The 54923-nt window shown below is 73.5% G+C and carries 51 protein-coding genes, 3 tRNA genes and 1 pseudogene; 18 read left to right on the top strand and 37 right to left on the bottom strand.

Going from position 1 to position 54923, the window contains the following annotated elements; all coding sequences use genetic code 11:
* Window positions 1-99 precede the first annotated feature (99 nt).
* Window positions 100-492: a winged helix-turn-helix transcriptional regulator gene (locus tag Sru01_RS07605; protein WP_203983167.1), complete on the bottom strand. Its 393-nt coding sequence runs from the start codon at window positions 490-492 to the stop codon at window positions 100-102.
* A gap of 40 nt (window positions 493-532) precedes the next feature.
* Here Sru01_RS07605 and Sru01_RS07600 point away from each other — a divergent pair, with 40 nt between their 5' ends.
* Window positions 533-904: a YybH family protein gene (locus tag Sru01_RS07600; RefSeq protein ID WP_203983166.1), complete on the top strand. Its 372-nt coding sequence runs from the start codon at window positions 533-535 to the stop codon at window positions 902-904.
* A gap of 119 nt (window positions 905-1023) precedes the next feature.
* Here the strand turns inward: Sru01_RS07600 and Sru01_RS07595 are convergent, their stop codons facing one another.
* Together Sru01_RS07595 and Sru01_RS07590 are read right to left on the bottom strand one after the other, a co-directional pair.
* Entirely contained in the window at window positions 1024-2559 is a 1536-nt protein-coding gene (locus tag Sru01_RS07595) for an alpha/beta fold hydrolase (protein ID WP_203983165.1), read from the bottom strand.
* A 662-nt stretch (window positions 2560-3221) separates the two neighbouring features.
* Entirely contained in the window at window positions 3222-3806 is a 585-nt protein-coding gene (locus Sru01_RS07590; protein WP_203983164.1) for a helix-turn-helix domain-containing protein, read from the bottom strand.
* 84 nt (window positions 3807-3890) lie between these two features.
* On the opposite strand from Sru01_RS07590, the gene Sru01_RS07585 reads away from it, so the two are divergent.
* A complete protein-coding gene (locus Sru01_RS07585) occupies window positions 3891-4727 on the top strand; it encodes an EamA family transporter (protein WP_203983163.1) in 837 nt (278 codons plus the stop codon).
* A gap of 24 nt (window positions 4728-4751) precedes the next feature.
* On the opposite strand, the gene Sru01_RS07580 is transcribed toward Sru01_RS07585, so the two are convergent.
* Window positions 4752-5348: a sigma-70 family RNA polymerase sigma factor gene (locus Sru01_RS07580; RefSeq protein WP_203983162.1), complete on the bottom strand. Its 597-nt coding sequence runs from the start codon at window positions 5346-5348 to the stop codon at window positions 4752-4754.
* Window positions 5349-5711: 363 nt separating this feature from the next.
* Between Sru01_RS07580 and Sru01_RS36145 the strand changes: the two genes are divergently transcribed.
* Genes Sru01_RS36145 through Sru01_RS07565 form a run of 3 tightly spaced genes read left to right on the top strand, consistent with a single transcriptional unit; the run spans window position 5712 to window position 8645 of the window.
* Window positions 5712-6308, top strand: a complete 597-nt coding sequence (locus Sru01_RS36145; RefSeq protein ID WP_203983161.1) for a TetR/AcrR family transcriptional regulator — start codon at window positions 5712-5714, stop codon at window positions 6306-6308.
* Window positions 6301-7566, top strand: a complete 1266-nt coding sequence (locus tag Sru01_RS07570) for a glycosyltransferase (protein ID WP_203983160.1) — start codon at window positions 6301-6303, stop codon at window positions 7564-7566. The genes Sru01_RS36145 and Sru01_RS07570 overlap by 8 nt, the downstream gene beginning before the upstream one ends.
* A 5-nt stretch (window positions 7567-7571) precedes the next feature.
* Complete coding sequence (locus Sru01_RS07565; protein WP_203983159.1) at window positions 7572-8645, top strand: PLP-dependent cysteine synthase family protein; 1074 nt, start codon at window positions 7572-7574, stop codon at window positions 8643-8645.
* Between the two features lie 157 nt (window positions 8646-8802).
* On the opposite strand, the gene ftsY is transcribed toward Sru01_RS07565, so the two are convergent.
* From ftsY to fakA, 12 genes are all read right to left on the bottom strand, one after another.
* Window positions 8803-9981 (bottom strand): signal recognition particle-docking protein FtsY, encoded by a 1179-nt coding sequence (gene ftsY, locus Sru01_RS07560; RefSeq protein ID WP_203983158.1) that lies wholly within the window; start codon window positions 9979-9981, stop codon window positions 8803-8805.
* A 104-nt stretch (window positions 9982-10085) separates the two neighbouring features.
* Window positions 10086-13766: a chromosome segregation protein SMC gene (gene smc / locus Sru01_RS07555; protein ID WP_203983157.1), complete on the bottom strand. Its 3681-nt coding sequence runs from the start codon at window positions 13764-13766 to the stop codon at window positions 10086-10088.
* A 197-nt stretch (window positions 13767-13963) separates the two neighbouring features.
* Window positions 13964-14158, bottom strand: a complete 195-nt coding sequence (locus tag Sru01_RS07550) for a hypothetical protein (protein ID WP_203983156.1) — start codon at window positions 14156-14158, stop codon at window positions 13964-13966.
* 190 nt (window positions 14159-14348) lie between these two features.
* On the bottom strand, window positions 14349-14648 hold the full coding sequence (locus Sru01_RS07545; protein WP_203983155.1) for an acylphosphatase: 300 nt from the start codon (window positions 14646-14648) through the stop codon (window positions 14349-14351).
* Window positions 14645-15520 (bottom strand): bifunctional DNA-formamidopyrimidine glycosylase/DNA-(apurinic or apyrimidinic site) lyase, encoded by an 876-nt coding sequence (mutM, locus tag Sru01_RS07540; RefSeq protein WP_203983154.1) that lies wholly within the window; start codon window positions 15518-15520, stop codon window positions 14645-14647. Before mutM ends, Sru01_RS07545 begins: the two co-directional genes overlap by 4 nt.
* A 3-nt stretch (window positions 15521-15523) precedes the next feature.
* Entirely contained in the window at window positions 15524-16231 is a 708-nt protein-coding gene (gene rnc, locus Sru01_RS07535) for a ribonuclease III (protein ID WP_239137077.1), read from the bottom strand.
* Window positions 16232-16490: 259 nt separating this feature from the next.
* The gene (gene rpmF, locus Sru01_RS07530; RefSeq protein WP_203983172.1) at window positions 16491-16670 is read right to left on the bottom strand and encodes a 50S ribosomal protein L32; all 180 of its coding nucleotides are present in this window, start codon (window positions 16668-16670) and stop codon (window positions 16491-16493) included.
* Window position 16671: 1 nt separating this feature from the next.
* Entirely contained in the window at window positions 16672-17247 is a 576-nt protein-coding gene (locus Sru01_RS07525) for a YceD family protein (RefSeq protein ID WP_203983153.1), read from the bottom strand.
* Window positions 17248-17294: 47 nt separating this feature from the next.
* The gene (coaD, locus tag Sru01_RS07520) at window positions 17295-17771 is read right to left on the bottom strand and encodes a pantetheine-phosphate adenylyltransferase (RefSeq protein WP_203983152.1); all 477 of its coding nucleotides are present in this window, start codon (window positions 17769-17771) and stop codon (window positions 17295-17297) included.
* 14 nt (window positions 17772-17785) lie between these two features.
* Window positions 17786-18355 carry a 16S rRNA (guanine(966)-N(2))-methyltransferase RsmD gene (gene rsmD / locus Sru01_RS07515; RefSeq protein WP_203983151.1) on the bottom strand — a complete coding sequence of 190 codons (570 nt, stop codon included), beginning with the start codon at window positions 18353-18355 and terminating at the stop codon, window positions 17786-17788.
* A 300-nt stretch (window positions 18356-18655) separates the two neighbouring features.
* Entirely contained in the window at window positions 18656-20851 is a 2196-nt protein-coding gene (gene recG / locus Sru01_RS07510) for an ATP-dependent DNA helicase RecG (protein ID WP_203983150.1), read from the bottom strand.
* 288 nt (window positions 20852-21139) lie between these two features.
* Window positions 21140-22750, bottom strand: coding sequence for a DAK2 domain-containing protein (fakA, locus tag Sru01_RS07505; protein WP_203983149.1), 1611 nt, complete (start codon window positions 22748-22750; stop codon window positions 21140-21142).
* 244 nt (window positions 22751-22994) lie between these two features.
* On the opposite strand from fakA, the gene rpmB reads away from it, so the two are divergent.
* The gene (gene rpmB / locus Sru01_RS07500; RefSeq protein WP_203983171.1) at window positions 22995-23180 is read left to right on the top strand and encodes a 50S ribosomal protein L28; all 186 of its coding nucleotides are present in this window, start codon (window positions 22995-22997) and stop codon (window positions 23178-23180) included.
* Between the two features lie 78 nt (window positions 23181-23258).
* On the opposite strand, the gene thiD is transcribed toward rpmB, so the two are convergent.
* From thiD to Sru01_RS07485, 3 genes are all read right to left on the bottom strand, one after another.
* The gene (gene thiD, locus Sru01_RS07495) at window positions 23259-24062 is read right to left on the bottom strand and encodes a bifunctional hydroxymethylpyrimidine kinase/phosphomethylpyrimidine kinase (protein WP_203983148.1); all 804 of its coding nucleotides are present in this window, start codon (window positions 24060-24062) and stop codon (window positions 23259-23261) included.
* Between the two features lie 50 nt (window positions 24063-24112).
* Window positions 24113-26281 carry a hypothetical protein gene (locus tag Sru01_RS07490; protein ID WP_203983147.1) on the bottom strand — a complete coding sequence of 723 codons (2169 nt, stop codon included), beginning with the start codon at window positions 26279-26281 and terminating at the stop codon, window positions 24113-24115.
* 74 nt (window positions 26282-26355) lie between these two features.
* The gene (locus tag Sru01_RS07485; RefSeq protein ID WP_203983146.1) at window positions 26356-27324 is read right to left on the bottom strand and encodes a thiamine-phosphate kinase; all 969 of its coding nucleotides are present in this window, start codon (window positions 27322-27324) and stop codon (window positions 26356-26358) included.
* 67 nt (window positions 27325-27391) lie between these two features.
* On the opposite strand from Sru01_RS07485, the gene Sru01_RS07480 reads away from it, so the two are divergent.
* Window positions 27392-27625, top strand: a complete 234-nt coding sequence (locus Sru01_RS07480) for an Lrp/AsnC ligand binding domain-containing protein (RefSeq protein ID WP_203983170.1) — start codon at window positions 27392-27394, stop codon at window positions 27623-27625.
* A 24-nt stretch (window positions 27626-27649) separates the two neighbouring features.
* On the top strand, window positions 27650-28105 hold the full coding sequence (locus Sru01_RS07475; RefSeq protein ID WP_203983145.1) for a DUF3515 family protein: 456 nt from the start codon (window positions 27650-27652) through the stop codon (window positions 28103-28105).
* 25 nt (window positions 28106-28130) lie between these two features.
* Here Sru01_RS07475 and Sru01_RS07470 read toward each other — a convergent pair whose 3' ends face one another.
* The 4 genes from Sru01_RS07470 to Sru01_RS07455 form a co-directional block, all read right to left on the bottom strand.
* A complete protein-coding gene (locus Sru01_RS07470; RefSeq protein WP_203983144.1) occupies window positions 28131-29246 on the bottom strand; it encodes a D-alanine--D-alanine ligase family protein in 1116 nt (371 codons plus the stop codon).
* 73 nt (window positions 29247-29319) lie between these two features.
* A complete protein-coding gene (locus Sru01_RS07465; protein WP_239137074.1) occupies window positions 29320-30573 on the bottom strand; it encodes a trans-sulfuration enzyme family protein in 1254 nt (417 codons plus the stop codon).
* Entirely contained in the window at window positions 30570-31577 is a 1008-nt protein-coding gene (locus tag Sru01_RS07460; RefSeq protein ID WP_203983143.1) for an NAD(P)H-dependent glycerol-3-phosphate dehydrogenase, read from the bottom strand. The genes Sru01_RS07465 and Sru01_RS07460 overlap by 4 nt, the downstream gene beginning before the upstream one ends.
* Window positions 31578-31637: 60 nt before the next feature.
* A complete protein-coding gene (locus Sru01_RS07455) occupies window positions 31638-32354 on the bottom strand; it encodes a lysophospholipid acyltransferase family protein (protein WP_203983142.1) in 717 nt (238 codons plus the stop codon).
* A gap of 77 nt (window positions 32355-32431) precedes the next feature.
* Here Sru01_RS07455 and cofC point away from each other — a divergent pair, with 77 nt between their 5' ends.
* Window positions 32432-33121, top strand: a complete 690-nt coding sequence (gene cofC / locus Sru01_RS07450) for a 2-phospho-L-lactate guanylyltransferase (protein WP_203983141.1) — start codon at window positions 32432-32434, stop codon at window positions 33119-33121.
* Window positions 33122-33147: 26 nt separating this feature from the next.
* Here cofC and Sru01_RS07445 read toward each other — a convergent pair whose 3' ends face one another.
* Entirely contained in the window at window positions 33148-34860 is a 1713-nt protein-coding gene (locus tag Sru01_RS07445; protein ID WP_203983140.1) for an MFS transporter, read from the bottom strand.
* A gap of 267 nt (window positions 34861-35127) precedes the next feature.
* Here Sru01_RS07445 and Sru01_RS07440 point away from each other — a divergent pair, with 267 nt between their 5' ends.
* The gene (locus tag Sru01_RS07440; RefSeq protein WP_203983139.1) at window positions 35128-35895 is read left to right on the top strand and encodes a TetR/AcrR family transcriptional regulator; all 768 of its coding nucleotides are present in this window, start codon (window positions 35128-35130) and stop codon (window positions 35893-35895) included.
* Between the two features lie 56 nt (window positions 35896-35951).
* Window positions 35952-36197: a hypothetical protein gene (locus Sru01_RS07435; RefSeq protein ID WP_203983138.1), complete on the top strand. Its 246-nt coding sequence runs from the start codon at window positions 35952-35954 to the stop codon at window positions 36195-36197.
* A gap of 25 nt (window positions 36198-36222) precedes the next feature.
* Here the strand turns inward: Sru01_RS07435 and Sru01_RS07430 are convergent, their stop codons facing one another.
* The 3 genes from Sru01_RS07430 to leuC all read right to left on the bottom strand — a co-directional run bounded on the left by Sru01_RS07430 (window position 36223) and on the right by leuC (window position 38880).
* Window positions 36223-36522 carry an HU family DNA-binding protein gene (locus tag Sru01_RS07430; protein WP_203983137.1) on the bottom strand — a complete coding sequence of 100 codons (300 nt, stop codon included), beginning with the start codon at window positions 36520-36522 and terminating at the stop codon, window positions 36223-36225.
* Between the two features lie 379 nt (window positions 36523-36901).
* Window positions 36902-37489 carry a 3-isopropylmalate dehydratase small subunit gene (gene leuD, locus Sru01_RS07425; protein ID WP_203983136.1) on the bottom strand — a complete coding sequence of 196 codons (588 nt, stop codon included), beginning with the start codon at window positions 37487-37489 and terminating at the stop codon, window positions 36902-36904.
* Between the two features lie 14 nt (window positions 37490-37503).
* Window positions 37504-38880: a 3-isopropylmalate dehydratase large subunit gene (gene leuC / locus Sru01_RS07420; RefSeq protein ID WP_203983135.1), complete on the bottom strand. Its 1377-nt coding sequence runs from the start codon at window positions 38878-38880 to the stop codon at window positions 37504-37506.
* A 134-nt stretch (window positions 38881-39014) separates the two neighbouring features.
* Here leuC and Sru01_RS07415 point away from each other — a divergent pair, with 134 nt between their 5' ends.
* Window positions 39015-39731: an IclR family transcriptional regulator gene (locus Sru01_RS07415; protein ID WP_203983134.1), complete on the top strand. Its 717-nt coding sequence runs from the start codon at window positions 39015-39017 to the stop codon at window positions 39729-39731.
* A gap of 71 nt (window positions 39732-39802) precedes the next feature.
* Window positions 39803-41548, top strand: a complete 1746-nt coding sequence (locus Sru01_RS07410) for a hypothetical protein (RefSeq protein ID WP_203983133.1) — start codon at window positions 39803-39805, stop codon at window positions 41546-41548.
* Between the two features lie 116 nt (window positions 41549-41664).
* Here Sru01_RS07410 and Sru01_RS07405 read toward each other — a convergent pair.
* The 3 genes from Sru01_RS07405 to Sru01_RS07395 all read right to left on the bottom strand — a co-directional run bounded on the left by Sru01_RS07405 (window position 41665) and on the right by Sru01_RS07395 (window position 42125).
* Window positions 41665-41740, bottom strand: a tRNA-Glu gene (locus Sru01_RS07405).
* 34 nt (window positions 41741-41774) lie between these two features.
* A tRNA-Glu gene (locus Sru01_RS07400) sits at window positions 41775-41850 on the bottom strand.
* A gap of 203 nt (window positions 41851-42053) precedes the next feature.
* Window positions 42054-42125 (bottom strand) — tRNA-Gln (locus Sru01_RS07395).
* 243 nt (window positions 42126-42368) lie between these two features.
* Here Sru01_RS07395 and Sru01_RS07390 point away from each other — a divergent pair.
* A complete protein-coding gene (locus tag Sru01_RS07390) occupies window positions 42369-44363 on the top strand; it encodes a M3 family metallopeptidase (RefSeq protein WP_203983132.1) in 1995 nt (664 codons plus the stop codon).
* A gap of 82 nt (window positions 44364-44445) precedes the next feature.
* Here Sru01_RS07390 and gltX read toward each other — a convergent pair whose 3' ends face one another.
* Together gltX and Sru01_RS07380 are read right to left on the bottom strand one after the other, a co-directional pair.
* Window positions 44446-45822: a glutamate--tRNA ligase gene (gltX, locus tag Sru01_RS07385; protein WP_203983168.1), complete on the bottom strand. Its 1377-nt coding sequence runs from the start codon at window positions 45820-45822 to the stop codon at window positions 44446-44448.
* Between the two features lie 31 nt (window positions 45823-45853).
* A complete protein-coding gene (locus Sru01_RS07380) occupies window positions 45854-46630 on the bottom strand; it encodes a fumarylacetoacetate hydrolase family protein (protein WP_203983131.1) in 777 nt (258 codons plus the stop codon).
* Between the two features lie 135 nt (window positions 46631-46765).
* Between Sru01_RS07380 and Sru01_RS07375 the strand changes: the two genes are divergently transcribed.
* Window positions 46766-47182, top strand: coding sequence for an antibiotic biosynthesis monooxygenase family protein (locus Sru01_RS07375; RefSeq protein ID WP_203983130.1), 417 nt, complete (start codon window positions 46766-46768; stop codon window positions 47180-47182).
* A 151-nt stretch (window positions 47183-47333) separates the two neighbouring features.
* A complete protein-coding gene (locus Sru01_RS07370; protein WP_203983129.1) occupies window positions 47334-49028 on the top strand; it encodes a heparinase II/III domain-containing protein in 1695 nt (564 codons plus the stop codon).
* A gap of 174 nt (window positions 49029-49202) precedes the next feature.
* Here the strand turns inward: Sru01_RS07370 and Sru01_RS07365 are convergent, their stop codons facing one another.
* From Sru01_RS07365 to Sru01_RS07355, 3 genes are all read right to left on the bottom strand, one after another.
* Window positions 49203-49964, bottom strand: a complete 762-nt coding sequence (locus tag Sru01_RS07365; protein WP_203983128.1) for a hypothetical protein — start codon at window positions 49962-49964, stop codon at window positions 49203-49205.
* Window positions 49961-50227, bottom strand: a complete 267-nt coding sequence (locus Sru01_RS07360; RefSeq protein WP_203983127.1) for a hypothetical protein — start codon at window positions 50225-50227, stop codon at window positions 49961-49963. The genes Sru01_RS07365 and Sru01_RS07360 overlap by 4 nt, the downstream gene beginning before the upstream one ends.
* A 144-nt stretch (window positions 50228-50371) precedes the next feature.
* On the bottom strand, window positions 50372-51070 hold the full coding sequence (locus tag Sru01_RS07355) for a winged helix-turn-helix transcriptional regulator (protein WP_203983126.1): 699 nt from the start codon (window positions 51068-51070) through the stop codon (window positions 50372-50374).
* A gap of 128 nt (window positions 51071-51198) precedes the next feature.
* On the opposite strand from Sru01_RS07355, the gene Sru01_RS07350 reads away from it, so the two are divergent.
* A complete protein-coding gene (locus Sru01_RS07350; protein WP_203983125.1) occupies window positions 51199-52023 on the top strand; it encodes a class I SAM-dependent methyltransferase in 825 nt (274 codons plus the stop codon).
* A 109-nt stretch (window positions 52024-52132) separates the two neighbouring features.
* Here the strand turns inward: Sru01_RS07350 and cimA are convergent, their stop codons facing one another.
* Window positions 52133-53731: a citramalate synthase gene (gene cimA / locus Sru01_RS07345; RefSeq protein ID WP_203983124.1), complete on the bottom strand. Its 1599-nt coding sequence runs from the start codon at window positions 53729-53731 to the stop codon at window positions 52133-52135.
* Between the two features lie 309 nt (window positions 53732-54040).
* On the opposite strand from cimA, the gene Sru01_RS07340 reads away from it, so the two are divergent.
* Complete coding sequence (locus tag Sru01_RS07340) at window positions 54041-54691, top strand: O-methyltransferase (RefSeq protein WP_239137072.1); 651 nt, start codon at window positions 54041-54043, stop codon at window positions 54689-54691.
* A 57-nt stretch (window positions 54692-54748) separates the two neighbouring features.
* Here the strand turns inward: Sru01_RS07340 and Sru01_RS35380 are convergent.
* A pseudogene (locus tag Sru01_RS35380) lies at window positions 54749-54923 on the bottom strand (branched chain amino acid aminotransferase); the annotation flags it as partial.

The following is a 54923-nucleotide window of genomic DNA, read 5'->3' as shown; positions in this document are numbered from 1 at the left end:
GAACGCTGGGGTGGGGAAGCGGCGGGGTCACCGCGAGCTCCATGGGACGGGGAGGCGTCGGGGGGACGGCGCCGGCACCACGGGAGCGGCAGGCCAGGGTCAGCGTCCGGTGCCCCAGTCCCAGAGGGCGTCCAGTACCGCCTCCAGGCGGCGCCCGTCCTCGGTCAGCGCGTAGACGACCGCCGGTGGAGCGCCGCGCAGCGCGGTGCGGGACACGATGCCGCGCTCCTCCAGCGTCCGGAGCCGGTCGGTCAGCACCTTCGCGCTCAGGGTCGGCAACCGGTCGCGCAGCTCGCCGAACCGGTGCGGGCCACGCAGCAGCTCACGGATGATCAACGTGGTCCAGCGGCCGTCGACCGCGCGCAGCGTGCGTTCCACCGGGCAGGCGACATGCGGGGCGGACACCCGGGCCAGCGGCTCACCGGCCAGCCGGTCCAGATGCGCCGGGCGAGCCCCCTGGTCACCATTTGGTGACCAATGACCGACATCCATAACGTCGTCCTCCTCACCCGTTGATGACTTGGAGATGACGATGCCACAAGCCGCAGCCGACGTCCCGGCCGCCTTCGCCGCCGCGTTCAACACCGGAGATCTGGACGCGGTCCAAGAACTGTACGAATCCCAGGGGGTCCTGGTCGCCGGCGACGCGCGCCGGCCCGTCGCGGGGCATGAGCTCCGCGAGGCGCTGGCCGAACACATGTCGCTGGGCCTTCCGATCAGCGTGACCCCCCGCCGGGTCGTGGAGAACGGCGACCTCGCGCTGCTCCTCGTGGACTGGCGCATCGCCGGGACCGGGCCGGACGGCCACCAGGTCGAGCTCGGCGGCACCGCGACCGACGTGGTGCGCCGAGGGGCCGACGGCGCCTGGCGCTATCTGATCGACAACCCGTTCGGCACCACCTGAGCGTCCGAGAGGGCCGGTGCGCTCCTGCCGGGCCGAACCGAGGAACGTGCCGGCCGTCGGCCGGGCCGGTGCCCATGACCGTGCAGGTCATGGGCACCGGCCCGGCACGGGGCAACGGATCAGTGGGTGGCCCAGGGGAGGTCGTCGGTGGGCCAGGTGATGGTGGGCGGCTTGCGCAGGGTGTCGCTCCCGCCCGCGACCTCGCAGCGGAAGCCGGGCGGCGGCACGATACCCGCGATCAGATAGTCGTCGATGGGGACCGTGGCGCACTCCTCCTTGCCGTAGATGCGGTGACCCCAGCCCTCGTAGATGAGCAGTGCCGCCTTCGGGCCGAGCTGGCGGGCCACGTTGGTGGTCCAGGAGTACGGCGTGGAGGGGTCGTGCATGGTGGTGCCGAGCAGCAGCGGAACGTCGCCGGTGTAGCGCAGCCGGTGCTGCGGATTGGTGGTGGGGTGCCCGAGGCAGACGGGCAGATCCTCGATCGGCATCGGATTCAGCCGCATGTCCGGAGCCTGCCGGGCGGAGCTGCGGAGCAGCGCCGCGTACTCCTGGTAGTTCCGCACCGGGAGCCGATAGTCCTGGCAGAGGACCGCGGTCGGCAGCTCGGCGAGCTCACCCGCCACGGGGCCGCGGCCGGGCAGCGGCGGAACCCAGTCCGGCAGCGGGCCGCCGTCCAGTGCGCGCAGCATCTCGGCCAGCAGCCGCCAGTCGGGGCCCTCGGTGCCCAGCACGCCCTGCCAGAGCACCTGCAACTCGGTCATCGGCCGGTCCGGCACGCCCGGGTAGTACAGCTCGCCGGCTCGCGCCTTGGCGAGCAGCCGCTCCCACACCTGCCGGACGTCCTGCCCGTGCAGCACGCACTCGGCCTCGTGGTCGCACCAGCCGACGAACTGGTCGAAGGCGTCCTCCACCCCGGCCGCCTCGGTGTCCAGGAACCGCTTGACGTCGAGGCTGTGGTCCATGTTGCTGTCCAGCGCCATCGCGCGGATCCGGTGCGGGAACAGCTCGGCGTACATCTGCCCGATCAGCGTGCCGTACGAGACGCCGTAGTAGGTGAGCTTCGCCTCGCCCAGCGCGGCCCGGATCGCGTCCATGTCCCGCGCCACGTTGACCGAGTCCACATGGTCGTACAGCGGGCCGGTCCGGGCCCGGCAGTCCTGGCGCAGCTTCCGGGCATAACCGGTCCAGCGGTCGAAGTCCGCCTGGCTGGTCATGATCGCAGGCGGCATCCGGTTGTACAGGGACGCCGAGCAGACGACCGGATGGCTGCGGCCCACACCCCGGGGGTCGAAGCCGACCAGGTCGAAACGCTGCCGGATCTCCTCGGTGAAGAAGTCCGGGGAACTGTAGGCGAAGTCGACGCCCGACCCGCCGGGACCACCGGGATTGATCAGCATCGAACCGATCCGGGCCGCCGGGTCGGTGGCCTTGCGGCGGGCGAGGGCGAGGTCGATGGTCGGCCCCTTCGGGCGGGACCAGTCGATGGGAACCGCCAGCGTCCCGCACTCGACGGCCGGCTCTTCCTCGCAGGGCGCCCAGGCGATGACATCCGTTCCGGTGCCCTCGCCGGTGCCGGCGCTCGCGGCCGGGGACAGGGGTAACAGCGCCACCAGCGCGGTGAACACGGCGGCGGCCAGCGTTGACTTACGTCGCACATCGCTCCGATCATCGTCGGCCGGCCCCCGGGCCACCTGCGGCGATGTCGATCGACCCCCGTCGATACCCCGAGACCGCGATCACGCGGGACCAAGGACGGCTCTGAGCCCCGTCAGCCGGCCACATTTCCCTTTCACTTAGTTATCACGAAATGTGCGATTTCCCAGGCAACACGCCCGTAGCACCCGTTCCCTTGTGACGCGACCCGCCCCGCCCGATGCCCCCGGGCCCACCGCTTCCCACCGCAAGGCGTGAGATCCATCCACCGTCCGCCCATCCCATGGAGCATGAGGTCACTCCGCCGCCCGTCCGCCCCACGGAGCATGAGGTCACCCCCCTGCTGCGCCGTCCCGGCGTTAGGGCGCGCCGGTGTTGTGAGGAGGAGGGAGCAAGCCTGAGGAACGAAGGCTTGCGAGCGACGAACGAACAACACCGGCTAAAGGCGCCCGAACGCAGCGCGAACGAAGAGAGCGCCAAAAAACACAACGCGCCCAAGCCGACACCCCACCGCTCACCACCCCCGCGGAGCCGAAGGTCATCCCGCCGCCTGGCCACCTGATGGAGCGTGAACTCACTCCGCCGCCCGTCCGCCCCGTGGAGCCCGAGGTCACGCCACCGCGCCCCCACCCGTAAGCCCGGCGCGAACCGAGGCTCTACCTCATCAGACGCTGTCGGGGGTTTCGCGGGGTTCGGTGACGACCATGACGAAGCGGGCGGGGCGGTCGGACTCGTTGGCGTAGCGGTGCGGCCGGTCGGCGCTGAACAGCACGGAGTCGTCCTTGGCCAGCAGGTGATGTTGCCCGTACACCGCGAGGGTCAGTTCGCCCTCGATGACGGTGAGCATCTCGCGGGTGCCCGCCGGGTGGGCGTCGCCGTCGTGGTGCTCGCCCGGGCCGAGGGTCCAGTCCCACAGTTCGAGGATGGCCGGGGCGTCCGAGCCGAGGAGCAGGCGGGCCGAGCCGCCGCGTTCGCCGTGCCACAGGGTGGGGGCGTCGGCGGCGTGCACGACGCGGACCACCGGCGTGTCGGAGACCTCGACCAGCCGGGCGACCGTCACGCCCAGGGCGTCGGCGATGCGGGTGAGGGTGGTGACGCTGGGATTGGTCCGGCACTGCTCGATCTGCACCAGCATGCCGCGGCTGACTCCGGATCGCGCGGCCAGCGCGTCGAGGGTCAGGCCACGGTGCGCGCGCTGGGCGCGGACGTTGTTCGCGATGGCCGCGGTGATCGTCGCCGGATCAGGCATGAGTACAGCCTATTGCAATTTGTGTACACCAAGTTAACCCCAATATATTGTACAAATCGAGCAATACACTGAGGGGGATCTGGCATGACGGCAGTGCTGCTGGCGACGGCCTGTGCCGTGGTGTACGGCACGGCGGACTTCTTCGGCGGCCTGGCCACCCGGCGCTCCCGCGTGCTCTCGGTCGTTATGATCAGCCAGTTCGCCGGGCTGCTGTTCGTGCTCCCGCTGTTCCCGCTGCTGCCCGGCGCGTTCGGCGCAGCGGCGCTGGGCTGGGGCATGGCCGCCGGAGTGTGCGGCGCGCTGGCGGTCGCGGTCTTCTACCGCGCCCTGGCCGGCGGGGTGATGTCGGTGGTGGCGCCGACCACCGCCACCGCCTCGGCCGCGCTGCCGGTGCTCGTCGGGCTGGCGATGGGCGAGCGGCCGACGGCCGTCGCGCTGTGCGGGGTCGCGCTCGCGCTGCTCGCGGTGGTGCTGGTGAGCCGGCAGTCCGGCGCCGGCGGCGGGCGGGTCGCCGTGGGGCCGGTCGTCCAGGCGTTGGTCTCCGGCCTCGGGTTCGGCGCGTTCTTCATCCTGCTCAAGCAGGTGCCGGAGGGGTCGGGCATGTGGTCGCTGTTCGGCGCCCGGCTGGCCTCGGTCGTGCTGGTCGCCGCCCTCGCCCTGGCCCTGCGCCGCACCCTGCGGCCCGGGCCGGGGTCGTTGCCGGTGATCGTGGCCGCCGGCCTCTTCGACATGGCGGCCAACGTGCTCTTCCTGCTGGCGGCACAGCGCGGGATGCTGGTGCTGGTCTCGGTGCTGGCGTCCCTCTATCCGGCCAGCACGCTGATGCTGGCCAGATATGTGCTGGGCGAGCGGCTGAACGGCGTCCAGACGGCCGGTGTCGGCCTGGCCCTCGGCGCCGTCGCGCTGATCGCCGGCGGCTGATCCGTCTCGGTCAGGCCGGCTCGGTCAGGCCGCCGCGAACTGCGGCGCCATCCGGATGGCGCCTTCCTCGTGGGCGTAGCCTTCGAGCAGCCGGCGCAGCTGCCGGCGGCCGCGGTGCAGCCGGGACATGACGGTGCCGATGGGCGTGCCCATCCGCTCGGCGATCTCCTTGTAGGCGAAGCCTTCGACGTCGGCGAGGTAGACGGCCACCCGGAAGTCCTCCGGCAGGGAGCGCAGCGCGTTCATGACCACGCTGTCGGGGAGCTGCTCCAGCGCCTCGGTCTCGGCGGAGCGCAGGCCGGTCGACATGTGCGACTCCGCGGCGGCGAGCTGCCAGTCCTCGATGTCCTCGGCGGCGGACAGCTTGGGCGAGCGCTGCTGCTTGCGGTAGTCGTTGATGAAGTTGTTGGTGAGGATCCGGTGCAGCCACGCCTTCAGGTTGGTGCCGGGGCGGAACTGGTGGTAGGAGGTGTACGCCTTGGTGACGGTCTCCTGCACCAGGTCCTCGGCGTCGGCGGTGTTGCGGGTGAGACGCATGGCCGAGGCGAAGAGCTGGTTCGTCACGGGCATGACATCGCGTTCGAACCACGTCTGCCGCTGCTGTTCGGTCATCGAGATCATCTCTTCCCCCTCATCCTGCTTGACCCCCGTTACCCATCCGGCGTGGACCCATGCAGGCTCGGTAACCGCTTTACTCCAAAGGACGGCCGATCACATACTCATGGTTCACCCGTAAGGGTGCCGTCAAAGGTTGCACCGGTGCGGAGTGGGGTCGCCCCGCCGCCCGGCTGGGGGGACCACGACACCCCTAAACCAGACAAGTCTCATAAGCGTAACACGTACTGGCCAAGACCGGCGAAAGTGTGCTAGACATCACATTTCCCCTGGATAACCCCACCTTTCGGACGGTCGGCCGGCGCCCAGGCGGGTCCCTCATCATATTTTCACTTGACACCTCTTTCAATTGAATATAGTTATGACTCCATGGAAAATAAGCGCCCGTACCGCATGGGTGCTCGCGCGGCGGCCGTGGCGGCCACCCGGGCGCGCATCGTCGAGGCCGCGGTGGCCCTGTGGACGCGGCGCTGGTACGACGACGTCACCCTGCAGCACATCGCCGACGAGGCCGGAGTCTCGGTGCAGACGATCGTCAACCACTTCGACGGCAAGGACGGGGTCACCGACGCCGCCGCCGAGTGGCTGGCCGGCCAGGTGGCGGACGCCCGCCAGGCGCCGGTCGGCCAGGTGGCCGAGATCGTCACCGTGCTGTTCGACGACTACGAACGCCGCGGCGACGCCAACGTGCTCTGGATCGCGCAGGCCGATCGCGTCCCGGCGATCGCCCGCGCGCTCGGGCAGGCGCGCGACCGGCACCGGGCGTGGCTGGCGGAGGTGTTCGCCGACCGCCTCCCGGCCCCCGGCCCGGCCCGCGCGCACGCGCTGACCCTGCACTACGCCGCCACGGACGTCTACCTGTGGAAACTGTGGCGGCGCGACCTCGGGCTGCCCCGCCCGGACGCCGAACGGGCCATGTGCGACCTGCTCACCGCGATCGACCCGCGAAGGAAGAACGATGAGTAAGAGCTTCCTGTTCGCCACCTGGTCCGGCGGCGGGGCCGTGCCGCCCACCCTGTCGGTCGCCCGCGCGCTGCGCGACCGCGGTCACGACGTCCGGGTGCTGGCCGACAGGTCGCTGCACGACGAGGTCACCGCCGCCGGCGTGCGGCCGGTCGCCTGGACGACGGCACCCCAGGGCGACATCACCGACCCGGCCAAGGACATCATCCGGGACTTCGAGGCCCGCACCCCGCTGGGGGCGTTCGCCCGGCTGCGCGACCGCATCGCCTGCGGGCCCGCCGCCGACTACGCCCGCGACACCATGGCCGAGCTGCGCGCCCGGCGGGCCGACGTGCTGGTCGCCGACTTCACGCTGCTCGGCGCGCTCACCGCCGGCGAGGCCGCCGGGGTCCGGGTGGCCTCGCTCGGCACGACCCTCTATCCCATCCCCAGCCCGGGAGCACCGCCGTTCGGTCCCGGGCTCGCGCCCGCCGGCGGGCCGCTCGGGCGGCTGCGCGACCGCGTCCTGATGAAGGTGATCGTCACCCCGTGGGCGAAAGGGCTGCCGCCCCTCAACGCCGCCCGCGCCGCCCACGGCCTGCCGCCCGTGAAGTCGGTCGTCGACGCGTTCGGCCGCGCCGACCGGTTCCTCGTCCTGTCCCCCCGCGCCCTCGACTACCCCGGCCGGCGCTTCCCCGCCCGCGTACGCCACGTCGGCCCGCGGCTCGACGACCCCGCCTGGGCCGGGGAACTGGAACTACCCGGCGGCCAGGCACCGCTCGCGCTGGTCGGCCTGAGTTCGACCTACATGAACCAGCGCGCGCCGCTGGAACGCATCGCCCGGGCCCTCGGCACCCTGCCGGTGCGCGGGCTGATGACCACCGGCCCGGCCGTGGACCCGGCGACGATTCCCGCGCCCGGCAACGTGCTGGTCACCGCGTCGGCGCCGCACCGCGCGGCGCTGCGCCACGCCGCGGTGACGATCACCCACGCCGGCCACGGGACGGTGGTGAAGTCGCTGGCCGCCGGGGTGCCGCTGGTCTGCGTGCCGCTGGGACGCGACCAGGCCGAGGTGGCGCGCCGGGTGGAGATCGCCGGCGCCGGCGTGGTCATGCGCAGATCCGCCTCGCCCAGGGCGATCGCCCGGACGGTCGGCCGGGTCCTCGACGACCCGTCCTACCGGCGGCAGGCCGGGCGGCTGGCCGCCGAGATCGCCGCCGAGACGAGCACCGACCGTGCGGTGATCGAACTCGAGGAGCTCGCCGGCCGCCCGATAGCGTAACCGGCATGAAATACGTGGACCGCCATAATGCGGCGACCCGGGACTGGGTCGCCGAGGCCATCCGCACGGTCGAGGCGGACGCGAACCGCAGCTGCGACACCCACCTGCACGTGTTCCCCCTGCCGTCGCACTGGGGGGTCGAGCTCTATCTGAAGGACGAGTCGGTGCACCCCACCGGCTCGCTCAAGCACCGGCTGGCCCGTTCGCTGTTCCTCTACGGCCTGGCCAACGGGTGGATCGGACCGGCCACCACCGTGATCGAGGCCTCCAGCGGGTCGACGGCGGTCAGCGAAGCGTACTTCGCTCGCCTGCTCGGCCTGCCGTTCGTCGCGGTGATGCCGGCGACCACCTCGCCGGAGAAGATCGCGCTGATCGAGTTCCACGGCGGTAAGTGCCGGCTGGTCGACGAGCCCACGGCGATCTACGAGGAGTCGCGCCGACTCGCCCAGGAGACCGGCGGCCACTTCATGGACCAGTTCACCTACGCCGAGCGGGCCACCGACTGGCGCGGCAACAACAACATCGCCGAGAGCATCTACCAGCAGATGGCGCTGGAACCCCACCCCGAGCCCAGCTGGATCGTCGTCGGCGCCGGCACCGGGGGCACCTCCGCCACGATCGGCCGCTACATCCGCTACCGCCGGCACCGGACCCGGCTGGCGGTGGTCGACCCGGAGGGTTCGGCGTTCTACCCCTCCTGGACCGGCGGCGACGGCACGCTGACCGCCGCCGGATCGCGGATCGAGGGCATCGGCCGGCCCCGGGTGGAACCGTCGTTCCTGCCCACGGTGATCGACCGGATGGTCCAGGTGCCGGACGCCCACTCGATCGCGGCCATGCGCTGGGTGCGGGAGGTCACCGGCCGGGACGTCGGCGGGTCCACCGGCACCAACATGGCCGCCGCGGTCCGGCTCATCCGGGAGATGCGGGCCGGCGGCGAGCGCGGCAGCGTGGTCACCCTGATCTGCGACGGCGGCGAGCGCTACCGCTGCACCTACGGCGACGACGGGTGGCTGGCCGGCCGCGGCATCGACATCGGCCCCGCGCTGACCGACCTGCGCGCCTTCCTCACCGGCTGACCCGGCGGCCCTGGTCCCGGCAGGCCGCTCGCGCCGGCGCGAGCGGCCGGGGCGCCTCAATGTCCGTCCCGGGAACGCCCGCCCACGACCGGGACGGAAAGCCACGGTCGCGGGCGGGGACGGAGCAGCGGCGGCGCCCCGGGCGCCACCGGAGTGATCAGTCGCCGAGCAGGGCGTCGACGAAGGCCTCCGGGTCGAACGGGGCCAGGTCGTCCGGGCCCTCGCCGAGACCCACCAGCTTGACCGGCACGCCCAGCTCGCGCTGCACCGAGATCACGATGCCGCCCTTGGCGGTGCCGTCCAGCTTGGTGAGCACGATGCCGGTCACGTTGACCGCCTCGGCGAACACCTGAGCCTGCCGCATGCCGTTCTGGCCGGTGGTGGCGTCCAGGACGAGCAGCACCTCGTCCACCGTGGCCTTCTTCTCGATGACCCGCTTGACCTTGCCGAGCTCGTCCATCAGCCCGGTCTTGGTGTGCAGCCGGCCGGCGGTGTCGATGATGACGGTGTCCACCTTTTCCGCCATGCCCTTGCTCACCGCGTCGAAGGCCACCGACGCCGGGTCGGCGCCCTCGTCCTTGCGCACCACCTCGGCACCGACCCGCTCGCCCCAGGTCTGCAGTTGGTCGGCCGCCGCGGCGCGGAAGGTGTCGGCCGCGCCCAGCAGCACCGTGCGGCCGTCGCCGATCAGCGCCCGGGCGAGCTTGCCGGTGGTCGTGGTCTTGCCGGTGCCGTTGACGCCGACCACCAGCAGCACCGCCGGGCGCTCGCCGTGCGGCGCGGTGTGCAGGGTGCGGTCCAGGTCGGTGCCGATCTGCGCCAGCAGCTGCTCGCGGAGCAGGCCGCGCACCTCGGCGTGGTCGCGCGAGCCGAGCACCTTGACCCGGGTGCGCAGCTCGTCGACCATCGCGCGGGTCGGCGCCACGCCCACGTCCGCGGTGATCAACGTGTCCTCGATCTCGTCCCAGGCGTCGTCGTCCAGCCGGTCGCGGGACAGCAGCTCCAGCAGGCCCTTGCCGAGCGAGGTCTGGGAACGGGCCAGCCGGGCCCGGAGCCGCACCAGCCGGCCGGCCGACGGCGGCGGCACCTCGATCTCGGGCTTCGGCGGCGCGACCGGCTCGGCGGGCCGGGCCGGCGGCGGGACGGTGGTGGTGACGGTGTCGTCTTCGGTCACCCCCGGCGGTACGACCCGCTCCCGTTCGGGAGCGATCGGCGCCTCCGGCGGCCGGACCGGCGGCGCGTGCCGCCTGCTCGGCCGGAAGAGCAGGAACATGCCCCCCACCGCCAGCACGGCGATGACGGCGACGATCACGATGATGCCGAGATACCCATCCACAACATGTCAGTTTTCCAGACGGCCGGCCATGGTCACGCCCGGCCTCGCCCTTCCCGCGCCCCGTATCCCGCTATGCGGCGATATCCAGCGCGAGCCGGCCGGGCTCAGGCCGACTCCCGGTCACGCAGCCGCTGGCTGACGACCTTGGTGACGCCGTCCCCGCGCATGCTGACCCCGTACAGCGCGTCGGCGATCTCCATGGTGCGCTTCTGGTGGGTGATGACGATGAGCTGGGAGCTCTGCCGCAGCTCCTCGAAGAGGGTGAGCAACCGCTGGGTGTTGGTGTCGTCCAGCGCCGCCTCCACCTCGTCCATCACGTAGAACGGCGAGGGGCGGGCCTTGAAGATCGAGATGAGGAACGCCACCGCGGTCAGCGAGCGCTCGCCGCCGGACAGCAGGGACAGGCGCTTGACCTTCTTGCCGGGCGGGCGGGCCTCCACCTCGACCCCGGTGGTCAGCATGTCGGACGGGTCGGTGAGCAGCAGCCGCCCCTCCCCGCCCGGGAACACCCGGGTGAAGATGCCCTCGAACTCGCGGGCCACGTCCTCGAAGGCGGCGGCGAAGACCTGCTCGACCCGCTCGTCCACCTCCTTGACCACGGTCAACAGGTCGCGCCGGGTCTTGCGCAGGTCCTCCAGCTGGGAGTTGAGGAAGGTGTGCCGCTCCTCCAGCGCGGCGAACTCCTCCAGCGCCAGCGGGTTCACCTTGCCGAGCTGCGCCATCTGCTTCTCCGCGACGCGCGCCCGCTTCTCCTGCTCGTCGCGGACGTAGGGCACCGGCGGGCCGTCGGAGACCGGCACCGGCTGCTCGGGGCCGTACTCCGCCAGCAGCCCCTCCATCTCGACGCCGAACTCCTCCAGCGCCCGGGTCTGCATCTGCTCCAGGCGCAGCCGCTGCTCGGTACGGGCCACCTCGTTGCCGTGCGCCCGGTTCACCAGCTTGTCCAGCTCGCCGGCCAGCTCGCGGACCCGCAGCCGGACCGCCTTCAGCTCGACGTCGACCTCGCCGCGGGCCCGCTCGGCCTCGTCACGTTCCCGTCCCGCCAGCGCCAGCGAGGCGTCCAGCGCGGCCAGCGACCGCTCGGCGCCGGCGACGACCGCACCGGCCACCTCGGCCTGGGCGCGGCGCCGGGCGCGCAGCGCGGCGGCACCGGCCCGCTCGGCCCGCTCGCGGGCGGCGGCCCGGACCAGCTGGTCGGCCCGGCCCGCCAGGCCCTTGACCCGCTCCTCGGCGGTGCGCACCGCCAGCCGGGCCTCCATCTCGGCCTGCCGGGTGACCGCGCAGACCGCGGCCAGCTCGTCCCGCGTCTCGGTGGTCGGCTCGGCGATCAGCTCTTCGGCGTACTCGGCCTCGGCGAGCCGCTCCTCGGCCTCGGCCACCAGGGCCAGGTCGCCCTCCCGGGCCTCCTGAGCCGCCGCGACGTTGCGGGCCAGCCGCTCGCACTCGTCGTCGGCGGCCCGCGCGGCCGCCTCCAGCCCGGCCAGCCGGCGGGCCGTGGCGGCCGCCCGCTGGTCGGCCTCGCGCTGCCGCCCGCGCAGCCGGTCCAGCGCGGCGCGCGCCGCGCTCAGCTCCGCCTGCGCGGCGTCCACGCCGGACCGGGCCTGCGCGGCGAGCGCCTGGGCCGCCTCGGCCGCCTGCTGGGCGGCCCGCTCGGCCTCGGCGGCCGTCTCCAGCGCGGCGGCGGCGCGGTCGGCGGTGTCCTGGGCGGCGGCGAGATCGGTGACCGCCTGGTCAAGGGCGGTGCGCATCTGCAGCACCGCCGAGCCGCCGCCGGAGCCGCCCTGCGCGAAGAACGCCCCCACCAGGTCACCGGACCGGGTGACCGCCCGCAGGTCGGGCCGCCGCTCGACCAGCCGGGTCGCCGCCGCCACGTCGTCCACCACCACCACCCCGGCCAGCAGGCTCTCGACCGCCGGGCGGACGGCCTCGGCGGCGGTGACCAGGTCGGCGGCCCAGCGGTGGCCGTCCACCGGCTCCAGGGCCGGCGGCGCCGTCCCGGCCGCCACCACCATGCCGGCCCGGCCGCCGCCGGTGGCGCGCAGCAGCTCGACCGCCTCGGCGACGGTGGCCAGCGACTCCACCGCCACCGCCTCGGCGGCGGCGCCGAGCACCGCGGCCACCGCGGCCTCGGCGCCCGGCTCGACGGTCATCATGGTGGCGAGCGGGCCGACCACCCCGGCCGGCCCGGCGGCCAGCAGCGCGGCGCCGGCGTCCGCGCCCTCCGCCAGGCCCATCCGCAGCGCGTCCCGCCGGGCGGTGAGCGCCGCGACGGCCCGCTGGGCCTCCTGGTCGGCGGACCGCGCCGCGCCGGTGGCGGCCCGGGCCTCGGCCATCGCCCGGCGCGGCGCCTCGGCCGCCGCCCGGGTCTCCTCCGCCGTCCCGCGGGCCAGCTCGACGGCGGCCTCGGCCTCGGCGACGCCCTGCTGCGCGCCGGCCAGCTCGCCGGCCAGCCCCGGATCGGCGGCCGGCTCGGCGTCCTGCTCTCCGTCGCGCTCCTCGCGGGCCCGCTCGCTGCGCCGGCGGGCCTCCTCCAGCGCGCGGGCGAGCCGGCCGATCTCCTCCTCGGCGGCCCGGGCGCGGCCGCGGGCGGCGGCGACCTCGCCGCGCAGCCGGGCCAGGGCGTCGCGCCGCCCGGCGGCGGCCCGGGCCGCGGCGTCCAGCCGGCGCTCCTCGGCGGCCAGGGCGGTCTCGGCGTCGGCGCGGCGGCCGACCGCCTGTTCCAGGATCTCCTCGGCCTGCTCCAGCTCGGTCTTGAGCGACTCCTCGCGCTCGCGCACCTCGGCGGCCTCGCGCTCGTAGTCCTCCGGGTCGCGCCCGCGCCGGTCGATCGCGGCGGCCTCCAGCGCGTGCCGGCGCCGCTCGGTGGCCAGGGTGCGGACGCCGTTCAGCCGCTCCTTCAGCGCGGCCAGGCGGTAGTAGGTCTCCTGCGCGGCGGCCAGCCGGGGCTGGGCGGCGCTCTCGGCGGCCTCCAGCTCCGCCTCGCGGCCCTGGCCGCGCGCCAGCCCGGCCTCCACCTCGGCGCGCCGGCTGAGCACCGCGGCCTCGTCGGCGGCCTCCCGCTCCAGGTGGGCGCGCAGGCGCACGATGTCGTCGGCGAGCAGCCGCAGCCGCGCGTCGCGCAGGTCGGCCTGGATCACCGCCGCCTTCCGGGCGATCTCCGCCTGCCGCCCCAGCGGCTTCAGCTGGCGGCGCAGCTCGGCGGCCAGGTCCTGCACCCGGGTGAGGTTGGCCTGCATGGCGTCCAGCTTCCGCAGCGCCTTCTCCTTGCGCTTGCGGTGCTTCAGGACGCCGGCGGCCTCCTCGATGAAGGCGCGGCGCTCCTCGGGGCCGGCGTGCAGCACGGTGTCCAGCTGGCCCTGACCGACGATCACATGCATCTCGCGGCCGATGCCGGAGTCCGACAGCAGCTCCTGGATGTCGAGCAGCCGGCAGGTGTCGCCGTTGATGGCGTACTCGCTCTGCCCGGACCGGAACATCAGCCGGCTGATCGTCACCTCGGTGTAGTCGATGGGCAGGGCGCCGTCGCTGTTGTCGATGGTGAGGGCGACCTCGGCGCGGCCGAGCGGCGGCCGCGAGGAGGTGCCGGCGAAGATGACGTCCTCCATCTTGCCGCCGCGCAGCGACTTGGCGCTGTGCTCGCCCATGACCCAGGCGAGGGCGTCGACGACGTTGGACTTGCCCGAGCCGTTCGGGCCGACCACGGCGGTGATGCCGGGCTCGAAGCGCAGCGCGGTGGCCGAGGCGAAGGACTTGAAGCCGCGCAGCGTGAGGTGCTTGAGGTACAACCGCGCCGCCTCCCCCTCTGCTCACCGGTCCGGGCGAACCCTGCCGGGCAGACTATCGGGTGAGGGCAGGTCGGATGGCGTGGTTCGCGGTGGAGGCACGGCGTGGTTCGACAGGGTGTTCGGGTTCACCGGGCCCCGGAAACGACAAAGGGACGCCTTTGCGGGGCGTCCCTGACAGTGTGTCGCCGTACCGAACCTCAGGTGAGGGCCGGCTCGCGATCTTGCAGATGCGAGAACGCCTCATCACGCGACTGGGCCGCGAGAGCGTCGTTCTGGGCCTGGAGCCTTGTGAGCTCGGCCTCGAGGTCGCGGATGCGCTGCTGGAGACGGCGCATTTCCGAGACCATCCGAGGGTCAAGACCGCCGACGTGGCCGAGTAGAGCCTTCGCCATGGTTAAGGGTCCTCCACGCTGAGTGACCAGACTGGTTCGCGCACTTTCTTGCCGCGGGAGGGGTGCGCGTGTTTCCTCTCAAGAGTCGCACCGGCATTGGAGGCGGTCAAGTTGAACGCTCCCCATGAATCCACCAATGGGCACTCCCGACATGCAAATATACCGCGTTTAGTGGGTTTTTGGGAAGTGGCTAGCGCTCTACAAATCCGACGAAACCACCTCGAACGGCCGACCAGCGCTCGACGACCGTGTCCACCCGGCCCGGAGTCGCACCGCCCCTGAGCAGGGCGAGCAGCCGCTCGCACGCCGGGCGTGGCCCCTCGGCCACCACCTCCACCCGGCCGTCGGCCAGGTTGGACGCCGATCCGACCAGGCCCAGCTCCAGCGCCCGGCAGCGCGTCCACCAGCGGAAACCCACGCCCTGCACCCGGCCGCGCACCCAGGCGTTGAGCCGTACCTCCCCGGCGTCCGGTTCCGGTGTTCCGGTCATGCCGGAACCCGTGGCTGGCAGGCCGGGCAACTGTAGGAGGACCGGTTCATGAACGACTCGCGCAGCACCGGGCCACCGCACCGGGCGCACGGCTCGCCCTGCCGCCCGTACACGTTGAGCGACCGCCCGAAGTAGCCGCTCTCGCCGTTCACGTTCACGTAGAGGCTGTCGAAGGACGTGCCGCCCTCCCGGAGGGCGTCCGCCATGACCGCGCGCACCGCGGCCAGCAGCTCGGCCACCTTGTCCCTGGCCAGCGTCGGGGTGGGCGTGCCGCCGTGCAGGCCGGCCCGCCACAGCGCCTCGTCGGCGTAGATGTTGCCCACCCCGCTGATCAGCGACTGGTCGAGCAGCGCCCGCTTGATCTCGGTCCGCCGGGCGGCCAGCCGCAGCGCGAAGACGTCGTCGTCGAAGGCCTCCTCCAGCGGGTCGGCCGCGATGTGCAGGATCGGCTCCGGCACCGGGCGGCCGGGCGCGGCGAGCGGCGTGACCATCAGGTGGCCGAAGGTGCGCTGGTCCACGAACCTCAGCTCCGGGCCGTCGTCTGCGAAGGAGAACCGCACCCGCAGGTGCTTCTCCGGTGGCGTCCCCGGCTCGGTGACCAGCAGCTGGCCGCTCATGCCCAGGTGCGCGAGCAACGCCTCGCCCGGCGGGCCCGCGGCGGCGCCGTCGCCGAGCGGCAGCCACAGGTACTTGCCGCGGCGCTCGGCGGACAGCAGGGTGCGGCCGGCCAGCCGGCCGGCGAAGTCGGCCGCGCCCGCCGCGTGCCGGCGGATCGCCCGGGGATGCAGGACCTCCACCCCGCTGATCGTCCGGCCGGCCACCCAGCGGGCCAGGCCGCTCCGGACCACCTCGACCTCGGGCAGCTCGGGCACGCGCTAGCTCGCCTTCCGGCGGGCCTCGCTGCCGGCGCGGATGGCGTTCCACGCGGCCTCGGCGGCCTGCTGCTCGGCCTCCTTCTTGCTGCGCCCGGCACCCGAGCCGTACTCCTGCCCGCCGACCCGGACCACCGCGGTGAACGACTTGGCGTGGTCGGGCCCGCTCTCCTCGACGTGGTACTCCGGGACGCCGAGCATCTCGGCGGCGGTCAGCTCCTGCAGCGAGGTCTTCCAGTCCAGGCCGGCCCCGAGCGACGCCGACCGCTCGATCAGCGGATCGAGGAGCTGGTGGACCACCCGGAACGCCTCGCCCAGACCCTTGTCGACGTAGACGGCGCCGATCAGCGCCTCCAGGGTGTCGGCCAGGATGGAGGACTTGTCGCGCCCGCCGGTGCCCTCCTCGCCCCGGCCGAGCCGGGTGAACCGGCCCAGCCCGAGGCCGCGGGCCACGTCGGCCAGCGCGCGCATGTTCACCACCGCGGCCCGCAACTTGGCCAGCTGCCCCTCGGGCAGGTCGGGGTGGCCGCGGAACAGCGTGTCGGTGACGACCAGGCCCAGCACCGAGTCGCCCAGGAACTCCAGGCGCTCGTTGGTGGGCAGGCCGCCGTTCTCGTAGGCGTAGGAGCGGTGCGTCAGCGCCCGCTCCAGCAGCGCCTCGTCCAGCCGGATGCCGAACACCCGCTCGAACTCGTCCCGGGCGACCTCGATCGACACCGGCTTTCCACCTGCGGCCACGTCTCCTCCTCGGACGGGAAGTCTCCGGCCGTGGCGGGGCACGTCACGACCTTGGTCGCGATGGCGGAATGCGCAGGGGAATGCCCGAAATCGTGGTGGACGCCGGGGCATTACGGCGTTTCCGGCATCCACCACGGCCGCGGGCGAGCCGCCACCGCACGTGCCTGCGGCGGACGGTCGTCCCGGCCGGATGACGGGCATCCGGCCGGATCACCGGCCACCGCGGGCGCGGTCAGGCCGTCGGCTCGATGACCTGACGGCGGTTGTAGGTGCCACAGGTCGGGCAGGCCACGTGCGGCAGCTTCGGCGACCGGCACTGATTGCAGTTCACGAGCGCGGGCGCGGCGGTCTTCCACTGCGCGCGGCGGGAGCGGGTGTTGCTCCGCGACATCTTCCGCTTGGGGACGGCCACGTCAACCCTCCAGGTCATTTTCGTTGTTCTGGTTGTTCAGGCCCTGCAGCGCCGCCCAGCGTGCGTCGACCTTCTCGTGACGGTGACCGGGACCGGCCTCCGCCAGCTTGACCCCGCACTCCACACAGAGCCCGGGACAGTCGTCGCGGCAGACCGGGCTGAGCGGCAGTGCGAGCACCACCGCGTCCCGGAACGTCGGCTCCAGATCGAGCAGTTCGCCGTCGAGGAGCGAGTCGTCCTCGGCGGCATCCTCCGCCGAGTAGAAGTAGAGCTCCTGGAAGCCGACCTCGATCTCCGAAGTCAGCGGATCCAGGCAACGCGAGCACTCGCCGCTGAGCGTAGCCCGCGCCGTGCCCGTCACGAGCACGCCCTCCATCACCGCCTCGAGCCGGAGATCCAGCTCGACCTCGGCGCCCTGGGGGACGCCGATCATGCCGACGGTGAGGTTCTCCGGCGCCGGGAGGGCGAGGGTCGTCTCCCGCATAGATCCCGGTCGTCGCCCCAGGTCATGAGTGGAGATCACCCAGGGGGCTCGGGGGTCGAGGCTATGCAGTGTCTTCCCGCTCTCTTGAGGCATGGCGAACCACCGCCGTCATACAAGGCCAGAGAAGAGAATACCAGCCCTCAGCCGCGCAGCCGTTCGACGAGCATCTCGCGCACCAGATCGGGCACCAGCCCGGAGACGTCGCCGCCGTAGCGGGCGATCTCCTTGAGCCTGCTGGAGGACAGGAAGGAGTATTCCGGGTTGGTCGACATGAACAGGGTCTCCACCCCGGACATCCGGTAGTTCAGCTGGGCCATCTGCAGCTCGTAGTCGAAGTCGCTGACCGCGCGCAGGCCCTTGACGATGGCCGGGATGCCCTGCTGCTTGCAGAAGTCGACCAGCAGCCCGTAGAACTTCTCGACCCGGACGTTGCCGTACTCGCGGGTGACCGCCTCGAGCGTCGCGATGCGTTCGTCCACGGTGAACAGGCTCTTCTTCTCCACGTTGATCAGCACCGCCACCACGACCTCGTCGTACAGCCGCGAGGTCCGGCCGATGATGTCCAGGTGGCCGTTGGTGACGGGGTCGAAGGACCCCGGACAGACGACACGACGCATGCGTACCCCCAGTTTCACTGGTTCCCGGCGGCGCGACCGTACCAAACGGCCGCTTCGCCGTAGCGGCGGACCCTCTCCTCCTCCAACCCGTCCGGCCAGGCCAGATGGGCCCCCCGGGACTCCCGCTCCACCGCGACCAGCGCGTCCGGCGCCAGCCAGCCGTTGTCGCGCAGCCGCTCCAGCACCAGGCGCACCGCCTCGTCGCCCACCGCGTACGGCGGATCGGCGAAGACCAGGTCGTACGGCTCCGGGCACCGGGCCGCGACCACCCGCTCGACCCGGTCGGCCACCACCGTGGCGCCGGGCAGGCCGAGCCGCGCGACGTTCTCCCTGATCGTCCGGAGCGCCCGGCCGTCGGACTCCACCAGCGTCGCGCGCGCGGCGCCGCGGGACAGCGCCTCCAGGCCCACCGCGCCCGACCCCGCGTACAGGTCGAGCACCCGGGCGCCGTCCAGCGGCCCGAGCAGCGACCCGATGGTGGCGAACAGGCCCTCCCGGGCGCGATCACTGGTCGGGCGGGTGCCTTTGCCCGGCGGGACGGCGATCCGCCGGCCGCCCGCGGTGCCTGCGATGACTCGGGTCATCCGCCCATTGTCGCCGCCACGGCCGCCGGCGGGCCCGGCCGGGTCAAGAGTGGGCAAGTGTCGGCGAGGAATGCGCAAGGGTCGTTCCGTCCGGCCGCCGGACCCCACATGATGAGTTCTGCGGCCTTCATGGTGACCCAGGGGAAGGCCGACCGGCGCGATCGTGAGCCCTTCCGCGCGCCGGTGCCCTCGGCACCTGACCCGAGGGTGGGCCCAGCCGGGGACGGCATTCGGGGGGAGGCCGTCCCAAGGCTGGGCCCTGGGTCATTCTTCGTGACTCCCCCCTCGCGATCCCCGCTCTCAGGCCTTCTCCAGGTACTCCGCCCGGGCGTCGCCGAGCACCCGGTCCAGCTCCGCGCGCAGCGCGGGATGCGCCGCCAGCTCCGGGTCGCCGGCCAGCAGCCGGGCCGCCTCCTCGCGCGCCTCCCGGATGACGTCCTCGTCGCGCAGCAGCCGCAGCATCTTCAGCGACGACCTGCGGCCCGACTGGGCGGCGCCCAGCACGTCACCCTCGCGGCGCTGCTCCAGGTCGACCCGGGACAGCTCGAAGCCGTCCAGGGTCGCGGCGACCGCGTCCAGCCGGGCCCGGGCCGGGGTCTCCGGCGGGAAGTCGGTGACCAGCAGGCACAGGCCGGGCAGCCCGCCCCGGCCCACCCGGCCGCGCAGCTGGTGCAGCTGGGAGACGCCGAAGCGGTCCGCGTCCATGATCACCATCACCGAGGCGTTCGGGACGTCCACCCCGACCTCGATCACCGTGGTGGCGACCAGCACGTCGACCTCGCCGCGGGTGAAGGCGCGCATCACCGCGTCCTTCTCCTCGGGGGCCAGCCGGCCGTGCAGCACCTCGACCCGCAGCCCGGCCAGCGGGCCCTCGGCCAGCATCGGGGCGACCTCAAGCACCGCCAGCGGCGGCCGCCGCTCCTCCCCCTCGCCGGCCGCCCCCTCGTCCGCGCCGGCCAGGTCGCCCTCGTCGCCCTCGGCGTCGCCGATGCGCGGGCACACGATGTACGCCTGGCGGCCCAGGCCGACCTCCTCGCGGACCCGCTCCCAGGTGCGCTCCAGGTAGTGCGGCTTGTCGGCCGCGGGCACCACGTGGGTGGTGATCGGGGCCCGGCCGGCCGGCAGCTGGGTGAGCGTGGAGACCTCCAGGTCGCCGAACACGGTCATGGCCACGGTGCGCGGGATCGGGGTGGCCGTCATCACCAGCACGTGCGGCCGGCCCTCCCCCGCCTTCTCGCGCAGCGCGTCGCGCTGCTCCACGCCGAAGCGGTGCTGCTCGTCCACCACGACCAGCCCGAGGTCGGCGAACTGCACGTGCTCCTGCAGCAGCGCGTGCGTGCCGACCACCACGCCCGCCGCGCCGGAGGCGGCGTCCAGCAGGGCCGCGCGCCGGGCCGCCGCGCCCATCGACCCGGTGAGCAAGGTGACCGCGGTGCCGCCGAACACGCCGCCGGCCGCCAGGTCGCCGAGCATCCGGGTGATGGACCGGTGGTGCTGCTGGGCCAGGACCTCGGTGGGCGCGAGCAGCGCCGCCTGGCCGCCCGCGTCGACCACCTGGAGCATCGCCCGCAGCGCCACCACGGTCTTGCCCGCGCCCACCTCGCCCTGCAGCAGCCGGTGCATGGGATGGTCGCGGCCGAGCTCGGCGGCGATCTCCTCGCCGACCTCGACCTGCCCCTCGGTCAGCTCGAACGGCAGCCGCGCGTCGAAGTCGGCGAGCAGGCCGCCGGCCCGGCGCGGGCGGGGCCGGGCCGGCCAGGCGGCCGCCGCCTGGCGGCGCCGGGCCAGCACGGCCTGCAGCACGAAGGCCTCGTCGAACTTCAGCCGGTGGCGGGCCCGGGCGACGTCGCCCTGGTCGCGCGGCCGGTGCACCGCCTCGATGGCGTCGGCCAGGCCGGCCAGCCGGTGCCGGGCTCGCAGCTCGCCGGGCAGCGGGTCGGGCAGCGGGCCGAGCGTGTCGAGCACCACGCCGATCGCCCGGCGGATCACCCACGAGGTCACGCCGGCCGCGGCCGGGTAGATCGGCACCGGCGCCGCGGCGAACTCGGCGGCCGAGGTGTCGCCGGCCTCCTCCAGCGGCTCGAACTCGGGGTGGTTGAGCTGCCACTTGGCCTTCTCGCCGCGGCCGAAGCGCCCGACCTTGCCGGAGAACATCGCGCGGGTGCCCGGCTGCAGCCGGGTCTCCACCACGTGCGAGACCCGGCCGAAGAAGGACAGGTAGATCTTGTTGCGCCGGCCGTCGGCCACCTCGACCTCCAGCCAGGTGCCCGATCGGTTGCGCATCGGCCGGCGCATCACCCGGGAGACCTCGCCGACCACGGTGACGTGCTCGTCGGCCTCCAGCGCGTCCAGGGTGGTGAGCTCGCCGCGCTCGGCGTAGCGTCGGGGGTAGTGGCGCAGCAGCTCGCCCACGGTGGTGATGTTGAGCGAGCTCTCCAGCGGCTTGACCGTCTTGGGGTCCAGCACCTTGCCGAGCGGCTCGTCGAAACGTGTCACGCCACCCAGTTGTACCGTCCCGGGCCGACGGCGGCACGCCCGGCGCCGCGTCCGGCCGCCGGGACGGGTCCGGCCCGGCCCCCGGTCCCGGTCATCCGGCCCGCGCGGGGCCGGGGCGCGACCGGCCGGGGAAGGCCCCGGCGGCCCCGGCCATCCGGCCCGTGCGGGGGCGAGGCGCGCCCGGCCGGGGCAGGCACCCGGCGGGCCCGGCCGTCCGGCCTGGCGCGGGCGCGGCCGGCCCGGGACGGGCCCCGGCCGGCCGCGCCTGCGCGCGGGTGGCACCGCAGGTCATTCGACCCCGATGAGCAGCGGGTACCCGCCCTGCCCGCCGTGGTAGACGACGACCTCCACGTCCGGGCGGGCCCGGCCCAGGTACTCCTGGACGACCCGCGCCAAGCCCCCGCCGGCGTCCCGGCCCACGATGAGGGTGACCAGCTCGCTGGCCGCCGAGAGCAGCCGGGCGGCCACCTCCACCGCGACGGCGGCCACCTCGGCGCCGATCAGCGCCACGTCGCCGTCCACCACGCCGAGCACGTCGCCGGGGCGGCACAGCCCTGTGCTGGTCATGGCCTCGCGGTCGGCGACCCAGACGTGCCCGTGCCGGGTGTGCCCGGCGGCGCCGGTCATCGTCACCACGTCGTCGTCGAACCGGCGCAGCGGGTCGTGCACGGCGAGCGCGGCCAGGCCCTGCACGGTCGCCTTGGTGGGCAGTACGGACACCGTGACGCCCTCCTCGCGGGCGATCTCCGCGGCGGCCCCGGCGACGGCGGTGACGGCCACGTCGTTGGGCAGCACCACGACCTCCGCGCCGGCCCGCCGGATGCCGGCCAGCACCTCGGTGGCCGGCGGGGTGGTCCCGGGCTCGCGGCGCACCACCACGGCGCCCGCCGCGCCGAAGAGGCGGGCGATGCCGTCGCCCGCCGCCACCGCGACGACGCCCCGGCCGCGGCCGGCGCGGTGCGGCCGGCCGGGCGCCCCCAGGTGCGTGATCTTGATCCGGTGCGGCCGCCCGGCACGCAGGCCGGCCTCGACCGCCGCGCCGGCGTCGTCCACGTGGACGTGCACGTTCCACAGCCCGTCCCCGCCCACCACGACCAGCGAGTCACCGAGCCCGTCGAGCTCGGCGCGCAGCGCCGCCACCGCGGCGTCCCCGGCGTCCAGCAGGTACATCACCTCGTAGCCGGGGCCGGCCGGCTCGATCTCCGCCGGCTGCGGCCGGGCGGCGGGCGCCGGGATCTCGTGGCGGCCGGCATAGGAGCCGGTGACCACCGCCGCCAGGCTCTCCACGATGAGGGTCAGCCCGGCGGCGCCGGCGTCCACGACGCCGTTGCGGGCCAGCACGTCCAGCTGGCCGGTGGTGCGCGCCAGCGCGCCGCGCGCCGCGGCGGCGGCCGAGCGCGCCACCTCGGCCAGCTCGTCGGAGGCGGACTGCGCGGCGGTGGCCACCGCGCTCAGCACGCTGAGGACGGTGCCCTCGACCGGGCGGGCCACCGATCCGCGGGCCAGCTCGGCGGCCCGCGCCAGGCCCCCGCGCAGGTCGCGGCCGGTGCCCCGGGCCTGCCGGAGCACCTCCGCCATGCCGCGCAGCGCCTGGCTGACGATCACGCCGGAGTTGCCGCGCGCGCCGAGCAGCGCCCCGTGCGCCAGGGTGCGCCAGGTGAGCTCGGCGTCGGCGTCGGCGGGCAGCCCGTCCAGGGCCTCGGCGGCCGAGAGCATGGTCAGGTGCAGGTTGGTGCCGGTGTCGCCGTCCGGGACGGGAAAGACGTTGAGCGCGTCGATGTCGGCGCGGGCGCGGCCGAGGGTGTCGGCACAGACCCGCGACCAGCGGCGCACCGCGGCCGCGTCCAGCACCTCAAGGGCCGGGACGGCCCCGCCGGGGGCGGCGGGCTCCGCTGCCATGTGACCCTCCTGGTGAGCCGGTGCCCGGGCCGCGTGCCCGGCCGGGACGTCCGCGGATGACCGCGGGACGCCGCGGATGCGCTACGGTTGGTGTAACGAGATTATCCCCGTTCGCCGGTTCCCCGTTTGGCGCGCACCAGCCGACATCGGATACCCTCGTGTGGCCAGCCGGTTGTCCCGGCATGCCCGACCGCCGCTTCTACCTCGGTTTCGGGCCTATTGACTGATCTAAGGAGCGATGACCGTGGCTTCCGTCTGCGACGTCTGCGGCAAGGGGCCGACCTTCGGCAACAACATCTCGCACTCGCACCGCCGCACCCGCCGCCGCTGGAACCCCAACATCCAGCGCATCCGCGCCATGGTGGGCAGCACGCCGAAGCGGCTGAACGTGTGCACCTCCTGCATCAAGGCGGGTAAGGTCACCCGCTGACCTGAGCTTTCCGGCAGCCCGCCGTCCCGTCCGGGGCGGCGGGCTGTTCCGTTGCCGGACGGTCAGCGGGCATCGCGCTCAGCCGGGGTCCGCACCGCGCCACCGCCAGGCGTGATCGACCGGGCCGATGCCGGCACCGAGCGGGAAGCCCCGGGCGATGGCCCCGGTCACGTACTCCTTCGCCAGGCCGACCGCCTCGGGGACCTCGGCGCCGAGCGCCAGGTGCGCGGCGATGGCCGAGGCGAGCGTGCAGCCGGTGCCGTGGGTGTGCCGGTTGTCGTGTCGTTCGGCGGCGAACCGGAATTCGCGCGAGCCGTCGGTGAGCAGGTCCACCGGGCGGCCCGGCAGGTGGCCGCCCTTGACCAGCACCCAGGCCGGCCCGAACTCCAGTACCGCCTCGGCGGCCGGGCGCAGGCCCTCCTCGTCCTCGACCTTGACCGAGGTGAGCTGCTCGACCTCCCACAGGTTCGGGGTGACCACGGTGGCCACCGGCAGCAGCCGGGTGCGCACGGTCTCGACCGCCTCGGGGGCCAGCAGCGGGTCGCCGTGCTTGGAGACCCCGACCGGGTCGACCACCACCGGGGCCGGCTCCCCGGCCAGCCGCCCGGCCACCACGGCGACCAGCTCCGGCGAGGCGAGCATCCCGGTCTTGACCGCCTGCGCGCCGATGTCGCCGAGCACCGAGTCGAGCTGGGCGCGCACCGCCTCGGCGGGCAGCTCCCAGTACCCCTGAACGCCGAGGGAGTTCTGCGCGGTCACCGCGGCGATCACGCTCATGCCGTGCACGCCGATGGCGAGCATGGTCTTCAGGTCGGCCTGGATGCCGGCGCCGCCACCGGAGTCGGAGCCGGCGATCGTCAGCACGCGCGGTGGGGTGGTCATCCGCCTATCAAACCAAAACGTCCCCGCGGCGGCGCCGCGGGGACGCCGGTTCAGCCGGCGGCCTGGGTCTCCCCCTCCGGGGCCACCAGGCTCCCCATGTCGACCTCGCAGGTGCCGCCGTCCAGCTCGCAGCCGCCGGGCGGCGCGGAGTCGCCGTCGGCGGTGAACGTGACGACCGCCCGCTCGCCCGGTGCCAGCGACGTCTCGGAGGTCAGGGCCAGCTCCGCGCCGTCCTGGGTCCAGTTCGCCCCGGTGACGTCGATGACGTCGCCGCCGACCTCCACCCGCAGTCCCCATCCGGCGAGCACCGGACCGGTGTTGGTGATGGTCAACCGCCCGGTGTACCCGTCCGGCGAGGACTCGGCCACCGCGAACCCGACGGCCACCCGCCCCGGCGAGATGTCGGGGTCGTTCGGTGTGGCGTCGGGCGAGCTCGACGGCTCCGGCCGGTCCCGCGGCGGGTCCAGCAGGTCGGGGTCGTCGGCGGGTGGCCGGGTGCTGCGGCTGGGCCGGGGCGTGGCGGACACCCGCGGCCGGGTCGGGCGCGCGGTGGCCGTCGGCGCCGGGCGGCGCGACGGGCGCGCCGTGGCGGTCCGGTCCGCGCCGCGGGTCCGGGTGGGGGTGGCCGACTCTCCGGGGTCGGCGGAGCCGGTCTCCGCCGGGGTGGGCACCGCACCGGCCGACGGCCGGCCCTCGGCGATGGCCACGCAGTCCTGGCCGGACGGGCACTTGTCCTCGTCGAGCCGCAGCCCGGAGGAGAGCTTGACGCCGACGACGACGCTGGCCACCGCGACGGCCACCGCCAGCGCGGAGAACATGGCCAGCCGGCGCCCGTTGCGGCCGCCGGGGCGGTCCGCCGCGCCGGCGCCGCGCCGCCGGCCGCGGCCGGGCGGGGCGTCGCCGGGCTCGCCGGCCTCCGCGTCACCGCCGCGCCGGCGCCGGCGGTCGCGGAGCGCGAACGAGGTCAGGTCGCCGGCGGGCGCGCCGCGGTCCGCGGGCAGGTAGCCGGGGCCGTCACCCACGCGCACCAGGCCGTCGTCGCCGTCGCCGTCGCCGGACTCCGGGCGGCCGGGGTCGCGATCACCGGCGAACGCCGCCGGGCCACCGGGCGCCCATTCGGATTCGTGGCCGTCCGGGACGCCGGCGGGCACCGGATCGCCCGCCAGGTGGCCGGAGGCGCCGGGCGTCCGATCGTGCGCGGGTGCTCCCGGCGCGGGCGGGGCGGCCGGCCGGCCGGGCTGCTCCACGGCCGCAAGGACGCCGGTCGCGGCGTCCGGCCAGAGGTCGCCGGCCGGCGATCCGGGACGATCCACGGCGGCCGGATGGTCGCCGAGGAAGGCGCCGGGCGCCTCGGGGCCCGGCCGCCGGTCGGCGGGCGGCGGGAAGGCCGGGCCGGCCGCCGGTTCCGGCATGATGTAGGTGCCGGTCTCCCGGCGCGGCGCGGCGAACACGTCGTCCCCGCCGGGCGCCGGCCCGGCGCCGGCCCGGCCCGCGGCCGGGTAGGGGTCGGCTCCGGCCCGCCCGCGCGGCGCGAACAGGTCGTCCGCGCCGGACGCGGGGAACGGCGGGTCCTCGGCGGATCCGGAGCCCCCCGGCGATCCGGAACCGGCGGGGAAGGCGGCGTCCGGGACGCCGGTCAGCGGGTCCGGGAAGCCGGGGGAAGACAGCGGATCATTTCCGGAGCGGCCGAGTACCGCGGTGGGGTCGTCGCCGGCCCTGCGGCGGGCGGCGAGCAGATCATCCTCGCCCGGGCGGCGCGCCGCCGGCGGCTCGCCGGGCGCCGGATCGAACACGTCGCCGCCGGCGGCCGGGAACGGCCCGGACGCGGCCTGGCGGGCCGGCGGGGTGAACACATCGCCGGTGGCGGGGGCGGGCAGGCGGTAGGTGCCGCCGTCCGGGACCCCGGTGTCCCGCGGGTCGCCTGGCGGGGTGCCGGTGTCCCGCGGGTCGCCTGGCGGGGTGCCGCCGGACGCGGAGTCGTCGTCCCAGGCGCTCGGCCAGGCCGGCGCGGGCGCGTCCCAGGCCGCCGAGCGCGAGCGCGGCGGCGGCTCCGCGGCCGGCGCGTCCTCCGGGTCGTCCAGCCAGCCCGGCTCGTCGTCCTCGCCCAGCCACTCCCGGGTGCCGCGCTCGTCGTCACCCCACCCGTCCTGGTAGCCGTCCGGCTGCTCGTCGCCGGCCCCCCGGCCCCGGGATGACTTCTGACGTCGTCCCCGTCCCATGAAGCGCCTTCCTTGTAGAAACCTAGCGCCCCACTTCATAACACCTTAAACACATGCACGTCACAATTTTCTCGTTATTCACGGAAGTGATCCCAGCCACCCTCCGGCCGGTCGTACCCGCTGACCTGCACACCCTGCCCGGCGACCACCTCACCGATCACCCGCCACTCGCCGGGCAGCACGGCGTCCGCCGGGAAGGTGGCGACCAGCGCGTGGTCGTCACCGCCGGCCAGGACCCAGCCGAGCGGGTCCACGCCGAGCTCGGCCGCGGCGGCCGGCAGCGGCTCGGGCACCGGCAGCGCGCCGGGGTCCAGCACGACGCCGGCACCACTGGCGGCCGCGATATGCCCGAGGTCCTGCACCAGCCCGTCGCTCACGTCGGCCATCGCGGTGGCACCGAGCCCGGCCGCCGCCGGCCCGCAGTCGTACGGCGGCCGCGGGTGGCGGTGGGCGGCCGCCAGGTCCGGGTAGGGGAGGTCGTCCCGGCCGGCCAGGAACAGCGCCAGCCCGGCCGCGGCGTGGCCGAGCCGGCCGGCGAAGGCCACCACGTCACCCGGCCGGGCGCCGGACCGGGTGACCGGCGGGCGCCCGCCGAGGTCGCCGAGGGCGGTCACCCCGAGCACCACGCTCTCCGACCGGGAGATGTCGCCGCCGGCCACGCTCGCCCCGGCCGGCAGGCACTCGTCGCGCAGGCCGTCGGCCAGGCCGTCCAGCCACTCCACCGGCAGCTCGCCCGGCAGGCCGAGCCCGACGACCAGCGCGGTCGGCCGGGCCCCCATGGCGGCCACGTCGGCGAGGTTCTGCGCCGCCGCCTTGCGGCCGATGTCGTACGGGCTGGACCAATCGCAGCGGAAGTGCCTACCCTCGAGTAGGAGGTCGGTCGTCACGACGACTCGCCCATCGGGGGCGCGGAGCACGGCGGCATCGTCGCCCGGACCGAGGAGAACCGCCGGAAGTTGCGGCAAACGCCCAGCAACACGGGCAATAATCCCGAATTCGCCAAGATCTGCGACTCTGATATCACACCTCCAGGTGTGTTCCATGTACGGTGGCGATTCGGCACTGATCCAGATACCGCACTTACGCAGCTCGCCCGCCGGGAGGACGTTGATGGTGCAGGCCTACATCCTTATCCAGACCGAAGTCGGCAAGGCCGCCGAGGTCGCCGGAGCGATCAAGGTGATCACCGGGGTGACCCAGGCCGAGGACGTCACCGGCCCGTACGATGTGATCGTCCGCGCCGAGGCGAACAACGTGGACGAGCTGGGCAAGCTCGTCGTCGCGCAGATCCAGTCCATCGAAGGGATCACGCGGACGCTGACCTGCCCGATCGTCCATATCTGAGCGCCGGCCACCTGCGGGGGGAGCATGTTCGGGGTCGCCAGGGCCGGCGTCGGCGCGCCGGCCGCCGCGATCATGATCGCCATGATGGTGCTCGCGGGGTGCGGCGGCACGGTACGGGTGGACCCGCCGGCACCGCGCGGCGCCACGGCGGCCGCCTGCGCGGCGCTGGGCGACCGGCTGCCGCGCACCCTGGACGGCGCCGAACGCGGCCGCAGCGACCCGCCCTCGCCCTACGTGGCGGTCTGGGGCGAAGGAGAGATCACCCTGCGCTGCGGGGTGCCCCGCCCGGCCCGGCTCGACCCCTACCAGCAGGTCCCGGAGATCAACGGGGTTCCCTGGTACGCCGACCCCGCCCGGCCGGCGCTCTTCACGGCCCTGGCCCGCGGCGGGTACGTCGAGGTGACCATCTCCCGCGAGCACCAGGCCGCCGCCGTGCTCGTCGATCTGGCCGCCCCGGTCAGCGCGGCGTTCCCCGGCTGACCCTCCCCCGTCCACGGCCGCCGGCTCAGCGCAGCCCGGCCGGCCGGTCCAGCGCCAGCCGGATCAGCCGGTCCACCAGCTCGGAGTACGACACGCCGGAGGCCGCCCACAGCTGCGGCGCCACCGACATCGCGGTGAACCCGGGCATCGTGTTGATCTCGTTCAGCAGCAGCCGGCCGTCGGCGGTGTAGAAGAAGTCCACCCGGGCCAGCCCCTCGCAGCCGAGCGCCTCGAACGCGCGCACCGCCATCCGGCGCAGCTCCTCGGCCACCTGCTCCGGCAGGTCGGCCGGCACCCGCAGCTCGATGTCGGAACCGATGTACTTGGCCGTGAAATCGTAGAAATCATGCTGGTCGTTCACCAGCACCTCGCCGGGCACGCTGGCACCCGGCGGCTCGTCCCCGGGGGACTGCAGCACCGCGCACTCGATCTCCCGGCCGTCGATGGCGGCCTCGACCAGCACCTTGGGGTCGTGCTCGCGGGCCAGCTCGATCGCCCGCTCCAGGGTCTCGGCGCCGTCCACCCGGGAGATGCCCTGGCTGGAGCCGGCCCGGGATGGCTTGACGAAGACCGGCAGGCCGAGATCCTCGATCTCCTTCAGGACGCGCTCGCGCTCCAACCGCCAGTCGCGGTCGCGCACCACGACGTAGCGGCCCACCGGCAGCCCGGCCGCCGCGAGCACCGCCTTCATGTAGGCCTTGTCCATGCCCACCGCGCTGGCCAGCACGCCGGAGCCCACGTAGCGCACCCCGGCCATCTCCAGCAGCCCCTGGATGGTGCCGTCCTCCCCGAAGGGACCGTGCAGCATCGGGAAGACCACGTCCACCTGGCCGAGCGAGTCGGGGATCCGCCCCGGTTCCAGGGTCACCAGCGCCCCCGCACCTGAAGGGAGCGCCACCTCGGTGCCGCTCGCGTCGACCGAGGGCAGCTCGGTGCCCTCGATCTCGAAGCGCTGGTCGTCCGGCGCCAGCACCCAGCGGCCGTCGGTGCCGATCCCGATGGGGACGACGTCGTACTTCGCGCGGTCGATGGCCGAAAGGACGTTGCCCGCGCCCAGCAGGGAGACCGCGTGCTCGGAGTTGCGCCCGCCGAAGACGACCGCCACCCGGATCCGGGGCCGTGACTCGTGCTGCTCGTTCATGATTCCCGAATCTACCGTGTGCCCAGGTCGTCCCCGCTTGTCAGGTACCACCGCGTGGCGGGCCGGCCGCGGATCAGCCGCGGGCGGCGGGTCCGGAGCGCAGCCCGTCGAGGGCTCCGGTGACGTCCGCGATCAGATCTTCGGCGTCCTCCAGGCCGACCGCGAAGCGGACCGCGCCCGGGTCGGTGCCCGCGCCGGCCGGCCCCGCCTCGGCCAGCCGGCCGCGGGCGGCGGAGGCCAGGTGCACCACCTTGGTCTGCGCGCCGCCGGCCGAGGCGGCGATCCGCGCCGTCCGCAGCGTGTCGGCCAGCATCACCCCCGCCTCGTAACCGCCGTAGGGGATCACCGAGACGCAGGCGCCGAACCGGGTGCCCTCCGGGCCGGCGTCGAAGAGCTGGCGGGCGAGCTGGTGGCCCGGGTGGTCGGGCAGGCCCGGGTAGTCGACCCGGCGCACGCCCGGATGCTTGGCCACGGCCGCGGCGAACACCATCGCGGTCGCGCACATCCGCCGCACCCGCAGCGGCAGGGTGGACAGCCCCCGGCGCAGCAGGAAGGCCTCGTCCGGCGCCAGCGCCGCCCCGGTGTCGACCCGCACGTCACGGACGTGGGCGATGAGGTCGGGCCGGCCGACCACCGCGCCGCCGGCGCAGTCGTCGTGCCCGCCGATGAACTTGGTCGCCGAGTGGACGACCAGATCGGCACCGTGCTCCAGCGGCCGGCACACCACCGGCGTGGCGTAGGTGGAGTCGACCACCAGCAGCGCGCCGGCGTCCCGCGCGATGCGGTACAGCCCGCGGATGTCGGCCACCGCCATCGTGGTGGTGCCCAGCGTCTCGGCATATATGATCTTGGTCTGCCGGCGGACGGCCGCGTGCACCCGGCGCAGGTCGGAGAAGTCCACGAAGTCGGCGGTGACCCCGAACCGCGCCAGCACGCCGGCCAGCAGCGCGTGGGTGCCGCCGTGCACCGGCGCGGGGGCGACGACGTGCGCGCCGGCCCGCAGGAAGGTCATGAACACCGCGCTGACCGCGGCCATCCCGGACGGGAACGCCTGCCCCGCCACGTCCTCGGGGGCGGCGGCGCCCTCCAGCGAGGCGATGCCCGCGGCGAAGGCGGCCACCGTCGGATTGTCGATCCTGCTGTAGGCGAAGCCCGGTGCCCGGTCGCCGAGCACGTCGGCGTACTCGGCCGAACCGTCGAAACCCCAGGTCGCCGACCGCCACACAGGCAGGCCGATCGGTAACCGGCCGGCGGGCGGGGCGGGCGGCAGGTGCACCGCCCGGGTGTTCTCGCCGGCCTTCCTGCGTAACCGCCGCGATGAAGTCACACGCCGTACCGTTCCGGCTTGGGAGTCCGCGACATCAGCAGCATCGCGGCCTCGCTGGGAGTCATTCCGTCATGGACGACGCCCACCACCACCTCGGTGATCGGCATCTCCACGTCGTGCTTCCTTGCCAGGTCCAGGACCGACTCGCAGGACTTGACCCCCTCGGCGGTCTGCCTGGTCGCCGCGATGGTCTCGGCCATGGTCATGCCCCGGCCGAGATTCTCGCCGAAGGTGCGGTTCCTCGACAACGGGGAGGTGCAGGTCGCCACCAGGTCGCCCATGCCCGCCAGGCCGGCGAAGGTGTGCGGGTCGGCGCCGACCGCCGCGCCCAGCCGGGCGATCTCGGCCAGCCCGCGGGTCATCAGGGTGGCCCGGATGTTGTCACCGAGCCCCATTCCGGCCGCGACGCCCACCGCGAGCGCGATGACGTTCTTGACCGCGCCGCCGAGCTCCACCCCGGCCACGTCGGCGTTGGTGTAGGCCCGGAACCACGGCAGGTGGCAGGCGTCCTGCAGCCGCGCGGTCACCGTGTCGTCGCAGGCGGCCACCACCGTGGCGGCCGGCTCCCGCCGGACCAGCTCGCCGACCAGGTTCGGCCCGGAGACGACGGCGACCCGCTCGGCGGGCACCTCGGCCACCTCGCAGATGACCTCGCTCATCCGCTTGCAGGTGCGCAGCTCGATGCCCTTCATCAGGCTGACCAGCACCGCGCGCGGCGGCAGCAGCGGCGCCCAGCCGGCCAGGTTGCCGCGCAGCGTCTGCGACGGCACGGCCAGCACCACGAAGTCGGCGCCGTCGATCGCCTCGGCCGGGTCGGTGGTGGCCCGCAGCGAAGTGGGCAGCCGCACGCCGGGGAGGTACTCGGGGTTCTCGTGCGCGCGGTCGATGGCCTCCACCACCTCGGCGCGCCGGCCCCACAGCGTGGTCCGGGTACCCGCCTCCGCGAGGATCATGGCGAAGGTGGTCCCCCAGGAACCGGTTCCCAGAACCGCGGCCTTGGTCATGGGCACACCGTACGCGCACCGCGCCACCGCGTGACGCCACCCGCAGCCGGGCGGCCGGCGTCACCCCGCACGGGTCTCGGCCTGGAACGGGTCGTCGGGGGCCTTCTCGCCGCGCAGCTCGGCCAGCTGGGCGGTGATGGCGGCCATGATGTCGGCGGTGGCCTCCTGCAGCACCTTGCCGCGCATCGGCTGCCCCTGGTAGCGCGACAGGTCGACCGGCGGGCCGGCCAGCGCGTGGAACGTCTTGCGCGGGAACAGCCGAGGGCGCCTGCCCCCGTACGGAAGCAGCTCCTGGGCACCCCAGTGCGCGACCGGGATCACCGGCACGCCGGTGGCCAGCGCGAGCCGGGCCACGCCCGTCTTGCCGGCCATCGGCCAGTGGTCGGGATCGCGGGTGATCGTGCCCTCCGGATAGAAGATCACGCTGGCGCCCTCGCGCAGCGCGTCCTCGGCGTGCCGCAGCGAGCGGGCCGCGTCGGTGCTGCCGCGGTACACCGGGATCTGCTTGCACTTGCGGATGATCGACCCGATCACCGGGATGTCGAACACTCCGGACTTGGCCAGGTAGACCGGCCAGCGGCCGCCGTCGTAGACGTAGTGCGCCAGCATCAGCGGGTCGGTCCAGGACAGGTGGTTCGCCGCGATGATCACACCGCCCTGCCGCGGCAGGTGCTCGGCGCCCCGCCAGTCGCGCTTGGTGAAGAGGTACAGCACCGTCTTCACGATCATCACGACCAGGGCTTCCCAGTGGATGGGCGGGCGTCCGGGGCGGCTCATCGACTCCTCCAAGTCATGCGGGCGCCCTCAGTCTCCCGGTTGGCCGCACAGGATGTCGAGGCGCGATGCTTAAGGCTATGCGCGGTACGAATCCCGGCGGGCGTCCCGGGCCCCCCGGCTGGACCCTGGTGGTGCCGGTGAAGACGCTGCTCGCCGCCAAGACCCGGCTGGCGGCCGCGACCGGGCCGCACCGGGCCGCCCTGGCGGTGGCGATCGCCTGCGACACGGTGGCGGCGGCCCTGGCCTGCCCGGCGGTGGCGCGGGTGGTGGTGGTGACCGGTGATCCGGTGCCGGCGGCGGCGCTGGCGGCGCTCGGCGCCCGCGTGGTGCCCGACCCGCTGGCCGGGCTGAACGCCGCGCTGCGGCACGGCGGCGCCGAGGCGGCCCGGCTGGCGCCGGCCGGGCCGGTGGGCGCGCTGCAGGCCGACCTGCCCGCGCTGCGGCCCGCGGAGCTGGCGGCGGTGCTGGCGGCGGCCGGGGAGTTCGACAGCGCGTTCCTGCCGGACGCGGCGGAGATCGGCACCACGTTCTACGGGGTACGCCCGGGGGTGGCGTTCACCCCGGGATTCGGCGGCGAGTCCCGGGCCCGGCACCTGGCCGGCGGGGCGAAGGAGCTGGCCGTGCCCGGCGTGCCCTCGGTCCGCCGGGACGTCGACACCCCGGCCGACCTGGCCGCCGCGCTCGCCCTGGGCGTCGGCCCGCACACCGCGGCCGTGGTGGCGACCCTGCGGGAGTCGGCGGCCTGGCCGCCGGACCGGGACCGCTAGCGGCGGTCCCGGCGTCCGGGCGGCGGTCAGTGACCGGGGCCGCCGTTCTCCCGGGCGTGGCGGGGCAGCAGGAAGGAGATCAGCAGGACGAGCAGCAACATGCCGTCCACCAGCCACAGGACGGACTTCATCGCGCTCGCCGAGCCTTCCTGGACCGACCGGCGCCCACTGTCGTTGAGCGCCCGGGCGATGTCCGCGGCCGCCTGCGGGGTCGGCGCGGCGGCCCGGGCCTCGGCCACCAGCCGGTCACAGGAGGCGGGCATCTCGGCCGGGTCCTCGGCCACCACCCGGTCGCGGCCGCAGGCACGCAGCCCGGCGACCAACCGGTCCTGCGCCGGCGCGGGCACCTGGGCGGCGGCCAGCGCGGTGCGCAGCCGCGGCGCCTGGTCGTCGGCCGCCCCGGTGACCCCACCACCGATCATGCCGAAGAACACCGTGCCGAGCAGGGCCACGCCGAACGCGCCGCCGAGCTGCTGGACGGCGGTCAGGCTGCCGGAGGCCGAGCCGGTCTCGTGATCCTCCACGCCGGCCAGCACGATGTCGAAGAACGGCGCCATCATCGCGCCCATGCCGATGCCGGTCAGCGCCAGCGCCGGGGCCAGCTGCCACGGCGTCAGGCCGGTGCCGGCCATGTTCAGCGTGACGACGAGCGCGAGCACGCCGAGGGCCATGACGACCGTTCCGCCCTGGAGCAGCCCGCGGCCGAACTTCTGCAGCGGCTGGGCGATGCCGAAGCCGATCACCATGCCGAGCGACCACGGGATCATCGACACGCCGGCCTTGAGGGTGGAGTACCCCAGGCCCATCTGGGTGTGCAGGTTGAGCGACAGCACGAAGCCGATCATGGCCGCGAAGAACACCAGGCCGAGGACGAGCCCGCCGGTGAAGGCACGCTTGCGGAACAGGCCGGGAACGACCAGCGGGTCGCCGCCGGCCCGGCCGCGCCGGGCCTCGTAGCGGCCGAAGAGCACGAAGACCAGGACCGAGGCGCCGATCATCAGGAACGACCAGAGCGGCCAGTCGTACTCGCGGCCCTGCACCAGGGGGAAGACCAGCAGCAGGCCGGCCGCCGAGACCAGGATCGCCCCGGGGATGTCCAGCCGCGGCGGTCGCGGAGAGCGGGACTCGGGCAGGAACCGCAGGCCGAGCAGCACGGCGGCCAGCCCGAGCGGCAGGTTGATCAGAAAGATCATGCGCCAGCCGGTGCCGAGCAGGTCGGCCTCGACCAGCCAGCCGGCCAGCGTCGGACCGCCGACCGAGGAAAGGCCCATGACCGGACCGAAGAGGCCGAACGCCTTCTGCATCTCCTCGGGCGGGAACATCTCCTTGATCATGCCGAGGCCCTGGGGCAGCATGACCGCGCCGAACAGACCCTGGACGACCCGGGCGGCGACCAGCTGCCAGGGCTCCTGGGCCACCGCGCACAGCAGCGAGCCGGCGGTGAACCCGGCGGCGCCGAGGAGGAACATCCGCTTGCGGCCGAAGATGTCGCCGAGCCGCCCGCCGGTGATCAGGCCGACCGCCATGGCCAGGGTGTAGGCGGCGCCGAGCCACTGGATGACGGCGGCGCTGCCGCCGAGGTCACCCCGGATGGTGGGGCCGGCGATGTTGGTGACCGTCGCGTCCAGCAGGTCCATGACCTCGGCGGCGAGGATCACGAAGAGAGCGGCCCACCGCCATCGGTACGGCGGGGCGGCGCCGGGCGGAGCCGGCTGGACACCGGTGTCGACGCTGGTCATGGGATTCCTCCAGGGGGTGTGCGCGCCGGCTCGGCGCCGTAGAGATGAACACTGTTCAATAGACTGAGCGTTGTTCTATCATTGAACAGCGTACTATGCAAAGTGCGCTGTTCTTAAGATATGTCGCAAGACTCCCCCTGACAAGATATATCGCGAATTCTCGTTCACCGACGTGCGTGGGCGGCCGGGCCCGCGGTGCGCGGGCGGCCGGAGGGTGGCCGACTAGACTCCTCGGGACCATCCGAGGGCGCGAAAGGGCGATGACGCATGAGCGATCCGGAGCAGGACGACTCCGTGCCGCCGCCCCCGTGGGCGCGCTCGCGGCGGAGGCAGGCCCCGGCACGCGTCCCGCTCACCCGCGACCGCATCGTGGACGCCGCCTACGACGTACTGGACCGGGACGGGTTCGACCGGCTCAGCATGCGCCAGGTCGCCGGCGAGCTCGGCGTCGCGGTCTCCGCGCTGTACGCGCACGTCGCGAGCAAGAACGAGCTGCTGCAGCTGATGTACGAGCGGCTGTTCCGGGAGTATCCGCTGCCCGACGCCGACCCCGAGCACTGGCAGGAGCAGCTCAAGGAGTTCGCCCGCAGCGGCCGGGCCCGCCTGCTGGCCCACCGGGACATGGCCAAGGTGTCCATGTCCGGGCTGCCGTTCACCCCGCAGCTGTTCCCGTACATGGAACGCCTGATCGCCATCTTCCGGGCGGCCGGGCTGCCGCCCCGGCTGGCGGCCACCGCCGGCGACCTGCTGGCCACCTACACCGACGCCTTCGTGCTGGAGGAGCAGATGTGGGAGGACCGCCGGCGCACCGCCGAGCTGGCCAGCTGGGACGAGATGCGCGCCACCATCCAGGGCTATTTCGAGGAGCTGCCGCCCGACCGCTTCCCCAACCTGGTCGAGCTGTCGGCGGACTTCTTCGCCGAGAACAACGACCAGCGGTTCGACCTGGGCCTGGAGATCATCCTGCGCGGTCTCGCCTCCTACATCGAGCGGCCGCCCGGCGGCGCCGCGGCGGGCGACCCGCGGGAGCCGTGACGCCGCCGGACCGTGCCGCCGCGGCCTCGCGCGTGCCCGGGGCTAGACTGGCCGGCGTGCAGGGCACCGTACGCGCGTTCGACCCGGCGGCCCGCGCCGGCTCGGTCCTGCTGGACGACGGCGCCGAGATCCCGTTCGGCGCGGCCGCCTTCGACGCGAGCCCGCTGCGGCTGCTGCGCTCCGGCCAGCGGGTGAACATCCGGGTGGCCGGCGGCGCCGTCACCGCGATCACCCTGGCCGGCTTCCCGCTTCCGGAGCCGCCGCCCCCCGGCACGCGAGCGCCCGGCCCCCCTGACGGGTGACCGGGCGCCGGCACTGGTGGAACGGTCACTTCTTCCTGGACGCCTTCTTCCCGGAGGTGTTCACCAGCTCCTTGAAGTCGGCGCCGGGCCGGAACTTGGGGCCCCAGCTCTCCGCCACCTTGATGGGCTCGCCGGTCGACGGGTTACGGGCCTGCCGGGCCGGCTTGTGCGCCATCTCGAACGCGCCGAAGCCCGTGATCGAGACCTTCTCCCCGTTCGCGACGGCGTGCTGGATGGCCTCGATGATCGCGTTCACGGCCTCGGTCGCGGTCTTCCTGTCGCCGACCCGATCTGCGATCGCGTCCACGAGTTCTCGCTTGTTCATCTAGCTCTGCTCCCCCTGATCACCGCTGTCCAACGGGTGAGCGTCGCCGTCGCTGGCGCGCGACCCCGTCTCACCCGGTGTGCGTAGCACGGGGTTTCGGCACGCACCCACCGGTCAACGGTCAGAAACCCCTTACCCGCTTGAAATTAGGGGACAGGCGGCCAGGACTCAATCACATTCCGCGATGTTGCGCCTGCTCGGCGTGTCGGATCCGGCCGTCCGGCGGGCCGCCGGACGGGTGCGCGGGCGGCCGATATCGCCCCAGGTGGGGTGGCAGATCACCAGGTATCACCGCATAGCCGCGTCCATTCCGGCGCCGGACGGCACGGCGGGGGGCGTCGCCCGCCCGCCGTGCCGGCCCGTCCGCCCGGGGCGCCGGTCAGACGGTCGTCGGCAGCCACCGCTGCCGGCCGCCCTCGTAGGCGGCCACCTCCTCGGCGTGCCGAAGGGTCAGCCCGATGTCGTCCAGCCCTTCCAGCAGCCGCCAGCGGGTGTAGTCGTCGATCTCGAAGCCGGCGGTCTCGCTCCCCCAGCGCACCTGGCGGGCCTGGAGGTCGACGGTCACCTCGGTGGCCGGGTCGGCCTCCGCGGCGGCCTGCAGGGCCTCCACGGTGGCCGCGGGCAGCACCACCGGCAGCAGCCCCATCTTGGTGGCGTTGTTGCGGAAGATGTCGCCGAACCGGGCCGCGATGACCGCCCGGAAGCCGTACTGCTGCAGGGCCCACACCGCGTGCTCGCGGGAGGAGCCGGTGCCGAAGTCGGGGCCGGCGACCAGCACGGAGGCGCCGGCGTAGGCCGGGTCGTTCAGCACGAACGACGGGTCCTCGCGCCAGGCGGCGAACAGGCCCTTCTCGAAGCCGGTCCGGCTGACCTGCTTGAGCCACACGGCGGGGATGATCTGGTCGGTGTCGACGTTGCTGCGGCGCAGCGGCACGGCCCGGCCGGTGTGCGTGGTGAAGGCGTCCATGGTCGAAAGGCTCCTTACAGGTCGGCGGGCGCGGTGAGACGGCCGGTGACGGCGGTGGCGGCGGCGACCGCCGGAGACACCAGGTGGGTGCGCCCGCCCTTGCCCTGGCGGCCCTCGAAGTTGCGGTTGGAGGTGGAGGCGCTGCGCTCGCCCGGCGCGAGGGTGTCGGGGTTCATGCCCAGGCACATCGAGCAGCCGGCCTGGCGCCACTCGGCTCCCGCCGCCTGGAACACCTCGTGCAGGCCCTCGGCCTCCGCCTCGGCCCGCACCTGCATGGAACCGGGGACGATGAGCGTGCGGGTGCGGACCGTGCGCCCGCGCAGCACCTCGGCCGCCGCGCGCAGGTCCTCCAGCCGGCCGTTGGTGCACGACCCCACGAACACGGTGTCCACCTCGACCTCGCGCAGCGGGGTGCCGGCGCGCAGGCCCATGTACTCCAGCGCGCGGCGGGCCGCCGCCGGGTCGGGGGTGTCGTCCGGCTCGGGCACCACGGCGTCCAGCGGCGCGCCCTGCCCCGGGTTGGTGCCCCAGGTGACGAACGGCGTGAGCGCCGAGGCGTCGATCTCGACCACCGTGTCGAAGACCGCGTCGTCGTCGGTGCGCAGCGAGCGCCAGTACTCCACCGCGGCGTCCCAGTCGGCGCCGGAGGGGGCGTGCGGGCGGCCCTGGAGGTAGGCGAACGTCGTCTCGTCCGGCGCGATCATGCCGGCCCGGGCGCCGGCCTCGATCGACATGTTGCAGACCGTCATCCGGCCCTCCATGGACAGCGCGCGGACCGCGGCGCCGCGGTACTCCACGACGTGTCCCTGGCCGCCACCGGTGCCGATCTTGGCGATCACGGCGAGGATCAGGTCCTTGGCGGTGACGCCGTAGGGCAGCTCGCCGGAGACCTCGATGGCCATGGTCTTCGGCCGGTAGGCCGGCAGCGTCTGGGTGGCCAGCACGTGCTCCACCTCGGAGGTGCCGATGCCGAACGCCAGGGCGCCGAACGCGCCGTGCGTGGAGGTGTGCGAGTCGCCGCAGACGATCGTCATGCCGGGCTGGGTGAGGCCGAACTGCGGGCCGATGATGTGCACCACGCCCTGGCCGGCGTCGCCCATCGGGTGCAGCCGGACGCCGAACTCTGCGGCGTTCTTGCGCAGCGTCTCGACCTGCGCCTTGGACACCGGGTCGGCGATCGGGCCGAGCACCGTGGGCACGTTGTGGTCCTCGGTGGCGATGGTCAGGTCGGGCCGCCGCACCTTGCGCCCGGCCATGCGCAGGCCGTCGAACGCCTGCGGGCTGGTCACCTCGTGCACGAGGTGGAGGTCGATGTACAGCAGGTCGGGCTCCCCGTCGGCCCGCCGGACGACGTGCTGTTCCCATACCTTCTCGGCCAGTGTGCGACCCATGTGTGAACGCCTCCTTGCGTTACATCCCCCGATGTCTCGTATGATAAGACGATAATTTCGGGATATGGACAGCCTATCCGCCCCGGCGGGAGATGCCAGTTGCATCTCGGATAGCGAGACGTCAGTATCGACGTATGGACAACTCTAGCGGAGTCGGCGTACTCGACAAGGCCGTCCTCGTGCTCAACGCCCTCGAGGCGGGCCCGGCCTCCCTGGCCCAGCTGGTCCAGGCCACCGGCCTGGCCCGGCCGACCGCCCACCGGCTGGCGGTCGCCCTGGAACACCACCGGATCGTCTCCCGCGACACGCAGGGACGCTTCATCCTCGGCCCGCGGCTGTCGGAGTTGTCCACCGCGGCCGGCGAGGACCGACTGCTGGCCGTGGCGTCCCCGGTGCTGGTGCACCTGCGCGACATCACCGGCGAGAGCGCGCAGCTGTACCGCCGGCAGGGCGACGAGCGGGTCTGCGTCGCCGCCGCCGAGCGGGCCAGCGGCCTGCGCGACACCGTACCGGTCGGGTCCTCGCTGCCGATGACCGCCGGCTCGGCGGCCCAGGTGCTGCTCGCCTGGGAGGAGCCCGACCGGCTGCACCGCGGCCTGCGCGGCGCCAAGTTCACCGCCGCCACCCTGGCGAGCGTGCGCCGGCGCAGCTGGGCCCACAGCGTCGGCGAGCGCGAGCAGGGCGTGGCCAGCGTCTCGGCCCCGATCCGCGGGTCCGGCGGAAAGGTCATCGCGGCGGTGTCGGTCTCCGGGCCGATCGAGCGGCTGACCCGCACCCCCGGGCGGATGCACGCCGCCCCGGTCGTGGCCGCCGCCGAGCGGATCACCGAGGCCATGCGCCGGGCCAACTGATCACCGGCCGGGCGGCGGCGAGCCGCATCAAGTGATTAGAGACGGCCGCCGCCAAGCACTAGCCTGGCGGAGTGACAGATCGCATCGAGGCGGCGGCGGCGGAGCTGCGTCCCCTCCTTCAAGAGTTCATTCTCTGGGCGCCCGGCAACGCGCCGGACGCCGATCCCGACCTGGTGGGCTCCGTCGCGCTCTGGCACCGGCTGGTCGCTCGGGACGACGCGCGCGTCTGGAAGCGCGCCGACCTGCGGCGGGTGCTGGTCGACCGCATGCCGCAGGTGGCCGAGGACCCGGAGGCCGCGGCCGACGGCATGGTGCCGGCGGTGCGCGCCTACCTCACCTTCCTGGCCGGCACCGGCCGGCTGGCCGCCGGCTCCGACTCGCTCACCGACCTGCTGGAGGAGCTCGACGCCGTCGAGGACGACTTCGTGGAGGCCATGGAGGAGGCCGCCGGCGAGCGCGAGTGGGACGAGGAGGACGACGAGGACCTCGACGAGGAGGAGGTCGAAGGGCTCGGCGACTTCGAGCCGTTCGCCGACGAGCTGGCCGAGCTGCCCACCATCCGGCTGCGGCCGGACGCCGAGCTGGCCGCGGCCGTCCGCGAGGTGCCGCTGATCCGCACCGCCGCCGCGCTGGCCCTGTGGGTCGGCGAGTCCCGCAAGGTCGGCGAGGAGACCCTCCTCGGTGACGACGAGATCCGCGAGGCGCTCGCGGTCACCGGCCTGCCCGAGCCGTCCGGCACGCCGCTGGCCCAGTCGGTGCCCGCGTTGTGGAACCTGTGGAACCTGGCCGTCGACCTGGAGTTCCTCACCCCCGACGGCGAGGACACCGTCAGCGTCGACGAGGACACCGCCGCCTGGCCGTTCGAGAACGACGACGACGTCCTTGACCTGTGGATGCTGGGGCTGCACTCGGTCGACTACGGCGATCCAGAGCTGGACGACGACGACCTCACCCTGGCCCTGTCCGGCCTCACCCGCGCGCTGCTGATCCGGTTGCTGGTCGCCGGCGGCGAGCGCTCGCTGCCCGAGCTGCGCGCCGAGCTGGCCGAGGCCGCCGCCGAGTACGACGACCTGGGCCCGTCCGCCTGGGCCGAGCTGGACGACCCGCTCGCCTCCTGCGTGAGCTGGCTGGCCGGCTACGGCATGGTCACCGTCGAGGGCGAGGCGATCCGCCTCACCGCGCTCGGCACCGAGGGCGTCGTGCACCTGCTGGACGACGACGACGTCGAGGTGGACGCCCGGCCGGCCATCGAGGCGATGACCGCCCTGGACCTGCTGTCGCTCAGCGCCGACCTGCCCGAGGAGGAGGCCGACGCGGAGTTCGCCGCCTGGATGCAGCGCCGCGAGCCGGCCACCGCCGCCGAGGAGCTGCTGGCGGCCGCCGCGGAGGACGAGGCCGACGCGCTCATCCGCGTCCAGGCCGCCAGCCTGGTCGGCACGCTGGGCCCGGTCGCCGTCCCGGCCTGGCGGCGGGCGCTGGAGGAACCCTCGCTGCGCCCGTACGCCGCCACCCACCTGGCCCAGCTCGGCGTCGAGGACGCCCCGGAGCCCAGCCAGGCCGACACGCACTGGCTCATCCTCGACATGTGGACCATCTCCGCGGGGCTCGGCACGCCGGAGTTCGTCAGCAGCCTGCACGACATAGGGCCCACCCCGGTGCTCACCAACCTGCTGGAGGTGATCTGGAAGGTGCCGCATCCGAACGTGGCGGACCTGCTGGAGCTGATCACCGAGTCGCACCCCGACCGCCAGGTGGCCAAGGCCGCCAAGCGCGCGCTGTTCAAGGCCCGCTCCGCGGGCGCCCCGGCCGCCCGCTGACCCCGGTGCCGGGCCGCCCCACCGGCGGCCCGGCACCGGGAACGCGACACGGCGGCCGCGGGCCGGCGAACGCGAAAACCCCCGGAAGCACGCTTCCGGGGGTTTTCATCGACCTGTGGTAGCCCCGACCGGATTCGAACCGGCGCTACCGCCTTGAGAGGGCGGCGTCCTAGGCCACTAGACGACGGAGCCAGGTGGATGATCACGGTGCCGTACCAGGCGACCGTGGTAGTCCCGACCGGATTCGAACCGGCGTTACCGCCTTGAGAGGGCGGCGTCCTAGGCCACTAGACGACGGGACCGAGCTGCTGCCTGGCCCGGGTTCCGGGCCGGCGGGCCGCCCCGGGGGGCGTCTCGGCAACGGGCGTAACTCTACCGCACCCCCAGAGTGCGGCAAAACCAGATCGCCCGCGCCCTGCGGCCGACCCGGGCACCCGCGCCGGCCGGATGAACGCGAAAAACGCCTATGCCCTCGTCGGACATAGGCGCACGCGCAGGAACCCTGCTGGGGTACCAGGACTCGAACCTAGACTAGCTGAACCAGAATCAGCCGGGCTGCCAATTACCCCATACCCCATTGCTCGCGACCCCTGCCTGCGGGCTCGCTTGCGACCTCCGAAAGAATAGCCCAGCTTGGCGGCCAAGACCAAAACGATTGGCCGGACGCCCGATCCGGCCTGGTGGCGGCCGGTGCGCGCGCCGGACCGGCCGGCCCCCCGCGCCGCCCGGCGGCGGCCTGGCGGCCGCCCGGGGCGTGCTCATGGCGGCGCGCTGTGTAACGCTGCTGACGAGAACCTTCGCCACGTGAGGAGCCCGAGCGTTGACCGAGAACCCCTTCTTCGCCCCGAGCCCCCTGCCCTACCGGCTGCCACCGTTCGCCGACATCCGGGAGGAGCACTACCTGCCGGCCTTCGAGCGGGGCATGGCCGAGCAGCTCGCCGAGGTCGAGGCCATCGCCGGCGCCCCCGAGCCGGCCACGTTCGACAACACCGTGGTGGCCCTCGAGCGTTCCGGAGAGCTGCTGGACCGGGTCAGCACGGTCTTCTTCAACCAGGCGTCCTCGCACACCAACCCCGAGGTGCAGCGGATCCAGCAGGAGGTCACCCCGCGGCTGGCCCAGCACCACGACGCGATCCACCTGAACGGGCGGCTGTTCGCCCGGATCCGGGCGGTGCCCGCCGGCGGGTTGTCCGCCGAGCAGCGGTGGCTGCTGGAGCGGTACGTCACCGACTTCGTCCGGGCCGGCGCCGAGCTGGCGCCGCGGGACCAGGAGCGGCTGAAGGCCGTCAACGAGGAACTGTCCACGCTCGCCACCCGCTTCGAGCAGAACCTGCTCGCGCACACCAACGCGTCGGCCGTCGTGGTCGACGACGAGGCGCGGCTGGCCGGCCTGTCGGAGGACGCGATCCGGGCCGCCGCCGAGACCGCCCGCGCCCGCGGGCTGCCCGGCGGTCACGTCCTGTCGCTGGTGCTGCCCACCGGGCAGCCGGTGCTGGCCGAGCTGGCCGACCGGGACCTGCGCGAGCAGGTGCACCGGGCGTCGATCGGGCGCGGCCTGCCGGACAACTCCGAGCTCGTGGTGCGGATGGCGCGGCTGCGTGCCGAGCGGGCCCGGCTGCTCGGCTACGCCGACCACGCCGAGTACGTCGTGGCCGACCAGACCGCGCCGGACACCCGCGCGGTCACCGAGATGCTCGGCAAGCTGGTGCCCGCGGCGGTGGCCAACGCGCACCGGGAGGCCGACGAGCTGCGCGAGGAGGCCGGGTTCGAGATCGCCGCCTGGGACTGGTCGTTCTACGCCGAGAAGGTGCGCGCGGCCCGCCACCAGGTCGACGGCCGGCAGATGCGCCCGTACTTCGAGCTGGACCGGGTGCTGCGCGACGGGGTCTTCCACGCCGCGCACGAGCTGTACGGGATCTCCTTCACCGAACGCCCCGACCTGACCGGCCACCACCCCGACGCGCGGGTCTTCGAGGTGTTCGACGAGGACGGCTCGCCGCTCGGGTTGTTCCTCGGCGACTTCTACGCCCGCGAGTCCAAGCGTGGCGGCGCCTGGATGAACAGCCTGGTGCGGCAGTCCGCGCTGGAGGGCACCCGGCCGGTCGTGGTCAACAACCTCAACATCGCCAAGCCGCCGGCCGGGCAGCCCACGTTGATGACCTTCGAGGAGGTCGTCACCATGTTCCACGAGTTCGGGCACGCGCTGCACGGCCTGTTCTCCGACGTCGGCTACCCGCGCTTCTCCGGCACCGCGGTGCCGCGCGACTTCGTGGAGTACCCCTCCCAGGTCAACGAGATGTGGGCGGTCTGGCCGTCGGTGCTGGCGAACTACGCCCGCCACCACCAGACCGGCGAGCCGATGCCCGGCGACCTGCTGGAGCGGATGCTGGAGGCGCGGAAGTTCAACCAGGGACACGCCACCGTGGAGTACCTGGCCGCCACCCTGCTCGACTGGGCCTGGCACACCTTCGAGCAGGACCCGCAGGACGCCGAGGAGTTCGAGCGGCGGGCGCTGCGCGCGGCGAACGTGGACCTGCCACTGGTGCCCCCGCGCTACCGCAGCACCTACTTCGCGCACATCTGGGCGGGCGGCTACAGCGCGGGCTACTACTCCTACATCTGGAGCGAAGTGCTGGACGCCGACACCGTGGAGTGGTTCAAGGAGAACGGCGGCCTGACCCGGGAGAACGGGGACATCTTCCGCCGCGCCCTGCTGTCGCGGGGCGGCTCGCTGCCGCCGATGGAGGCCTTCCGGGCGTTCCGCGGCCGCGACCCGCGCATCGAGCCGCTGCTGGAGCGCCGCGGCCTGCTCTGATCACCGGCGCGACCCGGCCGGGCCGGGGCGCGCCGGGCGGACGCGTCCGGTCGGCCCGTGAGTTCCGGGCGGACGCGTCCGGTCAGCCGGTGGGTGCGGGCGCGGCCGCCAGCCGGCCGAGGGCGGCGCGCAGCCGGTCGACGGCCCGCTCGCGGCCGAGCGCCTCGATCGACTCGAACAGCGGCAGCCCGACGGTACGGCCGGTGATCGCGACCCGGACCGGGGCCTGCGCCTTGCCGAGCTTCAGGCCGTGCTCGGCGCCGACCTCCGTGAGGGCCTCCTTCAGCGACTCCGGATCGAAGGAGACGGTCTCCAGCCGGGCCAGGTAACCGGCCAGGATGGCCTCGGCGCCCGGTTTCATCGCCTTGTCCCAGCTCGGCTGGTCGAAGACCGGCTCGTCGAGGAACAGGAAGTCGACGTTGGCCCGGATCTCCGACAGCACCGCGATGCGCGTCTGGGCCAGCGGCGCCACCCTGGCGAAGATCTCCCGGCTCCAGTCCGGCTCCAGCCACGGCTCGCACCGGGCGGCGAACACCTCCGCCGGCAGCGCCCGGATGTACTCGCCGTTGAACGCCCGCAGCTTCTTCTCGTCGAAGAACGCCGGCGAGGGGTTCACGTCGGCGAGCCGGAACAGCGGCATCATCTCCGACCACGGCATGATCTCGCGGTCGTCACCCGGCCCCCAGCCGAGCAGCATCAGGTAGTTGACCATCGCCTCGGGCAGGTAGCCCTCGTCCCGGTAGGACTCCAGCGCCACCTTGTCCCGGCGCTTGGAGAGCTTCTGCCGCTTCTCGTTGACGATGACCGGGATGTGCGCCCAGACCGGCGGCGCGACGCCCAGCGCCTCCCACAGCAGCTGCTGCTTGGGGGTGTTGGACAGGTGCTCCTCGGCGCGCACCACGTGGGTGATGCGCATCTCGATGTCGTCGACCACGTTGGCCAGCACGAACAGCGGGGAGCCGTCGCCGCGGGCGACGACGAAGTCCTCGATGGCGTCGTTGGGGAACTCCACCCGGCCGCGCACCAGGTCGTCCACCACGGTCACGCCCTGGTCGGGGGTGCGGTAGCGGACCGCGCCCTCGGTCAGGCCGCGCTCGCGGCAGTGGCCGTCGTACCCCTGGTGCTGGGAGCCGGTGCGCGCCTTGACGTCGTCCCGGGTGCAGGTGCAGTGGTAGGCGCGGCCGGCGGCCAGCAGCCTGGTGACGGCGGCACGGTGCTGCTCCTCGTACGCCGACTGGAAGTAGGGCCCCTCGAAGACCGGGGAGTCGCCGTTGACGCCGATCCAGGCCAGGGCGGAGATGATGCCCTCGGTCCACTCCGGCCGGTTGCGCGCTGCGTCGGTGTCCTCGATGCGCAGCACGAACCGGCCGCCGGCCTGCTCGGCCAGCGCCCAGTTGAACAGGGCGGAGCGGGCGCCGCCGACGTGGAACATGCCGGTGGGCGAGGGCGCGAACCGCACCCGCAGCGCCGGTCCGGCCGAGCCGTTTCGATCAGTCACGGGGAACCACCCGGTTGGTCAGAGTGCCGATGCCTTCGATGCCGACGCTGACCTCGTCGCCGTCGGCGAGCGGGCCGACCCCCTCCGGCGTGCCGGTGAGGATGACGTCGCCGGGGATGAGGGTCATCACGTCGGTGATGTGCGCGATGAGCTGGGGAATGCCGTGCACGAGCTGGGAGGTGCGCGCGGTCTGCCGCAGCTCGCCGTTGACGGTGGTGGTGATCGCCAGGTCCGCCGGGTCGAGCTCGGTCTGGATCCACGGGCCGAGCGGGCAGAAGGTGTCGAAGCCCTTGGCCCGGGTCCACTGCCCGTCGGCCTGCTGCAGGTCGCGCGCGGTGACGTCGTTCGCGCAGGTGTAGCCGAAGATCACCTCGTGCGCCCGCTCGGCCGGGACCTCCCGGCACAGCCGCCCGATCACGACGGCCAGCTCGCCCTCATAGTCGACCCGCTCGGTGAGCTTGTGCGGGTAGGCGATGGCCTCACCGGGGCCGATCACCGAGGTGGACGGCTTGAGGAAGATCAGCGGCTGCTCGGGGACCTCGTTGCCCAGCTCCGCGGCGTGCGCGGCGTAATTGCGCCCGACCGCGACGACCTTGCTGGGCAGCATGGGCGTCACCAGGCGCACCTCGGCCAGCGGGTAGCGCTCGCCGGTGAACTGCACCGCGCCGAACGGGTGCCCGGCGATCCGGGAGACGAACTCCTCGCCCTGCGCGCCCTCGACCACGCCGAACGCGACGCCTTCACCTGTGGAGAACCTTGCGATACGCACCCCCCAAGGCTAGTGCCGCCCGGAAACCGGCCACGCCAACCGGCGGGGCGCCGCCCGCCGGCCCGGGGTCCGGCCGCCATAGGGTGTCTGGTACCCGGGCCGGCGGCCCGCCCGCAGACGCTGACGAGGAGCGACATGTCCGTTGTGAAGATCAACGTGCTGACCGTCCCGGCCGGGATGCGCGAGGAGATGGAGCGCCGGTTCGCCGGCCGGGCGGGCATGGTGGAGTCGGCGGACGGCTTCGAGTGGTTCGAGCTGCTGCGGCCGGTGGACGGCACCGACCGCTACCTGGTCTACACGCGCTGGCGCTCGGAGGAGGACTTCCTGGCCTGGCAGCGCAGCGCGGCCTTCCAGGCCGGGCACGCCCGGGCGGCCGCCGACGCCGCCCAGGGGCACGGGCACGCCGAGGCGCCGGCTCAGGGACCTCAGGGACCTCAGGGACACGGCCATGGCGCCGCCCAGGGGCACGGGCATGGGCAGGGCGGTCCGGCGGCCACCGGCGCGGAGCTGTGGAGCTTCGAGGTCGTGCAGCACACCGGCCACCGCGACTGAGTCCCGCCCGCGTGGAGGTTCGCTGGGGGGATCTTGGGAGATCGGCATCTGGTTGCTAACGATCTACCGGATGCGGCTTGGCCGGCTTGACCATTTTGATGGGATTTGCTGAGTATGATCCGCCCCCCGCTCCCCTGGTGAAGGAACCGCCGTGCGCCGCCGCACCCGTGCCCTCGGACTTCTCGCCTCCGCGCTGCTGATCGCGGGCGCGTTCGCCCCGGCCGCGCCGGCCACCGCCCGCAGCGCGTCCGCCGCCAAGCGCACCGCCGAGTGCCAGGGCGACTGGCTGCCGGCCACCCCCACCTCCGAGCAGGTCATGTCCGGCGAGGTGCAGTTCCTCGACCTGCCGCCGGTGAAGATCGGCAAGCGGATCGACTGGAACCGGAGCCCGTACAAGAACCGCTCCTGGGACATGGTGTTCTCCTCGCTGCGCTGGGCCGGCCGGCTGGTCGCCGACTACGAGCTGTCCGGCGAGCGGCGCTACCTGGACCGGGCCACCGAGGTGATCCGCGACTGGGTGGAGAGCAACCCGCGCGGCGGGGCGCGGACCAGCCGGTACGCCTGGGAGGAGCACCCCGTCGCGCTGCGCGCCCCGGTGCTGGTGTGCCTGAGCCGGCACGTGTCGGCCGGCTGGCTCAGCGGCGCCATGGTGGCGCACGCCCGGGTGCTCGCCGACCCCAAGCTGTACGAGAAGGGTCATAACCACGGGCTGGACCAGGACATCGCGCTGCTGCGCATCGGCTGCCGCACCGGGCACGACGAGTGGGCCGGCCTGGCCGTGCGGCGGATGACCGGCACCGTCAAGCTGGACGTCGACGCCCAGGGCGCCCTGCAGGAGCAGGCCCCCCGGTACGGCATGTACGTCCACGAGCGGCTCAAGGTCGCCATGGAGTCGATCAAGGACTGCCGCCGCGCGGTGCCCGCGGAGATCACCAGGCGGTGGAAGTCGCTGGAGTCGTACATCGCGCACGCCACCCGGCCCAGCGGGTTCATGGTGCCGATCGGCGACGGCGGCGCCGACGTCCGGCCCGGGGACCACGAGCGCCCGTCGAAGACGGTGCAGGTGTTCCGGGCCGGCTACGCCTTCGGCCGCACCGCCTGGGACGACCCGAAGTCGGCGTACTACTCGATCAGGTTCGGGCCGGGCAGGAAGCACCACGGCCACGAGGACCACCTGGGCGTGACCTACTACGCCCAGGGCCGGGACGTGCTGGTCGAGGCGGGCTTCCACTCCTACGAGCGCAACGCCTACCGCTACTGGACGGTCACCCCCGAGGCGCACAACGTGCCGGTGGTGCAGGGCCGGCCGCTGCGCCCGCGCACCGCCACCACGCTGGCCGCCTCGTCGCTCGGCGAGGACCGGCAGTCCTACCGGCTCACCGACAAGGCCTACGGCGTCACCCGCACCCGGTCGGTGCTGGTCAACCACGGCCAGGACGTGCTGGCCGTGCTGGACACCGTGCCGTCCGGCGCGAAGGCGCGCTCCTACTGGCACCTGGACCCGGCGCTGACGCCGGTGTCCACCTCCGGCGGGCGGATCGTGGTGAAGGACAAGGCGGGCTGGCAGGCCACGGTCGTGCAGCTCGCCATGCCGTCCTGCCGGCCGGTGTCCGGCCAGTCGGTGGTGCGCGGCGCGACGAACCCCTACCAGGGGTGGATCTCCCCCTCGTATATGCGCAAGGTGCCGGCCTCGGTGATCGTCTCCCCGGCCGCCGGGTCGCTGCTCACCGTGGTGGTCCCCGGCACCGGCGACCCTCAGGTGAGCTGTGCCGGCGGGAAGGTCACCGTCGGCACCTCCGACGGCCGGACCACCTTCCGCGCCACCCCCACCGGCACCCTGTCCTGACCGGCGGCAACGCCGGCTGCCCCGGGGCAATAATAAGTCCAGCTATAATAGGCGGACTTATTATTGCCACATGGGCTCGGCATAGGGCGGCGTCACCGGAGGGCCGGTCGGCACGATCATCCGCGTCCGGCAACTTGTGATGTGGCGGAGATCGGTGCGGCTGACGTCACAGGCTCACTCCGGCGAAGGCTCGGCCAGGAGGGTGGCAGCGGCGACAGGGTCCATCAGGTTGGACCAGACGACCTCGCCCCACTCCAGGTCTCGATGTGGCATGACGTCGGGATACCAGCTGTCACGATCACAGCCGGGTACGGCGTCCAGGATTGCAGCCTGTTCGGCGATGGCGAGTCTGCCGATGATGCGGATCCCGACATAGGTTTCATGACCCTCGTCCGCACGCACCAGGACGGCCAGCGTGCAACCGGACAGATCCTCGCGTTGCTCACGACCGCTCAGCAGAGCTTGGACGACCAGGCTGCGAACGCACACCTCCATCCGGACCACGAGGCGCTCGGCCTCTTCGAGCCGAAGGCGGGCCTCGTCGAGTGGACCGGGAAGGAGACCATCGGTGTAGGTGTCAGTGGTCAGCGTACGGGTGTGCGAGCCGTTGTAAGCCTTGCGCGCCTGCCGTCCACGTTCCGCGAGCACCGCGTAGAAATCATCAGGGCTGCCGTCTTCTCTCCGCCCGGCGGCGACCAGCCATGGCCCTCGGTTGTCCGGCCACACCGCTCCGCGCCAGCGTTGAATCTTGACCTTGAGCAGCACGTTATCGTCCACCGAGGCGATTCGCTCCCCAGAACCGTCCCCCGCGAACTGGGCGGACGCCTTCCGGATCAACGGATGATCGATCTCGTCCAACGGCATGCGGGCGGGCGGCAGCTTGGTGATCCCGAGATCTTCGCGCAGGCAACGGACGGTAGGACGAGTGGGGTTCACCCTTCCTCCACGCCGCCGAGCTCCGCTATCTGCTCCTTGGTCAGCCCTGAGACGAGCTCTACCCGGGCGGCATGGCTGCCGTCCAACTGTGCCATCGCCTCCTGCATGGCGGCGTGCAACTCAGCCTGCCGAATCTTCAGGTAGACACGTACAGCCTGCGCCACGAATTCCTTCTTCGTCACGTGGAGGAAGTGTGCCCCATGAGAGATCAGGCGATCGGTTTCCGCGTCCACCTTCAGCGGAGCCACATTCGAGCCGGCCATAGTCACCTCCGGTACCCAAAGGTACCAGGCCTCCGCTCCAAGCGCTGCAGCATCCGATGGTCGCGAGCCGGCGAACCGCTTTCCCGCGCCGACCCGGCTCCTTGTCCTGACCGGCCGCTCGTGCCGACGCCGCCGAACTCGCGATCAGGGGCGGGCGGGGAGGCGGTGGGCGGGGCGGGGGATGGCGGCGAACGGGGGGAGGGTGAACCAGGTGGGCAGCGCGCGGCGCAGCGGCTCGGGGCCCGCCAGCCGCACCTCGCCGGTCCGCAGGGTGTCGTCCCAGGTCAGCTCGCCGCGCCACACATCGACCAGGGCGCGCAGCCCGGCGGTCACCGTCACGTCCACCGGGTGGCCGGGATCGGCGTCGCACACGTCGGCGTCCCCGCCGGTGATGGTGAGCCACCAGTCGCGCAGGCCGGCCGGCGCGCCGGGGAAGCGGAAGTAGATCACCGTCCGCCCGGCGGGGACGGCGGCGTGGTCGACGTTGCGGTGCATGTCCCACAGCAGCAGCTTGGGGTCGAGATCCTCGTCACCGAGTTCGCCGATCCAGCGGGTGCCCCAGGCACCGAGCGCCTCGACCACCGGGCGCAGCTCGCGCCCGGCCTCGGTGAGGACGTACCGCACGTGGCCGTCCTCGGTGCGGCGCTCGACGACACCGGCCCGGGCCAGCTGGTGCAGCCGCCGGGACAGCAGCGCCGGCGACATCCGGGGCAGGCCGCGGCGCAGCTGGTTGAAGTGCTGCGAGCCGGTCACCAGCTCGCGGACGATCAGCAGCGTCCACCGCTCGTCGAGCAGTTCCATCGCCTTGGCCACCGGGCAGAACTGGTGGTACGAGGAGCCCATGCCCCCAGGTTAGGGGCGGGATCCGGCCGGCGGGAGTAACGGTACAGATCCTGTACTAGGTACCGGGGCCACCGGCTCCTAACGTCGTTCCCAGGCCGCCGGCAGGGGCGGCGGACGAGGGAGGCGGCATGACGATCAAGATCGATGGCGGGGAGCTGAAGGCCCGGCACCGGGCGATGTGGGCACTCGGCGACTACCCCGCGGTGGCCGGCGAGGTGATCCCGGAACTGGGCGCCACCCTGGTGGCGGCCTGCGGTGTCCGGCCGGGCGACAAGGTGCTGGACGTGGCGGCCGGGACGGGCAACGCCGCGATCCCGGCGGCGCTGGCGGGCGCGGACGTGGTGGCCTGCGACCTGACGCCGGAGCTGCTGGCGGCCGGCCGGGACGTGGCCGCCCGGCGCGGCGCGGCGCTCGAGTGGCGGGAGGCCGACGCCGAGGCGCTGCCGTTCGCCGACGGCGCGTTCGACGTGGTGCTGTCCTGCGTCGGGGTGATGTTCGCGCCACACCACCGGGCCGCCGCGGCCGAACTGGTGCGGGTCTGCCGCCCGGGCGGCACGATCGGCCTGCTGAGCTGGACGCCGCAGGGCTTCATCGGCCAGATGTTCGCCGCGATGCGGCCGTACGTGCCGGCGCCGCCGCCGGGCGCGCAGCCGCCGCCGCTGTGGGGCGACGAGGCGCACGTGCGCGACCTGCTCGGCGACGGGGTGGCCGATCTGGTCGCCCGCCGGGCGGCGGTCACCGTGGACCGGTTCGCCGACCCGGCCGGCTTCCGCGACTTCTTCAAGAACAACTACGGCCCGACGGTCGCCGCCTACCGGGGCCTGGCCGGCGACGCCGAGCGGGTGGCCGCGCTGGACCGGGACCTGACCGAGCTGGCCCGCCGCCACGACCGCGGCAGCGGGGCCACCGTGCTCGACTGGGAGTATCTCCTGGTCACCGCGCGCCGCCGCTGACGGCGGGCCGGGCCCGGGCTCGCCACCGGCCCGAGTCCGGCCATCCCATGCCGCCGGGGTGCCGCCGGAAGCCCGGACCGCCGGTGGCCGTCCCGGGCCGGCTCCGCGCTCAGGTGGACGGGCCGGCCACCCGGTCGGGGGTGTGGCCGGCGCGCAGCAGGCCGTAGGTGACCGCCTGCTCCAGGGCCTGCCAGGAGGCCTCGATGATGTTCTCGTCCACCCCGACGGTGGCCCACTCGCCGGTCCCGTCGCTGGAGGTGATCAGCACCCGGGTGATCGCGCCGGTGCCGTGCGAGCCCTCCAGGATGCGGACCTTGAAGTCGGTCAGCTCCACCGAGGCGAGCTCGGGGTAGAGCCGTTCCAGCCCCAGCCGGACGGCGCGGTCCAGCGCGTTCACCGGGCCGTTGCCCTCGCCGGTGGCCACGATGCGCTCACCCTTGGCGTACAGCTTGACGGTGGCCTCGCTGACCACCTGGCCGCCGGCGGGCCGCTCGACGATCACCCGCCACGACTCCACGGTGAAGTGCCGGGGCCGTTCGCCGGTGACGGTGTCACGCAGCAGCAGCTCGAAGGAGGCGTCGGCCGCCTCGAAGGTGTGCCCCTTGGCCTCCAGGTCCTTGACCCGGTCGACCAGCTCGCGGGACTGCTCGGCGGACAGGTCGTACCCGAGCTCCCGGCCCTTGAGCTCCACCGAGGCGCGGCCGGCCATGTCCGAGACGAGCATCCGCATGTCGTTGCCGACCTGGGCCGGGTCGATGTGCTGGTACAGGTCGGGGTCGACCTTGATCGCGCTGGCGTGCAGGCCGGCCTTGTGGGCGAAGGCGGAGACCCCGACGTAGGGCTGGTGGGAGTTGGGCGTGACGTTGGTGATCTCGGTGATCGCGTGCGCGATACGGGTCATCTCGGCCAGCGCCGCGTCCGGCACCAGGTCGAAGCCGCGCTTCAGCTGGAGGTTGGCGACCACGGTGAACAGGTTGGCGTTGCCGGACCGCTCGCCGTAGCCGTTGGCGCAGCCCTGCACGTGGGTGGCGCCGGCCCGCACCGCCGCCAGCGAGTTGGCCACCGCGCAGCCGGTGTCGTCGTGGCAGTGGATGCCGACCCGGGCCCCGGTGCCGGCCGCCTCGTGCACGACGTCGGCGAGCTCGTCGGGCAGCATGCCGCCGTTGGTGTCGCACAGCGCGACCACCGACGCGCCCGCCTCGGCGGCGGTGCGCAGCACCTCCAGCGCGTAGGCCGGGTTGGACTTGTAGCCGTCGAAGAAGTGCTCGGCGTCCAGGAAGACCCGCTGTCCCTCCGCCCGCAGATGGGAGACGGTGTCGCGGATCATCGCCAGGTTCTCCTGGAGCGTCGTCCGCAGGGCCAGCTCGACGTGCCGGTCGTGACTCTTGGCGACAAGGGTCACGACCGGCGCGCCGGACTCGCGCAGCGCGGCCACCAATGGGTCGTCGGCGGCCTGCACTCCGGCTCGGCGGGTCGCGCCGAACGCGGCGAGCTGCGCGTGCTTCAGGTCGAGCTCGGTCCGAGCCCGCCGGAAGAATTCGGTGTCCTTGGGGTTGGCGCCGGGCCAGCCGCCCTCGATGAAGCCGACGCCCAGCTCGTCCAGGTGCCGAGCGACGGCGAGCTTGTCGGCGACGGTGAGCGACAGGCCCTCCTGTTGCGCCCCGTCCCGCAGGGTCGTGTCGTACACATGGAATCGGTCGTCGGCCATGGTTTCTCGTCTCCTAGTGGGGTGGCGTTCGTCGCCGCGCGCCTGTCGCACCGAGGCCGCGAGCCGGGCCCCCAAACAAAAAGACCCCTCACGGACGTGAGAGGTCTGCGCGCTGGCGGTGTCCCGGTTCAGCCAGCGCGCCTGCTGATAATGAGCAGACCGTAGAACATGGTGCTCCGCAGTCTGCCACATCCGGTCACCATGTGGCACATCGATCTCATCATCCGGACCGGCGTGTCTGCTCCCGGCCGGAGACGCCCGGGCGCGTCACCGGCCCGGCGGGGCCGCCTCCGGGACAGAATGGCGCCCATGAAGGCTTTCTCGTTCCTCAACACCGATGTCGCCAACTACATCGTCGAGCACACCACCGCCCCGGACGACCTGCTGCTGCAGCTGGCCGAGGAGACCCGCACCGTCGCCGGGGACGGCGCCACCATGCAGATCTCCCGCGAGCAGGGCACCTTCCTGACGATGATCACTCAGATCAGCGGGGCCCGCAACGTGGTGGAGGTCGGCACCTTCACCGGGTACTCGGCGATCTGCCTGGCCCGCGGGCTGCCGGAGGACGGCCGGCTCACCTGCTTCGACGTCAGCGAGGAGTGGACGTCGGTCGCCCGCAAGTACTGGGAGAAGGCCGGGGTGGCCGACCGGATCGAGCTGCGGATCGGCCCGGCCGCCGAGACCCTGCGCGAGTTCCCGGTGCGCCCGCAGATCGACCTGGCGTTCGTCGACGCCGACAAGGCGGGCTATCCCGGCTACTACCAGGAGATCATGTCCCGGCTGGCGCCCGGCGGGCTGATCCTGGTGGACAACACCCTGCGGCACGGCAGCGTCGCCGACTACACCGACGGGGAGGCCGCCACGATGCGCGAGTTCAACGACCTGGTGATCAACGATCCGCGGGTGACCAGCACCCTGCTGCCGATCGCCGACGGGCTCACCCTGGTCCGCAAGCACTGAATCGCAAGCACTGAACAGCGGCCCGGCGGGGACGGCCCCGCCGGGCGCCGCGCCCGCTCAGCAGATCTTGTGCACCCAGCCGTGCGGGTCCGGGCGGGTGCCGTACTGGACGCCCACCAGCTCCTCGCGCAGCCGCATTGTGAGCTTGCCCGGACCGCCGTCGCCCACCGTCCAGCCGCCCTGCTCGCCCTTCACCGTGCCGACCGGGGTGATCACCGCGGCGGTGCCGCAG

This window comes from Sphaerisporangium rufum, from assembly GCF_016863395.1.
Lineage (GTDB): Bacteria > Actinomycetota > Actinomycetes > Streptosporangiales > Streptosporangiaceae > Sphaerisporangium > Sphaerisporangium rufum.
This window is presented reverse-complemented; position numbering and strand designations above follow the sequence as displayed.

Bases quoted from the DNA above. Each gene is read 5' to 3' on its own strand.
- Sru01_RS07605 (WP_203983167.1), bottom strand. From the start codon at position 492: ATGGATGTCGGTCATTGGTCACCAAATGGTGACCAGGGGGCTCGCCCG.
- Sru01_RS07600 (WP_203983166.1), top strand. From the start codon at position 533: ATGCCACAAGCCGCAGCCGACGTCCCGGCCGCCTTCGCCGCCGCGTTC.
- Sru01_RS07590 (WP_203983164.1), bottom strand. From the start codon at position 3,806: ATGCCTGATCCGGCGACGATCACCGCGGCCATCGCGAACAACGTCCGC.
- Sru01_RS07585 (WP_203983163.1), top strand. From the start codon at position 3,891: ATGACGGCAGTGCTGCTGGCGACGGCCTGTGCCGTGGTGTACGGCACG.
- Sru01_RS07580 (WP_203983162.1), bottom strand. From the start codon at position 5,348: ATGATCTCGATGACCGAACAGCAGCGGCAGACGTGGTTCGAACGCGAT.
- Sru01_RS36145 (WP_203983161.1), top strand. From the start codon at position 5,712: ATGGAAAATAAGCGCCCGTACCGCATGGGTGCTCGCGCGGCGGCCGTG.
- Sru01_RS07570 (WP_203983160.1), top strand. From the start codon at position 6,301: ATGAGTAAGAGCTTCCTGTTCGCCACCTGGTCCGGCGGCGGGGCCGTG.
- Sru01_RS07565 (WP_203983159.1), top strand. From the start codon at position 7,572: ATGAAATACGTGGACCGCCATAATGCGGCGACCCGGGACTGGGTCGCC.
- Sru01_RS07550 (WP_203983156.1), bottom strand. From the start codon at position 14,158: ATGGCGAAGGCTCTACTCGGCCACGTCGGCGGTCTTGACCCTCGGATG.
- Sru01_RS07545 (WP_203983155.1), bottom strand. From the start codon at position 14,648: ATGACCGGAACACCGGAACCGGACGCCGGGGAGGTACGGCTCAACGCC.
- Sru01_RS07525 (WP_203983153.1), bottom strand. From the start codon at position 17,247: ATGCCTCAAGAGAGCGGGAAGACACTGCATAGCCTCGACCCCCGAGCC.
- coaD (WP_203983152.1), bottom strand. From the start codon at position 17,771: ATGCGTCGTGTCGTCTGTCCGGGGTCCTTCGACCCCGTCACCAACGGC.
- rsmD (WP_203983151.1), bottom strand. From the start codon at position 18,355: ATGACCCGAGTCATCGCAGGCACCGCGGGCGGCCGGCGGATCGCCGTC.
- fakA (WP_203983149.1), bottom strand. From the start codon at position 22,750: ATGGCAGCGGAGCCCGCCGCCCCCGGCGGGGCCGTCCCGGCCCTTGAG.
- thiD (WP_203983148.1), bottom strand. From the start codon at position 24,062: ATGACCACCCCACCGCGCGTGCTGACGATCGCCGGCTCCGACTCCGGT.
- Sru01_RS07490 (WP_203983147.1), bottom strand. From the start codon at position 26,281: ATGGGACGGGGACGACGTCAGAAGTCATCCCGGGGCCGGGGGGCCGGC.
- Sru01_RS07485 (WP_203983146.1), bottom strand. From the start codon at position 27,324: ATGGAACACACCTGGAGGTGTGATATCAGAGTCGCAGATCTTGGCGAA.
- Sru01_RS07480 (WP_203983170.1), top strand. From the start codon at position 27,392: ATGGTGCAGGCCTACATCCTTATCCAGACCGAAGTCGGCAAGGCCGCC.
- Sru01_RS07475 (WP_203983145.1), top strand. From the start codon at position 27,650: ATGTTCGGGGTCGCCAGGGCCGGCGTCGGCGCGCCGGCCGCCGCGATC.
- Sru01_RS07470 (WP_203983144.1), bottom strand. From the start codon at position 29,246: ATGAACGAGCAGCACGAGTCACGGCCCCGGATCCGGGTGGCGGTCGTC.
- Sru01_RS07460 (WP_203983143.1), bottom strand. From the start codon at position 31,577: ATGACCAAGGCCGCGGTTCTGGGAACCGGTTCCTGGGGGACCACCTTC.
- Sru01_RS07455 (WP_203983142.1), bottom strand. From the start codon at position 32,354: ATGAGCCGCCCCGGACGCCCGCCCATCCACTGGGAAGCCCTGGTCGTG.
- cofC (WP_203983141.1), top strand. From the start codon at position 32,432: ATGCGCGGTACGAATCCCGGCGGGCGTCCCGGGCCCCCCGGCTGGACC.
- Sru01_RS07445 (WP_203983140.1), bottom strand. From the start codon at position 34,860: ATGACCAGCGTCGACACCGGTGTCCAGCCGGCTCCGCCCGGCGCCGCC.
- Sru01_RS07440 (WP_203983139.1), top strand. From the start codon at position 35,128: ATGAGCGATCCGGAGCAGGACGACTCCGTGCCGCCGCCCCCGTGGGCG.
- Sru01_RS07430 (WP_203983137.1), bottom strand. From the start codon at position 36,522: ATGAACAAGCGAGAACTCGTGGACGCGATCGCAGATCGGGTCGGCGAC.
- leuD (WP_203983136.1), bottom strand. From the start codon at position 37,489: ATGGACGCCTTCACCACGCACACCGGCCGGGCCGTGCCGCTGCGCCGC.
- leuC (WP_203983135.1), bottom strand. From the start codon at position 38,880: ATGGGTCGCACACTGGCCGAGAAGGTATGGGAACAGCACGTCGTCCGG.
- Sru01_RS07415 (WP_203983134.1), top strand. From the start codon at position 39,015: ATGGACAACTCTAGCGGAGTCGGCGTACTCGACAAGGCCGTCCTCGTG.
- Sru01_RS07375 (WP_203983130.1), top strand. From the start codon at position 46,766: ATGTCCGTTGTGAAGATCAACGTGCTGACCGTCCCGGCCGGGATGCGC.
- Sru01_RS07360 (WP_203983127.1), bottom strand. From the start codon at position 50,227: ATGGCCGGCTCGAATGTGGCTCCGCTGAAGGTGGACGCGGAAACCGAT.
- Sru01_RS07355 (WP_203983126.1), bottom strand. From the start codon at position 51,070: ATGGGCTCCTCGTACCACCAGTTCTGCCCGGTGGCCAAGGCGATGGAA.
- Sru01_RS07350 (WP_203983125.1), top strand. From the start codon at position 51,199: ATGACGATCAAGATCGATGGCGGGGAGCTGAAGGCCCGGCACCGGGCG.
- cimA (WP_203983124.1), bottom strand. From the start codon at position 53,731: ATGGCCGACGACCGATTCCATGTGTACGACACGACCCTGCGGGACGGG.
- Sru01_RS07340 (WP_239137072.1), top strand. From the start codon at position 54,041: ATGAAGGCTTTCTCGTTCCTCAACACCGATGTCGCCAACTACATCGTC.